Raw genomic sequence first — 57,671 nt, forward strand, 5'->3', positions numbered from 1 at the left:
CCAAGGTAAGTTATATCTGCTAATTAAGATAAAATAATTATTTGTCTTAGTTAGCGAGCCATCCAGTATATCATGTTTTTAATATCTGTCAAGCTTTTTATTTCAATCTTTTTAATTCGTTTCATCAGGTTATCTAATCTCTAATCCTAATGATTAGCCCTTAGCTTGTCCCGATGAGGTGCGTATTATAGACGCTTTATTTTATCTGTCAAGAAGTTTTTTAATTTATTTGAAACGCTTGGTTATCACCAACCCCTCAAATTCCTTACTTAGCTTGCCTCAAAATTAACCCATTCAGCTAACCTTCGACTCGCTTCCCTCTCGATAGGTGGCGTATTATATACGGTTTATCCCCTCCGTCAAGAACTTTTTTAAGTTTGTTTCAAATTAGTTAGATCTTTGGTGCTTTGGGCTGATATTTCTACTTCTTTGATAAGCAAGCGTCGCTAGGTAGATGAAGCCTCTTTACATTACTCTATATAGCAGCTAGTAGCTACGTAATAAATTTAGCGGCTCGCCTTAAGTATCTGTACTATAACTGTCTTTGATTAAGTTTCAGCTCATTAGGTCTGCTTTTGGTTCTTTTTTCTAAGAATCGAATTATCGCTTCTCGCCCTTAAACGTATCCGAGTCTTGGTTAAGAATAGCAGGTATCAAAGTGCTCTCAAAAGAGCATCTCTAGCGTACAGCTTAATAAGTGCTAGAACATCTCTTGATTGGGCCTACTCATGCTACCGCTCATAAATGACACTAAACTCATCTATGCTCATACTTCCCTATATATTTATTGAAGGTTTAAGGTAGTTCACCATAAGAATGCTGCTGACAAAGAGCAGGTTGGTAAAAAGGGTGATTAGCACGATGGATTTTAGCTGATTGCCTATAAGTCCAGACTGCTGGGTAGCTTGGGAAGTCCGCGCGCTATCAAAGATAGCTTTGCCATGCGCTATGAGTAAGGGTAAGACGAGGAGCCAAGTAACCGTGCTAGGGCTGATAAAGATGGTGTAAAGTAAATAGCAACTAAGAGATAGCAGCAGCAGCGCAAAGTATGCCGTTATCATATGACGGCGACCGAATAACACGGCGAGGGTGATTTTGCCTGCTTGCTGGTCGCTATCGAAGTCGCGCATGTTATTGATGTAAAGCACGCAGGCAGCAAGCCCGCCGCAGCCCGTTGCAGGTAGTAAATGAGCCAGACTAAACTCATGAGTTTGTAAGTAGACGCTGCCTAGAACCCCGAGCCAACCGAAGAAAATAAGCACCGCCACCTCGCCCATCGCACGGTAGCCATAAGGACGCTTGCCCATGGTATAAGCCATTGCAGCAATGATGGCGATGATGCCAAAGGTTAAAAACAGGATAAAGTCACGCCAACTGTCAAAGCCGATACTGATGAGTAAAACGCCTGAGGCAAAAGTGAGTGCTGCCCAGCCAAAGATAAGACGTTTAAACTGGATGGGGTTTATCTGGCCGGTTGCGGTTAGGCGCTCTGGACTATCCGCCGCACGGTGAGTGTCTGTACCTTTGACGCCATCGCCATAGTCGTTAGCGAGGTTGGAGAGTATCTGGAGCGCTAAAGCCACCCAAAGGGTGAGTAAAAAGACCGACCAATGATACGCAGTAAATTCGCCAAGTTGGGCAAATGCCAGACCAGTACCACAAACGATACTGGCTACTGCTAAAGGATAGGTTCGTGGCCGCGTGGCTCGTAATAGAGCTGTAAGCAGAGAAATACTTTCAGAATTAGCAACATTATTTGCGGCAGTCGCGCGCTGGGTGATGGGTTTACTCACGAAGCTATGGCCTTGACAGATAGTTTTAAAGGACTATTAAAACACTATCTAAGTGCTGCACTCAACCTTGTACATGAAATAAGCAAAGCTATAATGCAATCCGCTATAACTTGCCCACCTGCTCAAAGAAGGCTCGCCAAGCGGCGACCTTTTTATCTAGAGAAAGCGGATAAGCACGCGAGGTAGAAGGTAGCCGATACAGCTTAAGGTCACGCTTGCCAGCGGGTCCGCTAAAAGGATAGTCAACTTGGCAGTTGGTCTTGGGCAGCTTGGGACGGACATCCTTAGGTAATAACTCTAGTAAAATCTCGGTCGCCTTGCCGCCAGTGGTAAATATGGTATGAACGTTGGGTACTTGCGGCAAGATATCATTGAAATCGACCGTCTCGACGATAGTAAGGTGCTTATCAGAAGCATTGCCTTGCTCACGAATAGCCCGGCGAACAGTCGGGCAAGAGGCAATACCGCGCTCTAGTAGGAAGGCTTTGATACGCTCGGCATCAAAGCCCTTTTCATCATCGTTGCGAAAATGATTGGCATCGTCAAAAAATACACGGCCATAGATGCGCCACATGTCATTGCTAAAATTAGGATAATGAAACGCCATCCCCCACTTATCAGGGGTCGGCGGCATGGAGCCCATCATCATAACTGTGGCCTCAGGCGGCAAAAACGGCGGAAAAGGGTGCGACTCAATCGGTGGCGACACAGAGTGGTCTAAATCGTGAGCAAATATGGCATCTGAATGTAAGGAATTGGTGAAATAGCTGTGGGTCACACGGTTGGTCACAACGCCTCTCTTGTTAATTGCTAAATAATAATAATGAATAATATGATGCTACTTATAATGAATAACATCACTAATGCTTGAAATAAGAGTTATGTTAAAAATTTTATAAAATTAAGAATTTTACGACCCCAAATGCGAACAAAGCACGTCGATAGGCGGTAATTTTGATATCATAACCGCTATCAATATAGTCAAACTACTATGGCTTTACCATCAAGTAATGTGGTGCTGGTAGTACTCATCGTACAGCAGTCGTAGCCATCATCTTGGTAAATTTATAGTAGCAGACTACAGAATTAACCCCGCCCCCACGCTTCTTTAATGAGAGAGACCATGATTGATTTAAATGTGACGGTTATAGACCATCCTCTAGTACGCCATAAACTTAGTCTGATGCGCGAAAAAGACTGTAGTACTTATAAGTTTCGCACTTTGACCAATGAGCTTGCTCGTTTGATGGCCTATGAGGCCAGCCGTGACTTTCAAATCGAGACCTTTACCATGCAAGGCTGGAACGGTGAAATCGAAGGTGAGCAAATCGTCGGCAAGACAGTCACTATCGTGCCTATTCTACGTGCGGGCATTGGTATGCTCGATGGGGTACTAGACCTTATCCCTACCGCAAAAATATCTGTCGTCGGTCTACAGCGTGATGAAGAGACTTTAGAACCAGTGCCTTTCTTTGAAAAATTGGTCAGCGATGTGCACCGTCGCCCTGCGCTGATTATCGACCCGATGCTAGCAACTGGCGGCTCTATGGTGGCTACCATTGAGATGCTAAAAAAACACGGCTGTAAAGATATCAAGGCTTTGGTACTGGTTGCTGCCCCTGAAGGTGTACGCTTGGTGAATGAAGCCCATCCTGACGTGACGATTTATACGGCGGCATTAGACAGTCATCTTAACGAGCAAGGCTATATCATTCCTGGCTTGGGTGATGCAGGTGATAAAATTTTTGGTACAAAAGCAAGCTAAGTTATATAGGGCTGAGCTATATGAAACTGCGACCCGCTGCGATCCGCAGTTATTTGCTTTAATAAGATATAACTAAGATTAAACTTAGAACTCATAAGGACAAGCCATGAATATTTTGATTACTGGAGCAAGTGCAGGATTCGGTGAGGCGCTAGCCAAGCAATTGGTCGCTAAAGGCCACTGCGTCATCGGCTGCGCTCGCCGTCTTGACAAGCTAGAAGCGCTCGCTGAGACCTTAGGGGAGAGGTTTACTCCTGTAGCCATGGATGTCACCGATACCGCTTCTATCGAGGCTGCTCTTACAGGGCTGCCAGCGGCATTTCGCCCTATTGATGTCTTGGTCAATAATGCTGGTCTTGCTCTTGGAACGGAGCCTGCGTTTGAGGCCAAGCTCGATGACTGGATGCGCATGGTCGATACCAATATCAAAGGCTTGATGGCGCTAACCCATGCGCTACTTCCTGAGATGGTCAAGCGTAACAGCGGCTACATTATTAATATCGGCTCTATTGCGGGCACATGGCCGTACTACGGTGGCAATGTTTATGGTGCGACCAAAGCTTTTGTGAAGCAGTTTAGCTTAAACTTACGGGCAGATCTGCTCGGCAGCAAAGTACGCGTGACCAATCTTGAGCCGGGTAATGTCGGTGGTACGGAGTTTTCAAACGTGCGCTATCACGGTGATGCTGAAAAAGCAGCGAAAGTTTATGCAGGCTTTGAGAATATGACTGCTGAAGATGTGGCTGATATATTGGTGTGGCTGATTGAGTCCCCTGCCCATGTCAATGTAAACCGCCTCGAGGTTATGCCCGTCGCCCAGACTTACAATGGTTTAACGATTGCTAAAGACTAGTGCCTGTTAGCGTAGCTCATAGTTACGAAGTACGATAAGTCGGTCTTCAATATGGCTCAAAGCCGAATTAGACGCTACAATCTCCTGTTCATTGACCAGTCTTAAATCAGCAAAGTCTAACACCATAACCTCACTACGTAGGCGCTCGCTGGTGCGCTTACTGTGGCGAACGGCGAAGGCAGTTACCCGAGGGCTTTTTACAGTCACTTGATTAACAAACACTTGATTAATGATAGCCTGATGCTTAGTTGGTGAATGACTCGGTTTGTTGGCACAAGCAAGAGCCGTACATGGATTGAGCGTAGTATTAAAAAGTTTGTCTTGGCGAGCCTCCAATGGCAGCTTACCGCCAAAAAATAGCGTTTGCGATTCGGGTAAATACTGAGCATGACGCATCAGCTCATGACGGAGTAGCTCAGGCATGCCTGAATTGAAGTTGTCTTCACTCTGTCGGTAAAATGCGGCAAAACTACGCTGAACATAACGCCCAAATACGGTGAAATTCACCCACTCTTGATAGACCTTATTGGCATGAAGTATCTGCCAGAAGTCTTGTTGGTTCAGTAACTGCTCTCCCGCTAATATCGCTGTAAGTAGTGCTTGTGGCGACTCGAAGACTACCCCTCCGTCTGCCTTATCTTCGGCTGGCCACCGTAACGGATACAGACTCTCGTCTATGCTCGGTAGGATTGGCCTTGTCGAGGCTTTGCTGTTTGAGCTACTATTGAATAGTCCTATCATCACATCAATCCATCTTATTTTTTAATTGTCAGTCTTGCTGATAACATCCATTGGCAGATGCAAGCTACTACAAGTTACTATTTGAAACTCCCTAAACCCTTTTTTGGATTGACGCTCAAAATAGTGTAGCAGAATCCTTAGTTAGCTCAGCAGGCATTGATGGGTATTACAACACCTGATGGTTAAGTTGATTCTAATATATAATTTATTTTAGACAGCAAAAATTAATCTTCTTTTAACTTTACAATTTAATTGACGATACGCCCTCAAAGCATTCGTTTAGCAAATTAGAAATTCAGCTTATTAAAGCCAATCAGCAAGATTAAGATCCCTAAGACTCAGTACTTATGGTAGGGTTCATTCAATACTGATAGCCAGTTTGTTATAGACGTTAGTCAATTAGTCACGAGGCATTTTATCACTCGTTTTTTTAGGAGCTATGATGACCGCTACCAATCTGACCTTAACTTTAGAATGGTTTTTAAATCCTGACCACCTGCCCTTTATCGCAGGGCTACATACGCAGGCTTACGAACGAGCAGGCTTGAGTATTAATATAATCGAACCTTCAGAGCATTATGACGGTTTTGCTGAGCTGGCCGCAGGCAATATTGACTTGCATATCAATGAACCTATTCACTTATTCGAACACTATTTCGCTGATTTAAAATCTTTAGGCTGCTTTTTTGAAACTGATGGCGGGGTAATGCTAAGGCAAGAAAGTACCCAAAAACTTATTAATAATCAACCTATCCGTATTACCACACCTGCTGCTAATGCCATCACCAATAAGATTGGCTTTGACATCTTGCGCCGCTATGCTAAAAAGCAAGGCTGTGATCTCAATAGAGACACGGTGCAATTTGTCGAAACCAACTTTCAACATCTTGAGAACCTAAAACAAGGCGAATTTGATGGGGCTTGGCTATGCTTTTATAACTTTGAGGGGATTGAGGCACAGCATGAAGCACTTGATAATGTGTTCATTGATCAGTCTCTAGCAGCATTTCCTAACTTTTCAGCATTGGAATTGATGACTACCCACAACACTTGGCAACAAAAACAACCTGCCATTAGCCGCTTTGTAGAAGTAACCAATGAGATGACAATGTTTTGTATCAATAACGCTGATAAAGCTCGCGAGGCTTATTATAGCTATACAAATAGCACTGCTTCTGCACTAATGGATGATATTATTAATGATACGCTAAAACGCTTTATTGTTCCTATTCAAGCAGATAGCGAACGATGGCAAGCATTGCGTAATTATTTGGCTGAGTTAAATATAGCTAAGCTAACTGACGAGCAGTATCAACAACTATGGTAAAAAATAAGCTAGCAAAGTTACTGGGCTTTCGTACGATACAAGTCTCTCTTAAGGTTGAAACAGCGGATGAGGCAAAAATACCGATAACCGTCATCGGCCGCGGTAAGCCCGTATTACTACTGCACGCTTATGGCATGGATGCGCGTGAATTTCTGCCTTTTATCTTGCCATTGATCTCTAAGTATCAGTTTTACCTGCCGCACTTTCGCGGCTTTGGTCTGGCAAAGTCTACTCCCCTCTCCCAGTTTGATTTTTTGGCTCAATACGCAGACGACATCAATGCTGTTATTGAGCAAATATGCCAGTGGCGCGATCTTGCCGCTATTCCTGTCGCTGCCATCTCCATGGGCGCGCAAGTCATGTGGTCGTATTTTAGCCGCTATGGTAGCTCACGAGTGAGTCGTTACCTCAATATTGACCAGACCCCCACCGTTCACAATCAGCCGGACTGGCAAGGCGGACTCTTTGGCGCGCGTCAAGATGAAGTGTTTGATATATTTCAAACCCTGCTTAATGAGGGACTCGCTTACGAGCGCTTTGATAGCTTTACCCATCTGCCGCACAACTTAAAGCGCCGTACTACCGATACTGAGCGCATGTTCTCCTTATTGTCTGCTAGCCGGCCACACTCCCAAGCTTTTATTCATTTAATGACTCACCAAACAGACCATCAGCTGGTATTTTTTAATCACGATACTTGGAAGCATAAAATGCGCTGCTTGCAAGCGTACTTGACGCTGCCTTATGACTTTCGCGATGTGGCACAGACACTTGATATTCCTGTGGTAAACCTGATCGGTGGGCGCTCCCAGCTGTATGAGCCCAAGTGGCAACGTAAAGTCACGCAGATGTTGCCCAATGCTGTCGAGATTGTATTGCCAAACTCAGGACATGCCGTACCGCTTGACGAACCGGTTGGCTTTTATCGGGTATTAAAGGGGTTTTTGGCGGGTCAATATGATAAGAAAAACGATAAATTAGAAAGTCCCACCAATCCATTGGTGGAAGAACAGCATGATGGCGACTATGACAAGGAATGAGACTAACGTCTGAATAAGGCCTTGGATAATGGCGTTAAGCCAACGGCGAGAATAATGGTGCAGTACCGCTGAATATAGAGACCAAGTCAACGGTATGGCAATCCACCATAGTAGGGATTCTGAGATCGGCAAATGATAACCATGACGCACATCTAGCCAGTCAATGAGTAAGAATGCGCCTAGCTGCACCAGAAACACATAGAGTTGAGGTAGCAGTGGTGATAATTGTCTTATATTAATCAAATTATTATCCCTATTACCTAATCAGAGCTTATCAGTGCTTACTGGTCTGACCCTTAATCGTTCAGTGCTTTGATCAACTCAAACCTTGGCACTTGCTTGCCTTCCACGCTCACCATTTCGGCAAACATCTCAAGGGGTCGCACCCAAACACCGTAGTCGCCATACAAACAGCGATAAACAACGAGCGTCTCTTCTGTCTCAGAGTGCTGAGCCGTGTGCAAGACTTGGTATAGATTGCCCTTGTAATGGCGGTAGATGCCTTGGGGGACTGGTTTTTTAATTGGTTGGGTCATAGAAATATCTAATAATTATAACTGTACAAGAGAATGGATAAGAGAAAATAAATTATGCATAACGGGCTAATTTATCTTCAAGTTTCGCTTTTGCCTCAGGCCATTCATCCGCTGTCATACTGTACATAACCGTATCAGCAATAACCCCATCTCGCCTAACTCGATTGCCCCTAATGACGCCATCTTTTGTTGCGCCTAAACGCTCTATGGCGTTTTGAGATCGATAGTTCTCACCATCGGTGCGCCAGCCAACCGTTTGATACTTTAAGGTTTCAAAGGCGTGCGTGAGTAGCATCAGTTTGCAGGCCGTATTCACATGAGTGCGCCAGTACGATTTGCCATACCACGTATAGCCAATCTCTAGACGCTTTGCCTCGGGCAAAATATCATGATAGCTGGTCGAGCCAATCACTCTCCCTGAAGCCTCGTCAATAACGGCAAACGCCATCCTATTGTCCATTGAGACTGCGAGCCGGATATAATCAATGACGCTATCTGGCGTGGGCGCCGAGGTTACTTCTATCGTCCAAAGCTTGCCATCTTGACAAGCCTCAGACAACCCTTCGGCATGCGCCATCGTTAATGATTCAAGGGTGACGCCGTGATAGGATAAGGGGATTGGGGCTAGCATTAGGCTACTGTCACCCGAGCAAATGCCTTTTTACCTGCTTGAATGACCACCGTCTGACCAGAGGTTAAACTAAAGCCAGCATCGACGACTTCATTATCGACTTTGACCGCACTACGCTTGACCATATCTTTGGCGGCAGCGTTATTCTTAGCCAATTCTGCTTGGTTTAAGATTTGCGTAATAAACAGCGCCTCTTGTCCCTCTTCCAGCTCTAGCGTGACTTCTGGTAAATCTACTGGCAACTCACCATCGGCTAGTACATTACCCGCAGATTTATGAGCATTGGCTGCGGCTTCAGCATCATGAAAGCGCTCGATTAACTCTTCGGCTAGAATGCGCTTAATCTCTTGTGGGTTGCGACCGTTTTCCATCTCAGTCATTAAGGACTCGACCTCATCCATCGGCTTAAAGCTTAGGAACTCAAAGTAGCGGCGAATGAGCGTATCTGGCATAGATAGAATTTTTTGGTACATAGTACCGGGAGTGTCGTAGATGGCGACGTAATTGCCCAGTGATTTGGACATTTTATTGACGCCATCAAGCCCCTCTAGGATAGGGACGGTAATACAAACTTGCGAGTCTTGACCGTAGCGGCCTTGCAAGGTGCGCCCCATAAGTAAGTTAAAGGTCTGATCGGTACCGCCAAGCTCAACATCGGCCTTCAAAGCGATCGAATCATAGCCCTGAACGAGCGGGTATAAAAACTCATGGATGGAGATTGGGGTCTGCGCGGCATAGCGCTTGGAGAAGTCATCACGCTCGAGCATTCGCGAGACAGTCTGCTGGCTGGCAAGCTGAATCATATCGCCGGCGCTCATATCATTAAACCATTCAGAGTTAAAGACGACCTTGGTCTTGTCTTTATCCAAAATCTTAAAGACCTGTTCAGCATAAGTCTTAGCATTGGCCTTAATCTGCTCTTCAGTCAGTGGTGGCCTTGTCGCATTTTTGCCAGAAGGATCACCAATTCTGGCGGTATAATCACCGATTAAGAAATAAATCTCATGGCCCAAGTCCTGAAAGTGCTTAAGCTTATTAATCAGTACTGTATGACCCAAATGCAAATCTGGCGCTGTTGGGTCAAAACCGGCCTTAATCTTAAGGGGGCGGTTTTCTTTAAGCTTAGCGATGAGGTCTTCTTCTGAGAGTATCTCGTGCGTGCCGCGTTGAATGATGGCAAGCTGCTCTTCTAAAGTTAAGTTCTGAGGATTATTTATAGTGGCGGTTTGGCTCATGGTCATCTCTAGTTTGATCAAATTTAGATAATTAATAGTGCGTAATAAATAATGTATAGTGGGATTATACTACTTTGAGTCGTATGCCGTCTCAACCCCTAAAATGGTTAATTTAACACTCTAATAAAAAGAAAATGCAAATGAATCTTACTATTTATCAAGCTGATGCTTTTACCGATCACGTATTTGGCGGTAATCCTGCCGCTGTTATTCCTTTAGAGTCATGGTTAGATGATGCTACATTACAAGCCATTGCTAGCGAGAATAATCTGTCAGAGACCGCTTTTATTATCGCCATAGACGCCTCAGATACGACTACTGAAAATGATGTAGGACCAGACGAAAATGGACATCTAGCTTACGAGCTACGTTGGTTTACGCCCGTCAGTGAAGTCGCTATGTGTGGTCACGCCACCTTGGCCACTGCCCATGTGCTATTTACCCATTTAGGCATTAATGGCTCACAAATCGAGTTCGTGACTAAAAGCGGTACTTTGACGGTAGAGAAGCTTAACGACGGCTATTCAATGGACTTCCCTGCGGTTCCCAGTCAGTTATTGAAAATGGCAGAGGTACCTAATGCTTTAATTGAAGGGTTAAACATCAACGTCAATAGAATTATCAATGTGAGCTTGGGAACTGACTATTTAGTTGAACTGGTCAGCCAAGCAGACGTCAAGGCGGTTACGCCAAAAATTACTCACTGGCAAAACTTAAACGCTCGCGGTGTCATAATCACGGCGCAAGCGGATAACGCAAACCTTGATGCTAATCCAGACGCCAAAACAGACAATAAATCAGACGCTAAAGCCGACGTTGTTAGCCGTTGTTTTTATCCCAAAGAAGGTGTCGCTGAAGACCCTGTCACGGGTTCAGCACATTGCCAATTGACGCCATATTGGGCCGCTGAGTTAGGTAAAAATAAGCTGACGGCGGTTCAATTATCAAAACGACGCGGTTACCTTCACTGCGAGCTGGTCAAAAGCGAAAATAGCGAGCGTGTTAAATTAATCGGTAATGCTGTGGACTATATGGTGGGGCAGATTACGATTTAGAAGATAATTGTTATAAACTGCCTGCCACTACTTTATAACCTGATACACCTCAATTTTTAAGATACGAACTTAGGATTTTTTCATGCCAACCCCTACCCCCTCCTCAACTCTAGATACAGAGCCTAACGACATTACTGACCTCGCCGACGCTTTATCCGAAACCTTATTCGATAGCTTTGACAATGGTTATTACATTGGCATGATGTCAGGTACCAGTCTAGATGGTTTGGATGCAGTGATTTGTCAGTTTGAGCATGATACCGACTCTGCTAGTACTGGTCCCACCAATAAAATTATCGCAAGCCATAGCAAAGACTTCACGCCGCAGCTACGAGATGTATTGCTCGCTTTATGTCAGCCTAACCGGGTTGACGAGCTTACCGGTATTAAAGTAGATTGCGAGCAACAGCCGCAAAGTGAATTGGACTGGTTTGGTTGGGCAAGCCGTGAATATGCAGAGTTTGCCAGTGATGTGGTGGCAGAGCTGCTCGAAAAATCTGACATTGATGCTGAGGCTATTTTGGCCATCGGCTGTCATGGTCAGACTGTACGCCATCGACCACAATTGGGCTTTAGCTTACAGCTCGTCGATGCCAATGTTATCGCCGAGCGTACTGGCATCAGCGTAGTAACAGATTTCCGTCGCCGCGATATGGCAGTGGGTGGTCAAGGTGCGCCACTCGCACCCGCTTTTCATTTGGCCCAGTTTGCCACTACCTCCACGAAAGGCGCTCAATCTAAAGACCGTATCATCGTCAATTTAGGCGGTATTGCTAATATTACTGTATTGCCGACTGGTCAAGCAGACAAAATCATCGGCTATGATACAGGGCCTGCTAATAACTTACTCGACGCCTGGTATCAGCATCATATCGCGGTAGGTACTATTGTCTCAGACCAGACTCTCTATGACCAAGATGGCAGGTGGGCAGCAACTGGAACTATTCATCAGTCGTTACTAGCGCAGCTATTAACCCACCCCTACTTTGAGCGATCCGCTCCGAAAAGTACCGGCCGCGAAGATTTTCATCTAGGTTGGCTCACGGCGCAAATTGCAGTAGTTGAGGAGCAGAACAAAGAAACTATCGCTCCCAAAGACGTTCAGGCAACCTTGATTATGTTTACAGTGCAATCTCTTACTCGTGCTATCAATCACGAGGCGCAGCGCTTGGCTTTACCAAGTGGAGATATTATTGTCTGTGGTGGCGGAGCTTATAACACTTATTTGCTAACAGCGTTGGACGCCGCACTACCAAACTGGCAGGTTCTGACCAGTGAGGCACTTGGTATTGCCCCGACTTGGGTTGAGGCTATGGCCTTTGCTTGGCTAGCGCGGCAGTCGATTATGGGCGAAGTGGGCAACCTACCAGCGGTTACCGGTGCGAGTAAAAGCGTGGTACTGGGTCAAGTGTGTTTTGGCTGATGAGCAGCGGATAAAAAATTAGCAATCTGAGGAGTTAATGGGTTGAGAACTCAGCGCTTATCAACCCATCAAAGTACAAATTAAGTTTACACCCGTAAACTGATAGGTTATGCTTTTAGCATTCTTATTAATCTCTCTATTTTATTGATATAAAAAACAGCGACAGGACGACAGCAATGACTCAAGGCAACAACTCTCAAAGCAAACCTGCCCACCATCAACGACCTGATCATCAGCGTGTGGTCATTACTGGCATGGGGGCAGTGACGCCGCTCGGCTTAGATGTAGCAACCAGCTGGCAAGGGGTAACTGAAGGTAAGAGCGGTATCAAATCCATCAGCCACTTTGACGCGGCCGACTATCGAGCGCAGTTTGCCGGTACTGTAGACGACTTTGATGCCAAAGATTTTATGAATGCCAAAGATGTCCGCCGCTATGATGAATTTATGCATTATGGTATCGCCGCCTCATCAATGGCGCTTGCCAATGCTGGGTTTGTCGAGCAAGTTAGCGCCGATGCTGCTCCTGTGCAACATGTCGATCCTGAGCGCTTCGGTATTGTCCTTGGCTCAGGCATTGGCGGTATCCAAACGATTGAGGACAGCCGAGATACCTTACGCGATAAAGGACCAAAAAAAGTTTCGCCGTTTATTATTCCTGGTAGTATCGTCAATATGCCCGCAGGATTGGTCGCAATTAAGCACGGCCTTAAAGGTCCAAACTTGGCTGTGGCCACTGCGTGTACAACATCGACGCACGCCATTGGTCTAGCAGCACGTTTAATTGCTTATGGTGATGCTGATGTTATGCTCGCGGGCGGCTGCGAAAAAGCCTCTAGTACACTAGGGCTATCTGGCTTTGCCGCTATGCACGCACTATCAACCCGTAACGATGAGCCAACACGCGCCAGTAGACCTTTTGATAAAGACCGTGATGGTTTTGTCATGGGTGATGGCGCAGGTGTATTGGTGTTAGAGAGCTTGGCTCATGCTAAAGCACGAGGCGCGACGATATTGGCAGAGGTAGCAGGCTTTGGTATGAGTGATGACGCCAGCCATATTACCGCACCACCAGAGAGCGGCGAAGGCGCAGCGCGAGCCATGCAAATTGCCCTAAAAGATGCTGGAATCGACCCTCGTGATGTCGGTTATATCAATGCTCATGGGACCAGTACCCCAGCGGGTGATGTCGCAGAATCGATGGCTATAGAAACTGTCTTTAGCGAGTGTAAAGACGACATTTTGGTCAGCTCTACTAAGTCTATGACTGGTCATTTGCTAGGCGCAGCGGGGGGTATCGAAGCTATATTTACCGTATTGGCGCTACAAAACCAGCTCGTACCACCGACCATCAATCTTGATAATACGGATGAGCAGTGCCGTCTTGACTATGTAGCGAATGAGGCTCGTAACGTCGAGCAGCTAAACTATGCCATATCTAATAGCTTTGGCTTTGGCGGTACCAATGGTTCATTGGTATTTGCTCGTTGGCAGTAGACTGGCAATTTATCATCTTGTCCTAGCGGCTTTTTATAATTATGTTGCGCTCGCATTGCTTCTATGTAAGTACTGCGGGCTTTTTAGCTTTAGGCCCACCTCTAAGCCTATCTAAGCTTGCAGCTACTAGCTTTAGTTGCGTATCATAAGGGGATAATCAATAAGTTTTGGAAATACTATGTCAGGGTATTCGTTTTCACTTCAATTCCCGCAGCGCTGGATGCAAGCACCGGATCAAGTGCGTGGCTCCATCGTACAAGAGCTCAAAGACATTATGACGCTACTGCGCACTGAGACAACAGTCTCTGAGTTTGCTTTTACTCAGCCAGATTTAAACACGCATCTAGATGAGATCTATGCGCAAAAACGTGAACTAGCCGCAGCGCAACAAGCGGAACAGGAAAAAGAGCGTCTACGTCATGAAATCCTAGAAAAGCAGCGCCTCAACCGTGAACGCTTAGAGAAGGAGCGTGTCGAAAAAGCGCGCGTAGAACAAGAACAACAACAAAAAGCGCTAGAAGAACAACAGCAACAAGAAAAACTACAAGCGCTCCGAGAAGCCCAGCAAAATGAAGACGCGCAAGCTGAAGCTGAGCAGCAGCAACGCGATCAAGAGCGTCAACAAGCCAAAGCGCAGACTAGGCAAAAAAACACTGAAGCGGAACAGGATAATAAAAGTGCAGCAGCGAGCTTAGATACTACCAATGCTGCCGATAATAATGCGCATACGTCCGATCCTAATAGTATTATTAGCTCTGCAAATGATAACCAAGCGCCTTCCGGCGGTTTAATAGAGTTGAATGAAGATCAACAAGCCTTCGTTCATGAGTTAGAGATGCGCATTGATGACTACCTGAGTGAGCAAATGGCAAAGATGTCAGAAGACCTTAAGTCTTGGCTGCACGATGAAGTGCAAAGACAGCTTGCACGGTCAAATCAATAATTATCCGGCCATTTAAATAACGAGACACCCCTTTGATGACCTGCGTGTACTATTAATAAAATGACTACCCCCACAAAAAAAGAGCCTAGTACTAGGCTCTTTTTTATGACCAAAATTATGTACTATATCGTCTTAGAACGCTAAATCGCTTGCGTGCGCTCAGTTAACCAAGTTAAAGCATCACCTGCTACGCGATCTTTTAATTCGTTAAATACCTGCTGGTGATAACCATTCAACCAATCCTTCTCATCTTGACGCAGTAATGATGGTTCGATCAAGCGTGTATCGATTGGACATAGGGTAACGGTTTCGAAGTGCAGATAATCGCCAAACTCAGTCTCAGTAGGATTGGTAACTGGCTGGTTCACCACTAAGTTCTCGATACGGATACCCCACTTACCTTCGCGGTAAAGCCCTGGCTCATTGCTCGATATCATACCGGCCTTCATAGCGCGCTCAGGTGGTGTGCTGGCAGCATAAGCAATTACTTGCGGACCTTCATGAACGTTTAAGAAATAACCCACGCCATGCCCCGTACCATGACCATAGTCCATTTGCGCTTGCCATAATGGTGCACGGCAAATGGCATCAATGAGTGGAGAGGCAATGCCATCTGGGAAGCTAGCAACCGCTAGTGCGATATGGGCTCTTAGCACCATGGTAAAGTCACGCTTTTGCTCATCGCTGACCTTGCCGATACCAACGACTCGAGTAATGTCGGTCGTGCCGTTTTTGTACTGTGCCCCTGAGTCGATAAGTAGTAGGCCATCGCCATCTAAATAGCTGAACTTGTCTTCAACAGCGCGGTAGTGCGGCAATGCGCCATTTTCATTGTAGCCGGCAATGGTCGGAAAGCTTGGCGACACATAGTTAGGCTGCTTGCTGCGCACGTCGATAAGCATGCTATCAACGTCTAGCTCACTCAAGCGCTCACCGGCGGCCAGACGCTGCTCAAAGCTGCTAAAGAACTCACAGAGGGCCGCGCCATCTTGACGCATCGCCTCGCGGACATGCTCAATATCGGCATCTGATTTAACAGATTTGAGCAAGGTACTAGGGGCGATGCGCTCAATCATATGAATATCGTCATTGAGCTGCGCTAACGTGCCGACAGCGACTTTATTAGGATCTAATAGCAGTAAGTCATCAGGGGTCAGCTCGCTTAATGCTGCTTTGATGGTATCGTACTCAGCTACCTTGATACCTGCGGCCTCCAGTAACGTCGTTATCTCGGAGCTGACTTTGTTGATATCAACGAATAAGGTCGCGTCATTTTGAGTAATCAGCATGTGTGCGAGGAATACGGGATTATAGTCCACATCGCTGCCACGAAGATTGGTGAGCCAAGCGATATCATCAAGGCTTGAGATCAGGTGATGCGTAGCGCCACTCGCTTGCAGCTGCTCGCGCACTGCTGCCAGCTTGTCTTTGGCAGACTGCGACAAAAAGTCATCGTCATGGGCAAATAGCTTGGCGCTGGGCAAAGCTGGACGCTCTTGCCAAATCTCGGTAAGTACGTCTTGCTCAGTAATCAGGCGGATTTCTTTATCGTCAAAAGCGTCCGTTAAGCGGTCTTGCTCAGCGAGGGACAGCACATTACCATCAACCGCCACGCTACTTCCCTCACTCAGATGGTCGGCTAGCCAGTCGATATGGTTGGGCGCGCCTTTTTGTAGCTTTTGCAGGCTAATGCCGGTATCTGCTAACTGGTCCGCAGCTTGTACCCAGTAACGACTGTCTGTCCAAAGTCCGGCAAAGTCCTTCGTCACTACCAATGTACCGACCGACCCAGTAAATCCAGACAGCCACTTTCGCGCTTGCCAATACTCAGGTAAATACTCAGATAGATGCGGATCAGCAGAAGGGACGATAATAGCGTCTAAATCATTAGTAGTCAGCGTTTTACGAAGGTTATCGATGCGATCTTTAATAATTTGCTTACTCATAAGGTATCCTGTTGTACGAGAAGTTTTGAATAAAAATAGCGAGATATTAATAAGAATGACACGCAAAGCGTGTCTGGTCAGCTAGCATGCGAAGCTAATAACGGGCGCTAATAGCGTTTGTTTTTTATTGAATGTTAAGTGCTGTTTATTAAATTATCTGCTCTATAAAAGCTTTGCTATGCCGCAGTGTTTAAATTAGTGTGACGCCATCCTAGATTAGGTCGAAAAGTGGATTTTCAAGCCCTCGTGCTTATTCGCTCAATAGGCTTGATAGACCGCGGCAACTATAGTCGAGCTAAGTTGAGACGAACGCTAGGTACGGTCAAGATAAAAAACGCGCTACCAAGGCTGATAGCGCGTCTTATACTGCCCATTTAAGTGGATGCCAGCTTAGTGAAACTGCTGATCCGCTTGCTCACTGTCTTTTAGCATCTTGCTAATCGGCTTAGCCAATGCCAAAAGAATCACTGCGGTAATAATCAAGAAGATGGTCATAGTGGTAAATAGGCCAGGCAGACCTTCGATCTGATCGGCAGAGACATGACCACCAAAGAAGGCCGCGACGAGGTTGCCCATCGCGATAGAGGCAAAGAATAATCCCATCATCTGACCTTGCATGCCATCGGGCGCAAGCTTAGTCATTGAAGACAGTCCAACTGGGCTTAGCGCCAATTCACCAAGGGTTAATAACAATAAACTACCGACCAGCCACAATGGCGATGCCAAGGTACCGGGCTGCGCCACCACTATCTTAGAGGCCAAAATCATCAAAGCAAAGCCAGCGGCCGCCAACAGCATACCAAGCGCAAACTTCACCATGCTATTAGGCTCAAGACCGCGATTGGCAAGCTTGACCCAAACGATACTAACAATCGGTGCTAGCAATAGAATAAACAAAGGGTTCAGTGACTGAAACCAAATACTCGGGATACTAAAGCCTAAAACATCAAGGTCGGTATAGCGATCGGCAAATAAGTTGAACGAGGTAGGCTGCTGCTCAAAGCTGGACCAGAACAGCACCGAACCAACAATCAATACAAAGCAGACGAGCAGACGTAGCTTGTCGGTTTTATCCAGCCTTGGTGAGATAAACATAATGGCGAAATAACCCAAAACGACTGCCGCAATAATGTAGGTCATATATTGTGCAACCATTGCGGCATTAAAGGGAACGATACCCGTGGCAATCAGTACCATTAAGGTCAGTAGTAAAACGCCAAAGCCTGCTACCCATAGCCCTACGTTTTTGTAGCGACCAGAGGCCACTTCCCAGTCGGCGGTAATATTTTTGGCGCGCGCATATTTATTAAGGTTCTTTTGGGCGGCAAAGCGGTAGACAAGTAAGGAGAGAAGCATCCCTAAACCACCGACACCGAAGCCGATGTGCCACATACCTTTTTCTTTAAACACGCCCACAATAAGCGCCGCTAATAGCGCACCGATGTTGATACCCATATAAAATAAGGTAAAACCACTATCACGGCGCACATCTCCCTTTGGATATAGCGCCCCAACCATGACAGAGATACAGGTTTTGAATAGTCCTGACCCTAAGACAATACAGACCAACCCTGAAAAGAATAACGCCATACCGAATATAGCTGATAAGGCAATACACAAGTGACCTAGAGCTATAATGATACTGCCCCACCATAATGCTCGCTCTTGACCCAGCCAGTTATCCGCAAGCCAACCACCAGGAACCGCTGCTAAGTACAAAGACCCAGCAAAAATACCATAAATCGCCGAGGCGGTAGCCTCATCAAAGCCAAAACCGCCACTGCTGACGGTCGCCACCATAAATAAGACCAATAGTGGGCGAATGCTGTAGTAAGAAAAGCGCTCCCACATTTCGGTAAAGAACAGCGAGCGTAGCGGTTTTGGATGCCCCATAAAACCGTGATCTAAGGCCTTCGCTTCTGCTGAAGATAATCGCTGTGAATCCATGCTCATACCTCTAGTCCTTCTTTTGTAAAACGGTTATGACAAGTCCTAATGTGCGACATCGTTAGCCGAGCTTGCTTATCAGCGTAAAGAGACCTAGGACAAGCTGGAGACGGTTTGTCGCACTGATTGCTGTATTTAGGACTAATAGTAAACAATTATGACCTTATTCCATACAAATTGTAATGGAAATATTTGAGGGCGACATTGTTCCATCAGTCCTTAACTATGTAAAGAGATTAAATACAAAATACCCGTAAAAAACCCGCCAAACTGATGTGTCGGGCGGGTTTTATTAAAAATAAAGGTATAAGGTGAAGTAAAGATATAAATAGTTACCTGAGAGCTTTATACGCGGCTAATTATGGCTAGATAGCTGTAAATAATTAGCTTTTGATAACGCCCTTCAGTAGCATTAGAGAGTTATTGAGCAGGAGTAGCTTCAGCTTCAGTACTGCCATCTGTATCAGCATCCATCGCCTCAGCATTAACTGGCGCATCAGCCACAGCGGCTTGACTTACTGTACCCTCAGCGGTGGCAGTGCCTGACTGCGCAGTCGCGATCGCGCCAGTAGTATCTACTGCAGGCTCAGCCGTGGCTTGAGCGGTAGCATCAGCAGCAATCTCAGTATTGGCTTCGGTCTCTTCTTCTGTGGTCACCGCTTCGGTAACGCCAGCTACCTCATCACCTTCAGCAGCAGGGCTTTGGGCAGGCGCTGTCTCTTCCGCTACTTCAGCGGCTGGTGCTGGATCAATATGCTCACCTGCTGGACGTAAAAAGGCAGTGATACCGATAAGTAATACAATACCTAAAAATAAAGCGACGCCAACTAGGGCATACGAGAACTCTTTCATGGGATTTTTTTCGCTAAGATCTGCCATATCTGACCTGCCTGATTTAAGGTTGGATTCAAGGATGTTTATAAATTTAATCTATTATATCGCAATTTATACGCAATTGTGAAAACCCATAAGTAATTAAAGGAATTCTTGTGATTAAAGTTTATTGAATTTAGTGATGGTGGCGCGTGGCAGCCGGCGACTGACACGAGCGCCTAAGTAGCTGAGCACTATTAGCAGCGCTGATAGCAGCAAAATAGGTAGGCTGCCAAACCTCACAAATGGTGTTTCGCCCGTTCGTGCCTCGACCTCACCGCGCAGTACCAAACGCTCAAACTGTGGCGCACGCTCGACGATTTGGCCTTTATGGTTAATGATTGCCGTGACCCCAGTATTGGTAGCGCGCATAAACCAGCGACCTGTCTCTAAGGCGCGCATCTGTACCATTTGCAGGTGTTGCAGCGGGCCTGCAGAAGTACCAAACCAAGCATCATTAGATATCGTCAACAGAAAGTCTGTACCAATAGCATTGCGCCGCGTGGTGTCAGGGTAAGCCACCTCATAACAGACGGCAGCACCTAGCTTGTGACCGCGTACGCTGAGCGGGGCTTGATTGGCCACGCCGCGACTATAGCTCATAATGTCTTGACTGCCCGCTAGGTTGGGGAACAGATCAAGCGTCCCCTCAAATGGGATATACTCTCCAAATGGCACGAGTCGCTGCTTCTTATAGAGACCTTCGCCCTGACTGCCTAAGGCAATGACACTATTATAAAATGGTGGGTACTTGTCAGTAGTTGGATTAAAGGCAGCATCGTCTTTATAAGGGATACCCGTCACCCACGTCGTATTTGAGGATTTAGCCTGCTTAACTATTTCGGTAATAAAAGGCCAAGCTTCCGTCTGAAACATCGGGATGGATGACTCGGGCCAAATAACAAGGTCACGGCCCCACTCTGAACGGGATAAATCAGCATAAATCCGCAAAGTCTCAATCTGATACTCAGTGAGCCACTTAAGATCTTGAGGAATATTGCCCTGCACCAATGAGACTGATAGATTCGGTGTGTTCTTAGGCGTGGTCCAAGCTGGATTAATAAGCCAAATTAAGGTACTAACGGCAATGAGCGCAACACTGGCTATCAGATATCCGGCTCGTCGACGTAGTGCTTCTACCAGACTTGCCGCCAATAAAACGGCCACGAAAGAGACAGCAAACACGCCGGCAATAGGCGCGAGCGATGATAGCCAATACTGCTCAGTGAAGGCATAGCCGACGAATAGCCAAGGAAATCCAGTAAATAGCCAAGTCTTTAGCCACTCTTGAGTGACCCATAATGCGGCAAAAGCCAGCGGCTGCTTGCCCATAAACCGATTATACACCAGCGCTAAAATCCCGTGAAACAGTCCCATACCTAGACCCATAGCGGCAATCGCTATTAAGGCGAGCCAAGTTGGGGTATCTCCATAGTCATGAATGGAAGTGTATAGCCAAAATGCCCCCACACACCAAAGCCCCATACCGTAGGACTCACCAATAAAGAAGGCGCGCTTATTGGACATTTTGGGAATAAGCAGTGCATACAATATAGCAGGCGACACTATCGCTAATGGCCAGAAGCCATAAGGTGCCAGAGACAGCATAAACATCGCCCCGGCTAGCCAGGCGATAATTAGTGAAAGCCCTAGAGGTAGAGTGTAAGGAGGCTTGGTTCGGCTGCTGCTAAGATGGGTTTGCAGATGCTGAGTAGTGGGACGCATAAGTCTTCCAACAAGGCGTAATATAGTCAATTTAAAATAGGGCGTGTTGAGCATTCACCACGTGTTGATAAATAGGCTTAGACTTGCGCCTGATTTTTACTTGCGTGTAAAAACTGGCTCAATTTTTCCTACGAAGACGAGTATTCAACAAGCCTTAAAAGTGGTACGAATAAATTTCAACGCAGTACTGGTATAGATTACGCCCGCTTACTGAGCGTTGCGTAACCCTTCACACAGGTCAACATCTTAGTAGCCCTTTTTTATAGCAACTCTACTTTAAAGATAGTGACTCTACTTTAAAGAAATTTATAATCTTGCGTATCATACCAGTGTTAGGGATAAATTGACTACTTTAGTCAATCTATCCCCGTGAAACTGCGGCATTTATAATATCGTTTCAGAGCGCAGCACTTATCTTAGCCTGACTTGATTGGCTATAAGCATATGATAGGGGCTGATTAAAAGGGCTGATTAAAAAGAAAAGGGCGCTAATCTCTTAACGCCTTTTCAATAATAGCGGCTTTCGTTAGGAGCCTTAGATGTATTAAAACCTTTTGGTCTTATGCCTCTAACCCAGATATGTTGATCGGGGTTAGCTCAAGCGCCTTAATAAAGCGACCATCGACATCGACAATGGTAATCTGCCAGTCATCAATCGTCACCGACTCACCTTCTAAATCGCCAACATTACCTAACGCTTGCATGACCAGCCCGCCCATTGTATCGACGTCGGTATCGTCGAAGTGTGTACCAAGCTCGTCATTACAGTCTTCAATAACGGTAGAGGCCTGCACCATCCAGCTATTAAGCTTTTCGGGATGGGGGACGATATTATTGATATCGCTGTCTTCATTGAAGTCATCATGCTCATCGACAATATCACCGACGATCTCTTCTAGCAGATCTTCCATGGTGACCACGCCGCCGAAGTTACCAAACTCGTCAACCACGATCGCCATATGCACCTGCGTGCGCTGAAGGGAGCGCAGCAAGGTGTCGGAGCGAGCACTCTCATTAATATAGAGTGGCTGGCGCACCATATCCTTTAGGCGAAAGCTATTAATACTCTCGTCATGATCACGCAGTAGGTGCACCAATTTTGGAATGAGATCTTTCGCCAGTAAGATACCAATAACGGCATCGTCGTCTTGACTGTCAAACACCGGATAGCGCGAATGGGTGGTCTCAAGGATGATATCCATCACCTCAGGAAGGCTTGCGCTTTCGTGAATACCCGTCACTTGCGGCCGCGGCGTCATAATCTCGCGTACCTGAGTGGCAGGTAAATCAAGCACGCCCTCTAACATATCGACAGTATCTGGCTCTAAGAATTGGTGCGACTCTTGCACCAGCTTGATAAGTTCATCTCGGGTCTCTGGAGCAGCATGCAGCCAGCGCTTTAAGCCGCGCATTGACCAGCTACTAGAGCTGCTCGAACTAGAAGAGGTGTCGTCAGACATGGTGGGGTAGTTTAACCTCGCTATTAACCAAATTACCCTCACTTTATCCCATGACTATTTGACATTCAACGGCTAATTTAGCGAATTTGTATCTTGTCTGTTGGGCTTTTATCCGTCATCTTTATTGCAAGCTTTAATCTAAATGGCTGTAGGGTCATTAAGTTACGAGTACAAGGACTATCAAACTCTAGATAACTTACAACAGATAGCTCACGTATCGTACATATTATCTTGCTACAGCAGCTGATATTTTGTTATGGTCGGCTATTCACTTTTAGCCTTAATGATTATGCTGCTGTTTATTCCCTGTCTGTCGTCTCATTCATCGATACTGCGTCGATGAATCACATAAATAATCGCTATAAAATGCCGACCACTACCGATAGTCGCTCTCAATGGTGGCACTTTATTCTCAGCAGCAGCATCACTCTTAGCGTGATAGTTAGTGCCTTATGGCTCATTGCAGCGCTTTGGTATCAGTTAATCCAGCAGCCCCTACTCTGCTGGCCGCTCATGTTAGCTGTGGCGCTACTGGCGTTAGTTGTCATTAGCTCGCGATTTGTGCCAAAGGCTAAGCGTGGACGAATAGTTAAGCCGCTTGGTTGGCTTTATACCGCTGTATGGGTAATAGGCCTACTATGGTTCATCTCAATACCCGCCAAGCAAGACCGCGACTGGAAGCCTGAGGTAGCGCATAGTTTAAGCTATGAGCGCGATGCTAATAATGCTGATTTGGTCACGCTGCATAATGTGCGCAATTTTGACTGGCAGACGGCAAGTACAGCAACCGAACATTGGCAATCGCGTCAGGTAGATCTCGCCAAGCTTAGCGGCGTCGATGTGGTAAACACCTACTGGATGGGGCCAATAATCGCCCATACCCTAGTTAGCTTTCATTTTACAGATGCAAGGCCCTTGTCCTTCTCCTTTGAGATCCGAAAAGAGCAGCATGAGGACTTTTCAGCGCTTGGCGGTTTTTTTAAGCAGTATGAGCTAAGCCTGATAGCTAGTGAGGAGCGCGACATCATCTATACCCGCACCAACGCACGCGGTGAGCAGGTATACCTATTCCCCATTAGCAATCTCACCCAGTCCGAGCTGCGCGCTATGTTTGAGGCCTATCTTAAAGCAGCAGACGACCTTCAAGCCGAGCCAGCTTGGTACAATACTTTGACCAGCAACTGTACCACTATCATCTTTTATATGGCGCAGGCGATTAGTGATGGCAGGCTGCCTTGGGATTACCGCATTTGGGCATCGGGTTGGCTGCCCAATTACTTATACGATGTCGGCATGCTACCGAAGTCACCCAAGGCCGACACTACGGCAGACTCAGGCTCAGACAGCGGTGAGGTTTGGACCATGAGCGAGTGGTATGACCATGCTCATATTAATCCAAAAGTCGCTCAATTTAGTGCTGAGGACAATCAGTCATTGGATGCTTACTCAAAGTTAATTCGGCAGGGGTTGCCAGTCCCTAAACTTATGCAGGACGATTCAACGAATACGCCATAAAATTTTTCACCATTTTTAATTCTACGTTTATTATTCATTAGATGATAAAAAAGAGCTAAGAGATGCAACTCTTAGCCCTTTAGCATTTAAGATAAACCTTATAAAGATAGCGCCTATTAAACCGTTACAAGTAGTTCTCTTATAGCCGTCTGTTTTAAGTGGTCAATTAGCTCAAATAGTAGTCTTATTTAGGGGTTTTACTGGGGTATAGCCATATTAAAAATTAATAAAAAATTGAACCTACTATGACTAATGACTATAAAGAATATTTGGGCAGTGAGGCTGGACGAGATTATCGAGCGAGCGTTGAACATGTCATGGGTAGAGCCAATTACCTGCTGCGTAATGGTCAGCATTATATTGACGATATTCAACAGCTATTAAAGATAATTCATACGTCGGTTGGAAACCCGCTATATTGTATGAAAAGCTTAGGTACATATTATGAAGCCAAAGCATCCTCTGACTTATTACTACATGCTGATGTTAATGCCTTTAAACAAGACGCTTATGTGGCAGCCAAACTGCAAATCATGGGCAGAGAAGAAATCTATTGGGCATACAATGGCTATAATACCAATAACTTTTTTATAGCCCTCATGTCAGATAATCTCGATTTAATAAATTACTTAATTAATCATCGAGATGAAATAGTAGAAATCAATGAGCCCTATGACCGTAAAGATACCCGTCCATACTTCAATAAAAATACCCTGCTTGCATTAGCAGGAGACTGGACGTCATTAAAAGAACGTAGCTTAGTTTTTTTAAATGATAACAATAAAGATAAACGAGACATCATACGTATACCTGACCATGAGTTTTACATTGCTTTATGTGATAGAGACACAAAAGCAATGCAAACGGCATTAACCAAACTACTTGAACCTAGACTGGCTAAAAAAGCAGCTTATGATGGTAATGTTTGGTTTGATTTTTACCTACAAATTCAAGTAGTGATGTATGCCAAAATTGCCGCAATACATGGTTATGATTTAGGTATAGACAGTCCCATAGCACCCAAAGAGCTTATAGATTTTAAACCTTTAGCAAGCTACTTTGAACCTTATGACTTTATGAAAGAGTTTGATTATGACAGGCCGCAACAACAATGGATTGATATGTGGCAAGAGCGCATGAAAATGGCTAGTGAGAAAAAGAAGAAGGGCTTATTTTCTTGGCTAAAGAGATAATTTGCTTATAGCAAGCATAGGTATCTACTTGCGAAATCGTCCCATATTCAGTTGTGTATTTGTTCTTGCCGAGGAAAGAAGCCCAAGCCTAACTGTTAAAAAGACCTATGCTGATTACATTTTTCTACTCTTAATAAACTCAGATATAGAGGTTATTGAAAAATCTAGTATATGTACACTATGGTCATTTCAGTAATTAAAACCCTCGATATAATTAGTCTAAAGCCAAACCTTCAAGTCCTCACTAGGGAACCATGCTGTTCCTACAAGGCTTGTTACAAGCTTCCCATAAACGATAAGATGCCGTACATTTGTGACATAGACTCAATCGCAGATAATAAATGAGAGAAAGTAACTAAAAACCCACTTTTCTCATCTATCTCTAAACCTCAATCCAAGTCACCACCCGTTCTTCTAACTCTTCTTCGCTAATACCTACTTCGCTGACACAGCGCCCGGCTACGCCAACGCCAGCCTCACGCATACCCTGCTGCGTCGCTACCGCATCACCAGTGATAAGCAAGTGCCACTCTGGCAAATCCTGTCCAAGGTACAAGCGCTTATAAGCACAGTTACTGGGCAGCCACATCATATCGACCAATTTATCTGGGGTGAGCGATACACAATCGGGCACATATTTTTGGCGGTCGGCATAATTCGAGCAATAACCCGACTCACAGTCGAGTAACCGGCAAGCGACATCGGTGTATTCGACGTCAGTCTGGGCATCGTCATCCTCTAAAAACTTTATCAAACAGCATGCGCCGCAACCATCACACAGCGCCTCCCATTCAGCAGTCGTCAGTTCATCCAAAGCAAAGCGCTGCCAAAATTGCGCTCTAAGCTCAGGGGTTGTTGCGATTGGACGCATCATAGAGCCTGAAGAGTCTAAAGGAGCGCTGGGTTGGGCAGGGATTGAGGGCTTCCTATCCGGATATGAGGTTGCAGGGTTGGCAAGGTTAATCATTGGCAGTAATCAGCTTAGAATTGGTTACAGTATTATAGCTGTTTTTCGCTTAAGCCGACGGTAAGGTAAATTGTTGTGAATAAACTTAGCCATCGCTAGATATTGTTCAGCAATATTTATATGCTTTTTATTCCGAACCCTTTTAATCTTATGAATAATAATCGCTAACGAAGATGTTGTATCTCAATAGCAGTAGGCGATAAGATTTGCCTTAATAAACACCTTAACAGTCAATAATCTAAGGATGATAACCATGACAATCAAAACTTATGAGCTTAATTCAACTGCCGACTTTGGCATGGAACTAATCAGCTATGTGGCGCTACCAGAAGCAGCAAGTGCTGAGAACCCTGTGCCTGGTATCTTAATCGCGCCAGAATGGTGGGGGGTGGTCGAGCACCCACGCACTGTGTGTGAAAAGCTAGCAGAGGCAGGTTTTGCCGCCGTGGTGATGGATGTATTCGGTGAAGGCAAGCTGACTACCGATGCAGCGCAGGCCAACGAATGGATGGAGCAGATGCTAGCTGATCAAGATAAACTCATGGGGCGCTGTCAATTAATCCTCAAAGACTTCAGCGATCAGATGGCAGTTGATAGCGACCGTCTTGGCGTCATTGGTTATTGCTTTGGCGGCAAGATTGCACTAGACATGGCCCGCGAAGGGATGCCCGTCAAAGCGGTGGCCACTTTCCACGGTAATCCAACACCCAAGCAGCCAGCCGAAAAAGGTAAGTTCAGCGCCGATGTTTTAGTAGCCCATGGTGCAGAGGACTCTATGGTATCGATGGAAGGTATTGAGGGTCTGAAAAAAGAGCTGGATAATGCAGAGGTCAATTATCAAGTCGATGTCTATGAGGGAGCGAAGCACGGCTTCACCAACCCTGACGCCGATAAGCGCGCTGCTGAAAATGATGTGGACTTGGGCTATAACGAAGCCGCTGCCAAACAAAGCTGGGATAAAATGATTGACTTTATGACCAAGCATCTTAAGCAGACTTCTTAAATAAGACTCCGTATCTGCTCGTTTATAACCTAACTCTCTCATTAGAAGGTCCGCTTAATAAGTGGGCCTTTTTTATTGAACGATTAGAAACTTTTAGAATAACCAACGCCTTGCAAGTACAAAATATTGCTTAACTCTAAGTGGCTTATTAGACTTGTGTTTGTTCATTAATAGCGTCATTATCTCTTAAATGAAAGACTCTTAATTATAAGACTGATAGAGGGGTAATGATGCTGTACTTGTTGCTAGAGCAGCCTATTTGGTTTGCTTTCGTTATTTTGCTGGTCGTCAGCATTACCGTATATAGCAAGGTCAGTCAGCGCTTAGATAAGCTAAGCCGTGAGGTTGATCAGCTCCAGCGTGAGCTGAACACCTATAAAGACAACGCCCACCCTTCGTTGTCATCCGCTGTTACGCCCTCTACTTTGACACCCTCTGCTACCTCTTCTGCGCCCACCAAAACATCGTCAAACACTTTTGAGACTAAACCTAGACCAGAGACACTAACCAAGACAGAGACCCTATCGCCTGAAGCTCGCGCCGTAACAGCCCCTACCTTGTCAACGACATCAAGCCGTGATGACATCGCTATATTGAATAGTGCTTCTGATCCTACTGGTATGTCATCTTCTGATATAAATGCCGCGCTTGGGCAACCTATTAGCAAAGACTCTTTGGCGTCTCAATCAGCGGGAGAATCGCCGCCCCCTATTATGGAGCCTGATGAGCGCTCCTTGCCCATCGTCACCTCTTTAATCAAATCCGTTCAAAACTGGTTTATGGGCGGCAATTTGGTCGTTCGCGTCGGCGTTATCGTACTGCTCATTGGCGTGGTGCTATTACTGCGCTTACTCAGTGAGTATATTGAGATTCCGATAGGCCTTAAGCTTGGTGGGATAGTCATTGCCGGATTGGCACTGGCAGGACTAGGGCTTAAGCTAGCAAAAAAACGCTTTGCTTACGGCATTACCTTACAAGGCACGGGCTTATCCATCGCCTACTTGACCACCTACTTTGCTTATGATGTCTATCGTGTTATCCCAAGTCTACCAAGCTTCGCTGCATTGGCTGCTCTGTCTGCGGTAACCATTGGCTTAGCGGTCCGCCAAAATGCCTTTCCGCTTGCCCTGCTGGCCTTCTCCGGGGGCTTCTTTGCGCCGCTTTTGACCAGCAGCGAAACGGGCAGCTTGGTGATGCTCTTTAGCTATTATTTGCTATTAAACGTTGCCATTGCTATCACTGCCCATTACCGGACTTGGAAAGTCTTAAACTTGCTAGGGGCTGGCGTTACTTTTGGGCTGGCTTATTACTGGGGATTAACGGAAAACTTATCGGCTGAATTACAGTCGCAGCGCTGGACATTAGTGCTAATCACCGCCATGCATTGGCTGCTGTATTTATTCATTGTCATTCGCTATGCTCAGCAAATCATCGCCTACAACTCAAGAAGTGCTGCCCCAACTGTATCGTCTCAAGCCAGTCACCTGCCTGCGGCTCAGCTTAACCATAGCCTTTATGTCTTTCCTATCGATGTTGGTCTACTGTTCTCAGTCCCTCTATTGGCCTTCGGAATATTCAACGTATTACTTAACGGTATTACTCATGCATTGACCCTCACTAGCGCCCTATTCGCTACCGTTTACCTTGCGCTTAGCTGGCTATTTATTAGACGCAGTCAGCAATACGCCTTAATCACTGAGGGTATGCTAGCGTTGGGACTGGGATTTTTGGCGCTGACCGTGCCGCTTGCCTTGGATGCCGAGTGGATAGCGATGGGCTGGGCGATTCAAGGTCTAGCACTGGTATGGTTTGGTAGGCGCTCATTACGGGCGTGGTCAGCTTGGTTCGGCGTGCTGCTTCAGCTTATTGGTGTGGCTATCTTACTGCCCGACTTGGTCATTAATTTGGATTCGACCCCCACTGAGCAGCCGACATTAGCGCTGAGCCTCTCCGCGCTAAGTGCTCTTGCTTCGATGTTTATTCTGCGCGCCAGTAACTCGCCCATCGTTTTGAGCCAAGATTCGGAGCAATCAGACCCAGCATCAGGCCCAGCGCTTGCCACTAATGAGCTGCCTAAGCTCGCCCGCGCCTTAGGTGTTAGCCAGCATGCTGCCCAGCAATGGCTGACCGGCATTAATAGCCAAAGCGCAGCGTTTAAGGCACTCTGGCAAAGCCCTATATTAATTACTTTATTAACCTGTATCACAGCCTGTTGGTCGCTGTTTGTGCTCGGTTTAGACTTGGACCAGTGGCTTAAGCTTTGGTTTAAAGACGCTCACGTGGCGACCTCAATGCTTATAGCGATGGCGTCTTTAGGCTGCCTTATCGGCTACTGGCTCATTGATCGGCTCTACAGCTGGCACGAGATTGGTAAGTTCAGTCATGCGGCGCTATTATTGTTTTATCTTATGTTGGTCATTCAGCTGCCACAACGGGGAGAATTTCATCAACAGTGGTCGGCCTTACATTGGACAGTTTTCATAGCATTAATAATCGGTTGGCTAGTCGTAGGGCAATTATGGTTAAAGACTTGGCACTCGCATCGGACCCTATCTCGATCTGATAGTGCCACTTGGCTGGGCACTGGCGTTTTGGTTCTCGCTGCCACCGTCCATTATGGTCTGCCCGCCTCGCATGGGACTATGACTATTTTAATCCCTGTCGCTGTTATGCTCATCGGGTTTTGGTTGAGCTATCGATACTATTCTGCCCAAGTAAATACTTCTCACGAGGCTACTACCTCCCTTTTCCATTGCCAGAGGCAACCTTTATATTGGTTTGACTGGCAATCGGCACTGCTCGACTGCGCCAGAGTCTTCGTCCCCTTAACCCTATGCTGGGTGGTCATTACCAATTGGTATTACGATGGCGAGGTTTGGGGACTGCCATATATTCCCGTTGTCAACCTTTACGACATCACTTTAGGGGCGGTCTTGCTCTATGGGTTCGGTCTGAATTATCTTAATCAGTACCATAGCTCGCTCCTCAATCAGAGGCAAGGCTACCGAAATAATACGGGAAACTTGCTACTGAGTGTTTTAGGGCTTATTGGTTTTTGGGTCGTCTCTAGTATGCTGGTTAGAACTTTGCACACCTATGCAGGTACGCCGCTTTGGTATCGCGGCGCGTGGGATAGCGAACAAGTGCAGACAGGCTTGACGATTATTTGGACGCTATTGGCGCTAGTCGCGACCATCATCGCCAGTCGCCATTGGCTGCGAGCGCTTTGGTTCATGGGCATTGGCCTACTCGGGCTTGTGGTCCTCAAGCTGGTAGCGGTTGATTTATCCCAGACCGAGGCCATTTGGCGGGTAGTATCCTTTATTGGTGCAGGTAGCTTGATATTGTTAATTGGCTACCTTGCGCCGCTACCTCCTGAGCAAAAAGATGACAGTGATAATAATGAAACCGTAGCGAACGAGGATTAAATATAGAGCCAAAGAGCCGCCTGGTAAAACCTGCAGCTGAGCTGCTCAGTTTTAAATTGTGCCGAACCATCATAGGTTCTGTAGTAAACTGACGCTATTGATAAGCACTGACAATAGTACTGACACATCGCAAAATTTATTTGATTAGTAAAAAAAAGGTTAGCCAAGCAATGACACAAACTATTCAGTGGTTCCCCGGCCACATGAACAAAGCCCGCAATGAAATCAAAGACATCATGCCAGAGATGGATGTGGTGATTGAAGTGATTGACGCTCGCATCCCTTATAGTAGTGAAAACCCAATGGTGGCTAAGCTAAGAGGGCAAAAACCGGTCATTAAAATCCTTAACAAAGCCGACCTCGCTGACCCTGATCAAACCAAGGCTTGGATTGAGTATTTAGAGAGCCAAGATCAAGTCAAAGCCATCGCTTGTGATGACAATAAAACGGTCGAGGTCAAGCGCATCGTTCAGCTTTGTAAGCAGCTGATACCCAATAAAGTCGGAACTGGCAGACAAATTAAAGTCCTCATCATGGGCATCCCTAACGTCGGCAAGTCCACATTAATCAATGCCTTAGCAGGACGCTCCATCGCTAAAACTGGCGACGAGCCAGCGGTGACCAAGTCGCAGCAGCTGATCAAGATTGATGACGACATCATGCTGTATGACACCCCAGGAATGCTCTGGCCCAAAATTGAAAACCCCAATTCAGGCTACCGCTTGGCAGCCACAGGTGGTATTAAAGACACGGCTTTTGACTTTGCTGATGTCGCCAGCTATACCGCTGAGTACCTCATTGAGGCTTATCCTGAGCTGCTCAAAGCCCGCTATAAAATAGAAGAGTTACCAAAGACGGATTGGGAATTCTTTGAAGTGGCGGGCCGCAATCGAGGGCTTTTGCAAAAAGGCGGCATCGTTGACACCTACCGCATGAGTGAAATCTTAGTTAATGAGCTGCGCAGTGGTACGCTTGGCCGAATTAGCCTCGAGACGCCTGAGATGCGTGAAAAAGAGGAGGTCATGGTCGAAGGACTTCTAGCGGCAGCGGCGGAGAAAAAAGAGGCTAAGGTAGAGGAAAAGCGCTTGCGAAGGCTTCGGGCTAGAAAGAATCGGAAGTAGCGATAAATACAGTTAATGACAGACTCTACCTATATTATGTGTATTATATTCTATAAACATACACATAACGGAGTCTGTTATGCGAACTAATATTATAATTGATGATGATTTAATGACCGAGGCGCAGCGCCTTACCGGCATTAAAACCAAAAAGGACACTGTAGACGAAGCCCTTAAATTATTGGTACGAATGCAGAAGCAGCGTGCTCTGCGTAAATTTAGAGGTAAGCTGCAATGGGATGGCGACTTGGACGAGATGCGCATGAATGTTGAAGCGCTGCCCGAATCTTCTAGTGAGAAAGATATATGACCTCTGATTTGGCAAATGTCATAGTGGTCGACTCGAGTGTTTGGATTGACTACTTCTCTGGTCGTGATAGCGAACAAACAGACTTGCTTGATGCGTTACTTGTCGATGGTCATGTCGGTATCACTGATGTCATACTGCTAGAAGTATTACAAGGTTTTCGACATAATAAAGAACATGACGAAGCATTAAATCTACTGTCGTCATTGACCTGTTTCGAGATTATGGATAAGCAAAAAGCGTTAAGATATGTGGATTATTACCGCCAATTACGTAAGAAAGGTATTACTATCCGCAAGTCCAATGATGTCATGATTGCTGGATACTGTATCGACCATAAATTACCTTTATTATTTCGAGACAAAGATTTTTTGCCTTTTGTACAGCATTTAGGATTGGTATCAGCAACCGATTAGTTTTTTAGCTTAATTAATGAAATCCCCCAACGTCAATAGCAACAAGTTGCATAAACTACCCAATCTAACCCTACAAACCTCAATCATAGACCCTACGTATATAAGGTATAATTAATCACCTTAAAATTCTGAAAACCCTATCTATGACCGAGCTAACCGCTAATTCAAAACTTGCTACTCAAAACACCACATTTACCCAACCTCCCCACGCCCTAGATACCTTCGCGCCACGCATCCTCAACTGGTTCGACAGCAACGGCCGCCACGATTTACCGTGGCAACAGCACAAGACCGACACGCCTAACCCCTATATCGTTTGGCTGTCTGAGGTCATGCTACAGCAGACCCAAGTAACGACCGTTATCCCCTACTTTGCGCGTTTTATGTCCTCGTTCCCGACGGTGCAGGATTTAGCCAATGCAGACTGGGATACGGTGGCGGAGCATTGGGCAGGACTTGGCTATTATGCGCGAGCGCGTAATCTACACAAAGGCGCTAAGCAGTTGGTTGCCATTATCGAGGAGACAGGCGACTTTCCGCAGACGGTCGAAGGCTGGGAGGCCATAGCAGGCGTGGGGCTATCTACAGCAGGGGCTATCGTGGCGATGGGATTACATGGCTACGGGGTGATTTGTGATGGCAACGTCAAACGGGTGATGACGCGCTGGGCAGGGATTGATGGCGATATTATGAAGTCCGCTACTACCAAGGAGCTTTGGGCACTGGCTGAACGCTTAACCCCGAGCAATGACAGCGGTCATTACGCGCAAGCGATGATGGATATGGGCGCAACCTTGTGTACTCGCCGTAACCCGCAATGCACGCTGTGTCCAGTGAATGCCGATTGTATTGCCCACGCACAAGGCCGTGAGATGGACTACCCGGTCAAAGCCAAAAAGAAACCCAAACCCAGCCGCTTTAGCAATGCGCTGCTGATTCAAAATAAAGCAGGTGAGATACTCTGGCTGCAACGTCCTGATAGCGGTATCTGGGGTGGGCTTTGGGTCTTGCCACTGCAATTTGAGCAGAAAACTCAGGGTAAGACGGTATTGACGACTGCGCAAGATGATGACGTTTATGAAAGCGAATTTACCACGGCTGAGCAGATTATTAATGATTGGCTGACGACGCATAATCTCACGCCGCAATCGGTTAGTGACTCATTACTAGATGACGCGCCGATTAAGCATTCGCTCACCCACTTTCATTGGTATTTGCAGCCGCAGCAATTAACGCTAAGCGCTGAGCAAGCTACTGAGCTGACCAAAGCCTTGCAAGAGGCGGATATTAATATGGTTTGGTTAGGCGGCGCAAAAGCTCAGGCGACTTTGGGGCTGCCTAAGGCGATGGTTAAGGTGTTGCAGGTCTTTGATTCGGAAAATTTATAATAGGAAGGAGAGTAGCTTGTATATTGCAATCTTGACCGTCACCTTCTCATTACCTGGGTGCGGCTCGTTAAAAGAAAAACGCCAACGTGTGGGCGGGCTGCATCAACGTTTTGGCAAAAATCCTGCGGTGGCCGTTTGTGAAAGTGGTGAGCGGGATAAGCATGACACCAGTGAATGGACGTTCGTCATCGCTATGACTAGCAAACGTGAGGTTGAGTCATTATGCGGTCAAATTGAGGATAAGCTTCAAGGTATCGTTGACGGGCGGATAATGAATATCGAGAGAGAGTTTATTTAGGGGGTTGATACTATACGCAAGATAATAGCGGTGCGCGCGTAGTTAAAAAGGAGGTGGCAACTTTGCATAAGCCTTTTTGTAAGGGTTATATCGTAGGTTATGCTATCGCTAACCGTGCGCTACTCCTCTTACTTTAGTGGTAATGGTGGCCTTGCGGTGCGGTTTAGCCCCGATTGTAGCGGTTATCCTGCTAGGCTGGGCGTGTTGCGGTGGCTAGGTTTTGAGGTAGTCGCTCGGTCAGATGGAATGCCTCAAACCGTGCCACCGCCACGCCCAGACTGGCAGATAATAGCGAAAAGCGGGATCAGCTACATTAATACAGCTGGTTGAGATGAACTAAAATCTCGATTAAGCGCTGTGCTCTGATATCCAGTTTTGCATTAGCTCAATTTCGCTTTGCTGCGCATCAATGATATCTTGCGCCAATTTATTCATCTCGGGATCTTGACCATACTCTAGTTGCACTTTAGACATGGCTATCGCGCCTTGATGGTGCGCGAGCATCCCTTTAGCGAACGCCATGTCGGCATCGCTATCTTGGATACCCTCCATCATGTCACCGTGCATCGGTTGCATAGATTGTTCATACGCTTGCTGCATCGCCTTAGTGTTCGGCTGACTGCCAGTATCAGGGTGCGAGGCGAGCCAGTTTTGCATTTGCTCAATCTCACTTTGCTGCGCGTTAATGATATCTTGCGCTAATGTGTTCATTGTCTCGTCTTGGCCATATTTCAGCTGTGTCTTAGCCATCGCCACTGCGCCTTGATGATGCGCGAGCATCCCTTTGGCAAAGGCGACGTCAGCATCGTTGGCCATCATCCCTGCCATCATATCCTCGTGCATGGTCATCATGCCCTCATGATACTCTTGCCCAAATGCAGTCATAGCTTCATGATCGTGAGCCATATCATGATCTGCCCCATGCTCCATAGCACCAGTAGCTTGCCCATCAGTAGGCTCATGGCTGTGAGTCACATCATGCTCTAGAACTTGAGTGCTATCGCCAGCGGGCGTAGCATTTTCGTCTGCCTTAGGTTGGCAGGCAGTCAATAGCGAAGTAGTCAATAACGTAGCGACTAAAGCTTGCTGTGTCAAACGCATAACTTATCCTTATAACATCTTCAAAGTGCTGTATTTCAAAGCACAGCATCTTAGGATAAGCTTGATTAAGATTAGGTATTTTCTCTGTATCTATTGCTTACTACTATAGTAGCTATTTCTAACTGCTATCCATCGCCGCTGCAATATACCTGCCCTATTTTATTAATCAATTTTTGTTATTGGCTGGTCATGCCTTTATATAACCCCTGCTTTTAACTGCATCACCCCGTCATCAGAGATATCTAGTCGATATACTACGGTATTGTACATCGGCATCGCTGTCTGAAACTGGCGAAACTTTTGCATATCAGCATTATCATTCAAAGTGCAGCCAAGCAGTCGCCATGCCAGCAGCCCAATCCATTGACCGTGACTGAAGCATAGGCTGTTATGCTTAAGCTTAGGCGCAGTAGCAATAAAGCCATCGATGCGCGCCAAAAACTCTGCAAAGGTATCGGCATCCTCCGCATCGCGATGATTCACATCAGCAGTCAGCCAATATGCTTGGGCGAGCTTGCTGCGCTCTTTACCCATTAAACCTTTAACTGTCGCAAACCCCAAGCAGCTCAGCTCATTTAATAGCTCAAGCTGCTGCGCTGCCAGCTGATAGTGTTCACAAAAGGGCTGGGCGGTTTGCTGAGTGCGTAGCATCTGTGAGCAATAAATCGCCGATGGGGTGGGCAGTGCAGCTTGCCACTTAGCACATAGCTTTTTGGCTTGCTCCATGCCTTGATCGGTAATGGGCACAGTCTTGTCTGGCATTGACTCCGCTCCAGTATTGGCAAGGCTTTGACCATGTCTAATAATATAAATTGACTTCATAGACGTCTCTCTAGTTATACTTTGGAAGATAAGTTAAGCAATAATTAACTTAATCATAAAGTTGCAGCTGACTATATTACTATTAAGCGCATATTGATGCTCAATTGTTACTGCCCGGCTTCCTTGATGTAGGATAATCGCCTTACTTAACCCATCGACATTATTCGTATTTGTTGCTACAGTCGTTTTAATTATTTTGCTGCCGACTAAGCATAATAGTCGTGGCGCTTCTTCCAGATTCTCGTGTGCAAATTGACCCAATTCTGCTAATCGTTATTTACAATTGAGACCCTTTATGATGTTAAAAAAGCAATATATTGCCATTCTTCCTGTGCTATTAGCTTCTGGCTGTGCAACCCAGCAGGTGGTACAACAGCCCAAGCCCGTTCGTCATGGCAACGTTCAGATTACGCAAAAGCAAACCGTAAGAGTAAAGCCTGCCCCTGTGGTCATTGAGCAAAAGCCGACAGTAACGGTTCAACCAACCACGCCGCCGCCAGCACCGCAGCCAACTTACCGTAGCTTTTATGACTGGAAGAATGACTTCTCAAATCGTGCCATAGCGGCAGGTTATAACCCCTCAGACGTCCAGCGCTTACTCGGTAGTGCTCAGCTCAACACACAAGTTATCTCTTTAGATTCAGGTCAGCCAGAGTTTTCTAAAATGCCTTGGGATTATGCCGACTCAGCAGTGTCCGATGCGCGCGTGAATAATGGCCGCAGTAAGTTTGCCGAGCAGCGCTCTTATTTATCTCAGTTAGAGTCGCGCTATGGAGTGAATGCAGAAATCGTCGCAGCGATTTGGGGTATGGAGTCAGCGTACGGGGCAGTCACCGGCAAGAGCGATTTACCAAGTGCACTCGCCAGCCTCGCCTATGACGGTCGTCGTCAGGAGTTCGCTGAGACGCAGCTATTGTCTCTTATTCAGCTGCTTCAGCGCGGTGATGTCTATTGGTCACAGTTGCAAGGTTCTTGGGCAGGCGGCATGGGGCAGACACAGTTTATCCCAGGTACTTGGCTTGCCGAAGGCGTCGATGGTGACGGCGATGGTCATCGTAATCCATGGTCAACGGCGGACGCCTTGGCCTCAACTGCCAGCTATTTGAGCAACTCGGGCTGGGTCCGAGGCTTAGCGCCATTTTATGAAGTGAGCTTGCCTGCCGCGTTTGACTACAATACCGTCGCGACCAGGCGCTCGTTTGCCGAATGGCGGGCACTTGGCGTCTCCCCAATTGATGGCGCCTATCTTGACTCAGGTACCCAGCTTGAGCTTTGGCTACCAGCAGGTAAGGATGGCCCTGCCCTGCTGCTTAGTCCAAACTTTGATGTGATTAAGGTGTATAACAATTCTTCAAACTATGCCCTTGGGGTAAGCTTACTGGGCAAGGCTATCGCCGGTCAAGGCGGCCTGCAAAAGTCATGGCCGCGTTATGAGCGTCCGCTATCTACCATTCAGGTGACGAATCTACAGCAGCGACTCACAAGCGCAGGTTACGATACCAAGGGCGCAGACGGCATCATCGGTAGCAATACGCGTAAGGCATTCGCACGTTGGCAGGCCGATAACGGTCAAACCCCAGATGGCTTCATCACGCAGCGCAGTGCCTCCTCACTGATTTGGTGAAGACGCTCTGCTTCACGCGTTTTAAAGCGCGCGTGGCTGCTGTCAAGGCGATAGTTAGTCAAGACAGAGAAGCAAACATTAAGTTAAATTTATAAAATAAAGCGCCCAGCAAATTGCCGATTATGCTGGGCGCTTTTTTGTTTAATAGCTAATTTTAATAGCGTGGTTTGCTAGCACACTATCTGATTTGTGTAAGAATTAACCTCTGCATCGACGTCTAACCTAGCGTCTTAACCGCATCAAGCCTTCTTGTTGCACGGTAGCAACCAGCTTGCCATCTTGCCAAAACTGACCATGGTTTAGCCCTTTGGCACTTGACGTGGTATCGCACCACATGTCATACAATAGCCAGTTATTAATATCAAACGAGCGGTGGAAATGCATGGAGTGGTCGATACTAGCCGCTTGCAAGCCTTTGGTCATAAAGCTAATACCATGGGGCATAAGGCCTGTACCCACTAAATAGAAATCAGAGGCGAAAGCCAATAGCGCCTGCTGAATGGCGATGGGCTGCTCTCCTAGCTGCTGGATACGAAGCCAGTTTGCCTGCTTGGGTTTCATCGGCTCAGGGTGGATAGGGTCGCGTGGCTTCACCGGCTTAATCTCAACATGACGCCGCCGCATAAACCGCGCTTGCAGCGCCTCTGGGATATTACCCACATACTCTTCTTTGAGCTCTTGCTCTGCCAATAGGTCATCTGGGGGTGGATAGACGGGCATATCTTCTTGATACTCCAGCCCAGACTCTGCATCCGAAAATGATGCAATCATCGAAAAGATAACCTGCTCAGTAACATTGCCTTCGCTATCGTCTTTGTACTGCACTGCTGTCACCTGACGCGCAGATAAGGTGCGGCCATCACGCAAGCGGCGGACTTGATACTCCACTGGACGGGCGATATCACCACCGCGCAGAAAATAACTGTGAAAAGAGTGACAGGGTTTATCTTCCTCTAGTGTCTTAGCCGCTGCCATCAAGGCTTGTGCCAGTACCTGACCACCAAAGATACGCTGACCGACATAGTCATGACTCTGCCCTTCAAATACATCAGGGCTAAGCTCTTCTAAGCTGACCGTCTTTAATAGTTGATCGACCAGCGCAGCATAATCAGGCATGGTGGGGTCTCCGTATACTTAAAATGGTAATTCGATAATCCCCCCTCAATTAAGAGGGGCGGATAGATAAGCTCTAAATCAGCCAGTCAATAGACTACTACTGACTATGTAACATACACCGCAAGGGCTGTTATACCTGTCACTGACAGTCCTAAGGCTTAACTGCAACTAAAACACGGATTGAATCCGGTACCAAAGATAACTGCTCCAGCGCCTGCTCACCCTGAGCTTTTAGACTCTCTAATCGCTCAATCTCTTCAGGTCGTACATTAGGGTTGATACTATGCAGATGCTTTAGGCGACCAATCTCACGTTGCCACTGTTGGCTAAAGCGAGTACGGGCCTCTGTACCGATACTATCAAGCTTTCCCTGTGCAATTTTTTTGGCATCATGGTATCGCGCTTCTATTACCTCGCTACGCACTTTGACGACTTGCCGCGCTCGGTTCTTATCCAAGCGCTCAATATGCGGCATTATCATGTCGGCACTGATACGATCCGATAGATCACCACCTTGCTCACTAATAAAGACACGCAAGTTCTGCACAGGCAGGGTAGCAGGTAGGTTCAAGAGCTTGGGAGCAATGGCTTGCACACGGAAGTTAACCTCTAACATCAGCATCCCTTGAGGCATCGCCGCACTTTTGAGCATAGCGACTGAGGTATTACCAAAGGTTCCTGAGCTTGCCAGCTCATAGATAGTCTGAATTAGTGGATGCTCATGGGTGAGATACTCCATATCCTCACGCAGCAAGGCCTGCTTGCGATCGAAGGTCAGCGTCATCCCATCCTCACCAATTGGCAATCCTTCGACGTAGTCGTGGCTTTGACTGCTATCAATAGGAGGAATCACCCACGATCCATCACGCTGCAAGCTGTGCTCTATATTGGCCGACGCCAAAAACCGCTCTACAAACTGCGGTAGGATATTGTGGTGGTCAAAGTCGTACATCGCTGCCGCTATCCTACCCGCTACTCGGGGACGGCATGAGTTATACTCCAGCAGACGATCGCGTCCTGACTGTAGCCGAGCCTCTAGCTCTTGCCTAGTGGCCTGCGCCTCTTCAATCAGGGCGTCAAGGGCGAGAGCATTGTCTGGTACTGAGCCTTCTAACAAAGGCTTTAAATCCAAAATGTACTGCTCTTGCACACTTTGCGCAGTAGGAGAGATATGGTTAAAGATATTGAGCGCACTATCATACCACTGGTAAAGTCGCTCTTGCGCCGTTCCTTGAATATACGGCACATGCAGAGTGATTTTTTCAGCCTGACCGATTCTATCTAAACGGCCGATACGCTGCTCTAAAGTATCTGGATTGGCGGGCAAATCCCAGAGTATTAAGTGACTGGCAAACTGAAAGTTGCGACCCTCAGAGCCAATCTCAGAGCATAGCAGTATCTGAGCGCCCTCAATATCCGCAAAGAATGCCGCAGCTTGGTCTCTTTCGAGCAGACTCATCTGCTCAGTAAAGATAGCCGTCTTAATCCCTGCATGTAGTCGTAATACCGCTTCTAAACTCTCAATCGTGGCCCCGCTTCGAGCAATAAGCAGTACTTTTTGATGCTTAAGCTCACCTTTGAGGATATCGATGAGCCAAGGTACCCTAGGGTCATCTTCTAACCAGCCACCATCAGGTTGCGACTCTTCACTCCACAGCTGCTCACGCAGCTTGCCAGTCGTCTGATAGCTGTCCACCCAAGTCTCAGGCAGTGGTAAAGGGTGCGGCTGCGCCCTTCGACCATAAAACCCTTGCACGCTATCACGAGTATTGCGAAATAGTACACGGCCTGTGCCATGACGATCTAGCAGCTCGTTAAGCGCATGGGTGCGCAGCTTATCATCTTCATTAATCGCCGCCAACTCACTGCCACTAAGACCCAATAACCCCGATAGAGCAGAGATTTGCGCTTCTGACAGAGGCTTATCGGCGATTAAGACGCTTGCGACGGCGGCCGTATCAGCAAAGGCTTCTTGACTGGCAATGAAGTCATCAAGGTCATCAAAACGATCTGGGTCTAATAAGCGCAGGCGCGCAAAGTGGCTTTGTAGTCCTAGCTGCTCCGGGGTAGCTGTTAGTAGTAACATACCTGGTGTCTCATGGGCAAAGTCAGCAATAAGCTCGTACTTATCATTGCCGCCTTGCTCGCTATCCCAGTGCAGATGATGCGCCTCATCCACCACCAGCAGATCGAAGCCTGCTTCCATAGCTTGCTCGTACAGATCATCATGATCAAGGAGCAAGTCAAGACTGGCGATAATACACTGCTCAGTTGCAAAGACGTTTTGCTCTGGATCATGCTCTTTAATCGCCGCCGTTCGCACCAGATCAAATAGGGCAAAGTTCAGATTAAAACGACGACGCATCTCTATCATCCATTGATACTGCAAGCTGTCCGGTACGAGTATCAGTACTCGCTCCGCTCGCCCTGTAATCAGCTGCTGATGAATGATTAGTCCGGCCTCAACGGTCTTACCAAGACCTACCTCATCTGCGAGGAGTACCCTTGGCGCGATACGCTTACCTACTTCGTGGGCAATATACAGTTGATGCTCGATGATATCGACGCGAGCGCCCATTAGCCCTCGCAGTGGATGGCCTGCCAGTGCCGACTGCATACGTAGAATATCTTGACGCAGCTCATACCAATCGCCGCGTTCAATACGGCCAGCGAGCAGACGCTCAAGGGGTTTGGCCAGCGTAATATTGGCTGCTAACCGAGTCTCCATAATGCCTTTCTCAATACCATCAACGTGATATTTAATCACGCCCATGACCTCATCAACAGCCGTGACAATATGGGTCTGCCCATCTTGATCTGTGATCTTATCACCGACTTTGAACACTACCCGGGACAGTGGTGCAGAGTTTTTGGCATAGACCCTTGTCTCCTCACTTTGAGGAAATAAGATATGGACACAACGATCGTCCACATCAATCACGATACCGAGTCCTAGCTCAGATTCAGTATCAGATAGATAGCGTTGTCCGACGGCAAAATCGGCATTGTGTACAGAAGAGGCAGAGATAGTCATAAGTTAGAATCTTGTGTGCTTAGCGAGTAAAAATAACAAAAATGAATCAATGACGAATCATATAAAACTGAATGCGCGGCATGAGAGCAGCGAAGACTTAACGATTATATAACGCTAGGGGGTTTATGTGTGCGCTCGCGCAGATTTTCAAGGGCATTATTATTGTTGTGGCTATCAGTAGTGGTAATCTGTAATAAGATTATAAATAATGATTATGCTGCTGTTTTCAGACTAAAGTGGAATACCAGGATTGATTATTAAGGGTTCAAATTAGGGCGAGCACTGTGAAGAAATCGACTTTAACACTGGCCTATACTTTACACCGCTTAGCCTAGCTACGGCTTTCTATTGTCACTGATTAACTGTCTACTAGCACAATTTAACAGCCTAACTATTTATTAATACTATTTAACTATTATTTAATAACCGTTACTTTGATCAATATTGCTTGTAATTATTCTTTGGTTTAATGATATAGGCTATTGAAAAATTAAATTCTGTTGATAAAGTAACCTGAGGGATGATATTGCTGAGCAAGCTGGTCTTGACAATGTTATCGCTGAGTACAGTCAACCAACTATAAAACACCCTATGAGATGAGTGCCTAGTATAATCAAGCCATTTTATATTTGACATAACGTCGCTGGAATAGATTTATGCTCGCCTCAGTCACCACATGACTTCTAGCCCGTGAATTTATACCAGCTACTCTTTTACGTATCAGTTTTAAATAGAATTAACTACAATACTTTACTTGTTAGCTGCCAGATTAGCTCAAGACTACATCAGTTACTGCTAATGGCTCAGTAGTAGATTTGGTGCGGGTTAACCAGTAGGATACATTTAAAATAAGCGGACTTTACTACTCTTGAGGATAGTTAATTAATCAAAAGGACATCTTATGAAAGCTGTATTTTTGGACCGAGGTACTTTTTTGGACAGTGTTGACTTGCCAGCACCAGAAGGTATTAGCGATTATCAAGTATTTGAAGCCACGCCGCAAGAGGATGACATTATTATCGAGCGCTGCCAAGATGCCGATATCCTCATTACCAATAAAGTTAAGATTACCCGTAGCATTATTGAGCAGCTACCCAATCTCAAACTCATCCAACTCACAGCGACTGGGATGAACAATGTCGACAAAGACGCTTGTGAGGCACAAGACATCACTGTCTATAATGTCGCAGGTTACGCGGTAAAAAGCGTGCCTGAACATACCTTTATGCTGATGCTTAACGCTATGCGTGCTGGACTGTACTACCATAATAAGGTCGTGGATGGCAGCTGGCAACGAGACGGTAAATTTTGCTTGTTGGACATTCCGCTAATAGATTTAGAAGGTAAGACGCTAGGCATCATTGGTATCGGTACGATAGGCAAAAGGGTTAGCGAAATCGCCCAAGCCTTTGGTATGAATGTACTGTGGGCAGAGCACCAAGGTCGCGAGCCGCGAGACAGCGACTACACAGCTTTTGATGAAGTATTGGCGCGCTCAGAGGTGATTAGTCTGCATTGCCCACTGACTGAGGCGACTGAACATCTTATTAACGCTGAGACCTTAAGTCAGATGCAGCAGCAGCCTATCATCGTCAATGCGGCGCGCGGCGCTATCGTCGATAGCCAAGCGCTGGTAGATGCCATTAATGATGAGCAAATCCTAGGCTATGCGACCGATGTATTCGAACAAGAGCCTATCGCAGAGGATGATCCGCTACTTAGCATTAGCGACCATCCCCGTGTGGTATTTAGTCCACATAACGCTTGGGGCAGCGTTGCCGCTCAAGAGAAACTGTGGAAGATATTAAGCAAGCAAGTGAGTGAATTTATTACAAAAAGCTAGATTCAGTATTTAAGTCAAACCAGTCAATCACTTTACGCTCAGCGCTCAAAGCTGAGCCACTCATCATTAATGCTACGATATTTCAGCATGATTCTATCGGTCAAATAGTTATTGGTGACCAGCCATGGATAGCGGTCACCTTGTTTGGGCAATGTATCCTTAGCCCGCTGGATATAGCCAGCACTTAGTGCCCCCATGATGGTATCAGGCTGACGCTTGACTGACTCGCCTGAGCTAGACTGTGCTTGGGCGGTGACTACATGGTAGCCATGACTGTGCATATAGTGCAAGAGTCGCTGCACATAGTCGCAGGCCAGATCAATCTTTAGCGTCCAAGAGGCATTAGTGTAGCCAAACAGCATGGCCATGTTGGGCACATCTTCGATTAGTACAGCCTTATAAGTCATACGCTCGCCCACCGCAACTGCTTCACCATCAATACTGACCGTAGCGCCGCCTAACATCTGAAGGTTAAGGCCGGTCGCCGTGACGACAATATCTGCTTCAAGATATTTGCCTGACTTAAGCTTAATTCCTGACTCGGTAAAACGCTCAATCTCATCTGTTACGATCGCCGCTCGATCTGACTGTAGCGCTGCAAATAGATCCCCGTCAGGCACGGCGCAAAGGCGCTCATCCCAAGGGTTATAGTCCGGCGTGAAGTGTGTCAATGAGACGCCACTGCCCTTAAGCTCTTGCTTTACCTTATGAGTCAGTATCGACTTCATAACTTTTGGCGCTGCCTTTGAAAATTGGTACAACCCCTGCTGGGTAAGAATATTCTTCCAGCGTACTAGGGTATAAGCACTTTGCTGACTCATATTTAGCCGCTGCGTCAGGATATCAACGCCATCATCGGTACTGGGTACAGTAGCGATATAGCTTGGCGAGCGCTGTAGCATTGTGACATGCGCTACCCTCTGACCGTCTTTGTCAGCCACTAACGCAGGCATTAAAGTTACTGCCGTCGCGCCGCTACCAATAATGACGACTTTTTTGTCATGATAATTGGTATCTTCTTGCCAATGCTGCGGATGGATAATCTGACCCTGAAAGTCATCTTGACCCTTAAAGGTAGGCTCGTAACCGTTGTCATAATCATAATAGCCGGTAGCACCAATGACGAAGTTCGCGGTTAATTTTTGCTCAAGTCCAGTCTCACGGCTTATTAGTGTCGCCGTCCAGACCTTTTCATGGCTGCTCCATGCCAGATGCTGCACTTCGGTGTAAAAGCGAATGCTCGACTCTATCTGCGCCTCCTGCGCCGTCTGTTTAATATACTGCTTAATCGACTCGCCATCCGTTAAAGTCTTCTTACCTAGCCAAGGGCGATTGGCAAAGCCAAAGGTAAACATATCAGAGTCCGAGCGAATGCCCGGGTACTTGAATAAGTCCCACGTCCCGCCTAAGTCCGCGCGCTTCTCGACGACGATGAACTTTTTATTACGCCCTTTACGCTGACTCGCTAGTTGCTGGCTATCCGACTGCTGCAGGTGGCAGGCCATATCAATGCCAGAGACACCAGCACCAATAATGAGCACCTCATAATCAGCAATAGGTCGCGGTGAAGTCGGTTTCGCCTGAGCCTGAGATTGAGATTGCTGCTCAGAACCAAGACGCTGTTTGACACGCGCTAAGGTTTGCGGCAGTTCAACCAAACGCTCTCGGACTTTAAGATAAGTCTGCGTAGGTAATTGTGGAAGTAGCATAATTTCGTCCTTGAAAATTGCCTAAAGAAGCTATGAGATGAGCAGTATGATGGGATAAGTGCAACCTCCCTCTAAAGTGTCGTAAACATTTAAGATAGAGTGAGTAGTACTGTAATTAAGTAAAACTGTAATTAAGTAAAACTGTAATTAAGTAAAATTGCAGCGAAGTACACTACTCTAATATACGCGTCCTTGTTATGCCTGTCATCCTATACTGCTCTGACCTTAAAAAGGTACTGGACTTTGCCACTCCATCCAGCCATTCATTACCGGATGTTTAAGCCTTAGCGAATGCGCGTGCAGGCACAGTCTAGGCGCAAGAGCCAGAGCTGTATCCTCAGCATAGATAGGATCACCAATGATGACATGGCCGATATGAGTCATGTGCACCCGCAACTGATGGCTGCGCCCTGTCACTGGATATAGCGCCACTCGAGTCACCGCTTGCCCTTGACGCAATTCATGATGCAAGACTTCATATTTGGTTAATGCGCGCTTTTTCCACTCCGGATCTGTGATATGGCGCGGCTTTAGCGTCGGCTCGTAGCGAACCGGAATATCAATCTCGCCTTTTTTACCGTTAGTCGCTAGTGAGCCCATCACCACAGCTTGGTACTGCTTTTGCGGCAATCGATCAATAAACTGCTTACTGATATGCGACTGCGCAGCTTTATTTTTACCAAAAATCATAATGCCGGAAGTATCCATATCCAAGCGATGGATCAGCTTCACCTCGGGATTAACCCCTTCAAGCCGAGACAGTAGACTTACTTTTAGAGTTTTACCATCGACACTCAGCAACCCTGCAGGCTTATCTACTACCCAAATATCGTCGTCTTCGTAGACGGTAATTGACTGGGCAAAGTCGGTGAAAAAATCTTTAGGGCGCTGTTGTTCCAGCTGGTTAAGCTCATCGATATAGGTTTGCGATATGGCCATAAGTCTCTTTACATCAGTGTTGAAATATGTTGCGATTTATTATTCAAATATTAATTGTTGGTCAATTTAACGGGGCCGCATCTGTCAATCTTAACGAATCGTGCTAAGATAACGCCACATTTGCCACCTATATAAGTGAGTACTTTATGACGGATAAAATTGTTAATACTACAGATGCTAAATTTGATGAAGACGTATTACAGTCTGATTTACCTGTATTGGTCGACTTTTGGGCAGCCTGGTGTGGTCCTTGTAAAGCGATTGCCCCTATTTTAGAAGATTTAGCCAACGAATACGATGGAAAAGTAAAAATTGTCAAAGTCGATGTCGATAGCAACCCACAAGCTGCTAGCCGCTTTGGTATTCGCAATATTCCTACCCTTTTCGTCTTTAAAGGTGGCGAGAAGGTCGATGCAGTTATGGGCCTTCAACCAAAAGCAGAACTGGCTAAAGTATTGGATAAGCACATCTAACAGGATAATATCGCCACTATATCTTTAAGCCCAGCCATTGTTATTAATAGCAATGGCTTTTTTTAGTTCGATTATAATTTGTAATACCTTTGCTTAATAAGTATCATCAACTTTATTCACGTTTTTTTACAAAAATTATTGACAACATAGCCTGTAAAACCGTATAGTCTGCTGACAAGAGAAACTTATAAGTTTTCCTAGGCGCTCTAAGCACCATGCAGCCGCTGTTCTCCTCTGTGTTTGTCAACACAAAACAGATTCTAATAACAGATAATTTGCGTTCTTTCCTAGACTCTGTAGTAGCGTTAGATTGCTAACTTTGATGATTTATCATTGATTTTATATGATCTTACTACTCGTGAGATCGACCCCTTATAAATCCCTGTTAGCACGCTATGGCTATTCACTCTCTATGTCGTGGGCTGCCCTACCTATTGCAGTTCTCACCCGATAATTTGCTAATGACTTATCTATGAATTTAACTGAATTAAAGAAAAAATCTGTCTCTGAGCTTTTGGCCATTGCCGAGGAAATGGGTCTTGAAAATATGGCGCGAAGCCGAAAACAAGACATCATTTTTGCAATCCTTAAGACCCACGCCCGAAATGGCGAAGCCATCTACGGTGATGGCGTCTTAGAGGTACTACCCGATGGCTTTGGCTTTTTGCGCTCCTCAGAAGGCTCTTATCTAGCTGGACCTGATGATATCTATGTTAGCCCAAGTCAGATCCGGCGCTTTAGCCTCAAGACAGGCGATAGTATCGCTGGCACTATTCGACCACCAAAAGACTCTGAGCGCTACTTTGCGCTACTGAAAGTGGGCGAGATTAACTTTGACACCCCAGATCGCTCACGTCATAAGCTTATCTTTGAAAACCTCACTCCGCTATTCCCTACTGAGCAGTTAAAGTTAGAGAGCGGTAACGGTACTACAGAGGATTTGACAGGCCGAATTATTGATCTTATTGCGCCTATTGGTAAGGGTCAACGCTCAATCATCGTAGCGCCACCTAAAGCTGGTAAGACGGTCTTGCTACAGACTATCGCACAGGCCATTACCCGCAATAATCCTGAATGCTATCTGATTGTCTTATTGATTGATGAGCGTCCAGAAGAAGTGACGGAGATGCAGCGTACCGTCCGCGGTGAAGTGGTTGCCTCGACTTTTGATGAGCCACCTCAACGTCATGTTCAAGTGGCCGAGATGGTGATCGAAAAAGCCAAACGCTTGGTGGAACACAAGCAAGACGTCGTAATCTTATTGGATTCGATTACTCGTCTGGCGCGCGCTTACAACACAGTGATTCCCTCATCAGGTAAGGTATTGACCGGTGGTGTCGATGCCAATGCACTTGGCCAACCAAAACGCTTCTTTGGTGCAGCGCGAAATATCGAAGAAGGTGGCAGTCTGACGATTATCTCAACCGCCTTGATTGATACTGGTAGTAAGATGGATAGCGTCATCTTTGAAGAATTCAAAGGCACGGGTAACCAAGAGATTACTCTAGAGCGCGACTTAGCAGAAAAGCGTGTGTTCCCAGCGATCAATATCAAGCGCTCAGGCACTCGCCGCGAAGAGCGACTATTGGATGAAGATACCCTGCGTAAAGTATGGATTCTGCGCAAATTACTTCAGCCAATGGATGAGGTTCAGGCCACTGAATTCTTACTTGACCGTTTAAAAGAAGCCAAAACCAATGATGACTTCTTTGATCAGATGAAGAGAAAATCACAAAATTAACTCTTTTTATCAGCCTAATCTCTAGCGCAGTTAATGTTACTTCTAAGATCACTTCGGTGGTCTTTTTTGTTGCCTACTTGGCTTAGTACAATAACAATAAGTACTGGACCGTCCCAGTGTGGTCAGGCTCAGCTAATGGCAAAGAACAATATCAATAAGGCGTAAAATAGATAAAGTAGATATCAGTATCAGCCAGTAATACAAGCTAACAGATATTAGCAAATACTTACTTAGACTAGCGTCTTATCTGCATCAAAGGAGTCTATCATAAAGCTGAAGTGTCTCTATCTTAGCCATATTGCCCCCTACTTTTAACCCTTGCCTTACTGGTGAATAAAAGAGTCAAATATGAGTGCTAAATTAAGGACAGGTTATTCGCCTGTCATCATTCAATGTCCATTTATAGGCCACATTATGAACTCAATCAAACACTTCGCTTTATCTTCTATAGCGGCTACTGCCTTGTTAATGAGTGCTTGCTCCACCATGAGTACCCAAGATCTCAACAATCTAAATCCTACTGCTAAAGGTGCGCTGGCTGGTGCAGCCGCAGGCGCGCTGATTGAGAGTAAAGGCAACCGTAAAGATATCGCAAAAGGCGCAGCTGTTGGCGCTGTCTTAGGTGGGGGTACTGGTTATGTCATCGATAACACCCAATAGCGCACCTTGCTGGCTATAAAATAATATTTACCCACCAACTTGATAGAATACTTGCTATCAAATACAAAAAGCCTGCAACTAGATTGCAGGCTTTGGTGCAAATTGTCAGGCAACTATATAATTCTGCATAATTCTGCTAGTGTCTAGATTGCGCCACTAAAGGTATCACAAGCTTGAATGTCACCATTTTGCAGGCCACGTTTGAACCAAGTGACACGCTGCTGACTGGTGCCATGAGTAAAGCTATCTGGTGATACTGAGCGTCCACTTGAGTGTGCCAAACGATCATCACCGATTTGACTAGCAGCATTAAGCGCTTCGTCAATATCACCCGCTTCTAAGAACTGAACCCGCTGCTGATTTCGGTTGGCCCAAACACCTGCAAAGCAGTCCGCTTGCAGCTCTTGACGCACAGACAGCTCATTACCTTGAGCTTGACTAACTTGCTGCCGCGCTTGGTTCACTTTCTGTGAAATGCCTAATAAGGTCTGGACATGGTGCCCAACCTCATGAGCAATGACATAGGCTTGAGCGAAATCACCTGCACGACCACGGTTTTCAGCATCCCCTGATCCTTGCTGATCCCCAGAAATACCAAGATTTTGCCGCATTTCAGTAAAGAAGGAAGTATCTAGATAGACGCTTTGATCCGCAGGACAATAAAAAGGCCCAGTCGCTGCAGAAGCACCACCACACGCAGAATTTATTCGGCCATTAAACAACACCAAAGTAGGCTCTTTGTAGGTTCCCCCTGCTTCTTGGAACAACTGATGCCAAACGTCTTCAGTATCAGCCATGACCGTCTTAACAAACTGCGTATCACGACTGTCATCAGTGGCTTCGGTCGTCGTACTACTCCCACCACCAGCCATTGACTGCCCTGTTTGCAGTGCCTGCATGGGATTGACGCCGAACACTAACCATAAGATTAGACCTATAATAATACCGCCAATACCACCGCCTATTGCCTTACCACCACCGCCCATTCGCACGTTGGTGCTTTGTCGTCTACCTCGCCACTTCATCTAGTGTTCACTCCCCTACTATTAATTCTCTAACAATATTCATAACTCTTGTTAAATATATATGAAACTTGATAACTTAAATAATGATTTACTGTTACTAGTCCAGTCTCAGCACATCAAGTCCAGCATCACAACTTTTGATTAAGCCCATTATCGCATACTCTTAGATAGTTATTGTGTTACATCCTTTAGCTTGGCATAACCAGTTCGCTCTAAAGGCATGTAGGTTCAGGCTTGAGGGTATAGTAAGCTGACTATAGTGTTGGATTGTCTAAGCAGCGGCCTGAGCGAGAGTGAGTGCTTAGCCTATTAGTACTGCCTATCATTTGCTAGTTTGAGGTTTAACCAACCCTTGTTAGATAAGTTAACTTAAACCAACATAAATTACTTTGTGTAACTTGCTCTTGCCCAAGTAGATTGGCAAAATAATTCTTCTCACACATGATATCCATGATTGGCATGTTTTTGTATAACCTTGTTTCTTGCTAAATTATTAATTTAATTAGATTTTTACGCAATATTTCTATTGAATTCATTAGTTTAATTGGTTGGCATAGCTTAAGTAGATACATATTTTCAGAGCTGAGATCGGTCTTACGACGATTGACTGTAATGTTACAATATATTTTATTGTTACCAAATTGTATTTGCGCTTTTCTTTGTCATAGAGATTATATAGAATACGTGCAAGCTGTGTAGCTGCAACTAATTAAATTGACCCTCGAATTTCGTTGTGTCAATTTTTCTTTTGCGGTTGCGGCATTATTTTTATTCAGGAGATAAAGTTATGAAACTTAAACTACTTGCATTATCAGGTATTATGGCTGCTTCTATGGGTCTTGCGGCTTGTGATAGCAACAAAGAAAACGCTGCTGAAGATTTAGCAGACGCTCAAGAAGAAGTACAAGACGCTCAACAAGAGCTAAACGAAGCTGCTGCTGACGGTGAAGTTGCTGTTGCTGACGCTGCTGCTGAAGTAAACGCTGCTGAAGCTCAAGTTGCTGACGCTCAGGCTACTGTAGCAGACGCTGCTGACACTACTGCTGATACTGCAGTTGTTGACACTACTGTTCCAGCTACCACTGATGCAGATACAGCAGTTGCTGTAGATACTGATCCTGCTGTTACTACTGACGCAGTAGACGCAGCTGATGAAGTTGTTGTTGTTGAAGAAGCTCAGTAATTCGCTAATAAGCTAAGAAACTGATAGTAACGGACATTGAACTTAAGATATTTACTGCTGTTTATAGATTAGCTGTTTTGATATAGATTGATATGTAAATAACCAACTTATCTCATTATAGGTAAATATCCTCAAAATATTCAATGATCTAGTTATGTCTATAAAAAAGAGAGCAACTGCTCTCTTTTTTTATGTCTGATTTTAATCTAGTTGACAATTACTAAGCTTACTAAGATTTTACTGTCTTGTGCCTACCGGCTACTTCACACCCCTTCGAATCTCAAGCAGACCACTTACCGCTAAAAAGTCCAAAAAAATTTAGACAGCTAAGACAATCTGGCTATCTACGGGCCACCTACTAAGCATCTAAACCAATGCATTAATAACGCTTGGCTAAATAAAGAGGCCGCTAGATGTAGGCAGACGCCTTAACTGAATAGATTGGCATCGACTTGCTGACGGAATTTCTGACCTGCTTTAAAGGTGACTACACGCCGCGCTGAAACGGCCACTGGTTCACCCGTCTTTGGGTTACGACCTGGGCGACTTCTTTTATCTTTAAGCTCAAAATTACCAAAGCCTGATAATTTGATAACATTACCCTCCACCAGACTTGACGACAGCTCATCAAAAAAGCTCTCTACTATGCAGCGTCCTTCTTGACGAGTAAGATGCATCTGTTGCATTAAATGTTCAATCATATCCGCTTTAGTTAATGTCTTCACAGCACACTCCTTGTAGTATAGTTATTGGTTAATAGTTATCGATAAGTCAAGTTGCCATAATATCTAAAGATAAATATCAAGTATTATTAGTGATTCTTAACTTATAACCATATCAATTGATTAAGACGCTAGCAAGTGGAATAACAAGATATTGTTCATTCTTTTCTTATTTTTCATTTGCTAGCCTGTTATAGACAACCAATAAGCTAACTGTCACGTAGTTTTGTTTGATGCTCTTCAGTTAGCGCCGCAATCACCCGATCTGTAGATTGCTTGACACTATCATCCGATAATGTCTGAGTGCTATCTTGCCAGATTAAAGCAAAAGCTAGCGAGCGCTTACCTTCTTGCATATTGTCACCTTGATAGACATCAAAAAGCCATAAATCGACCAACTGCTTCCCTGCTGCCTTACGAATAGTCGATTCAAGGGCTTGGACTTCAATATCAGCATCCACTATTAAAGCGATATCACGGCGCACTTGCGGAAACTTACTGGGTGTTGAGATTTCTGCTTGCTCACGTGCTAAGTCTAATAGAGGCTGCAAAGTCAATTGCGCCGCCCAAGTGGTCGGCAAATCTAACTGCTGCGCGGCACTTGGATGCAGCTGACCTAACCAACCGGCGTACTCATCATCAATATATAACGCTGCACTCTGACCAGGATGCAAGAAAGCTAAAGAGCTGCGTTCATAGCGAAGTCGCTCACTAGGGAACTCACTTGGGAGCAGCTGCTCCACATCGCGCTTTAGATCATAAAAGTCAAATGGACGGTTCTGGTAAGCTTGTTCCGGCCAGACATCGCCAGTAGCAATCATCGCGAGCGTTGGGGTCTGCACCAGCTCACTGACACTTTGTCCAACAAAACTTAACCCCGTCTCAAAGAAACGAATTCTTGACTGCTGGCGGTTAAGATTGTACTGAACGGACGGTAGCAAGCTTGATAGTAGTGTTCGGCGCATCACCGCTAGATCAGCTGAGATAGGATTGGCTAAGCTTAACACCTCTCCAAGCGCATCATCTTGCAACAAGGCTTCCATCTTGGGGTCAGTGAAGCTGAAGCTTACCGCTTCCATGTAGCCAGCATCCACCAAGGCAAGCTTTAGACGCAGAGTAAGATCGGCGCTATCTTCGTAGTCCATATTGACTTGTAAGTAAGGCAGCTGCACTGGAATATTGTCATAACCATAAATCCGTGCAATCTCCTCTATCAAGTCCTCAGCCAAGCTCATATCAAAGCGGTAAGAGGGGGGCACACAAGTTAAAGCAGTCTCGCCCCTTTCTACCGAAAAGCCCAACTGGGTCAAAATACGTACCATCTCATCGACTGCAATATCAATGCCCAATACATCTTTGACCTTACTAATAGGCAGGCGTATTGCTGAGCGTTCAGGTAGCGACTCGTTAGACTCTACAAGGGTAACCTGACCGGCTTTTGCACCGGCGATATCGACGATTAAGCTTGCCGCTCGTACTAATGCTTGGGCTGGCAGCTCAAAATCAACGCCACGCTCAAAGCGCTGAGAGGCGTCAGTATGCAAGCCGAAACGGCGCGCGCGTCCTGCGATACTTAATGGGGAGAAAAACGCACTCTCCAAGACGATATTAGTCGTGCAATCAGTGACGCTACTGCGCATGCCGCCCATAATACCAGCCAAGGCCAAGATGCCTTCATCGTCAGCAATGACTAGCTCATCACCTGTCAAGGTTACCGTTTGCTCGTTTAATAATGTGACACTCTCGCCTTCAGTGGCCAAGCGTACTTGAATCGTACCAACGATTTTATCAGCGTCAAAAGCATGCAGCGGCTGACCAAGCTCTAACAACACATAGTTGGTCACATCGACCAAAAAGTTGTGAGAGCGAAGCCCAGACTGAAGCAAAGCATCTTGCATCCATTTAGGAGTTTGAACACTACGGTCAATATCTAGGATTGGCTGCGCTAAATAACGAGGACAAGCCTCAGTAGCAGCGACACTGACGGATTGTTTGCTATCACTGACGGCATTGGCCGCTGTCATATCAGGTGTCGTCACCGCCAGATCATTAATAACCGCAATCTCGCGTGCTATACCGCGCACACTAAAGCAGTCGCCACGGTTGGGCGTGATCGAGATATCTAATATCTGCGCATCTAGTCCTAGATAGTCGCGAATATCTGTGCCAACTGGAACGTCCGCAGGCAGCTCAAGAAGACCATCAACCTCATCGATCAAGTCAATCTCAGAGGCACCGCATAGCATACCCTGCGACTCTACACCGCGCAGCTTACTCTTTTTGATCTTAAAGCCTTTGCCATCGTCCGTTGGTAGTACCGCACCGATAGTGGCTACTGGGGCTTTCATCCCTTCCACCACATTAGGCGCGCCGCAGACGATTTGTAATAGTTCATCAGCGCCAACATCAACCTGCGTAATGCGCAGCTTATCGGCATCAGGATGTGCCGTTACGCTTTTGACTTGACCGACGACCACGCCTTGACACGGCGCAGCTAGCGGATATTGATCATCAATCTCTAGCCCTGCCATGGTCAGTTGCTCGGCGAGCTGCTCACTGTTGTTATCTGGATTGACCCACTGACGAAGCCACTGTTCACTGATTTTCATAAGGATCTCAATACGATTACTTTTATTTAATGTCTATTAGGAGGCTACGGTTATGCTCTTAGCTTTGATATAGGCCTTACATTTAAAACGATACCTTCGACCTGCGTTAGGTATATTTTCACTAACACCACTAAGATAGTAAGAAAACCTGCCTTGATAGTTGTGGTGTTGTCGTTGGCTATGATGATTGCCTATCTCTAGCCAAATTGCTTCAAAAAGCGCACGTCATTTTGGAAGAAAAGTCGCAAGTCATCAATACCATAGTAAAGCATGGCAAAACGCTCAATCCCCATGCCAAAAGCAAAGCCGGTGAACTCTTCTGGATCTATACCGCAGTTTTTGAGTACTTGCGGATGCACCATACCGCAGCCCATCACCTCAAGCCATTTACCGTTATCTGCTAGGATATCTACCTCAGCGGATGGCTCAGTAAAAGGGAAGAACGATGGGCGAAAACGCACGGTAAGCGACTTAGCAAAGAATGCTTCTAAGAACTCATTGATTAGCCCTTTTAATTCAGCAAAGGTACTCGACTTGGTTACCATCAGTCCTTCTAACTGATGGAACATCGGTGAATGAGTCTGGTCAGAGTCGCAGCGATAGACGCGGCCTGGACAAATAATGCGAATCGGTGGCTTCCCAGCTTCCATTGTTCTAATCTGAACTGGGCTAGTATGGGTTCGCAGCAAGTAATGGGCATCAAAATAGAAAGTATCGTGCATGGCCCGCGCGGGATGATGCGAGGGTATATTCAGTGCTTCAAAATTATAATAGTCGTGCTCGACCTCAGGGCCAGTGGCGACATTGAATCCTGCCTGAACGAAGAACTGCTGCATGCGCTGCGTCGTCATAGTAATAGGGTGTAGTCGACCCTTCTCATTACCACGCGGTGGTAGCGTAATGTCAATGCGCTCACTGTCTAATTTAGCTTGAAGCGCAGCAGCTTCAAGGGCTTGTTGCTGCGCAGTTAATGCCTCTTGAATACTACTTCTCACCTCATGCAGCTTAGCACCAAAAGCTTTTTTATCATCAGCATCCAGACGTCCCAGCTGTTTAGACCAGCCAGTTAGGGCGCTTTTTTTGCCGGTCAAGCTGACACGCTGCTGCTGTAGTTCTTGGAGCGACTGGGCGCTAGTGATAAGGCGGCGAGCCGCAGCGATAAACTCATCAAAATGCGCTCCTGTCACTTCAGTTAGCGTCTCAGATAATTTTGGTAGGTCGGCGGAGACATCAGCGGCTAATTGGCTCATATAATAAATATTTCCTGATTAAAACAGAGTATTAATTGTAAAGACTTGCTCTCATATTGCAATCTTTTACCCAGTAAATTTCGCTACTTTTAGGTATTATGTACATTTGGCTATCTATTATTGGCTTTATCGATAAGATAACAATCACTATCAGCTGAGATAATACAGCAAAGGCCTATGATTCAGGGTTAATAAATCCGATAGCTATTAGTGCGTGTAGCGCAGGCAACTAACAAAAAATTATTGCTGATTCGGAGGGTTAAGCCTGCCAAAGGCTACAAAAACCTCTCCCAGTTGCCCTATATTGGTTTTAAGTTGACCGGGCTATGTCATTTAGCGCAAAAGATAGCCATAAAAAAAGCCACCTTTAAGGGCAGCTTTTTTATTTTTACGCTATTAACCAACTGGACTAACTTTACAGACCACTAGCTGATACTAATTCATCACATCTACTAGCTGCTGTATCAACCGTTACTCTAGATAATCGGTCAATAGCGTGCGCAATCATCCCTTAAGCAAGGGCAGATTTGGCTTTTTCAGTCAATGCAGCAAAGGTCGGTGCATCATGCATAGCGATATCAGCCAATACGCGGCGATCGATCTCAATGTTTGCTTTTTTAAGGCCATTGATAAAGCGGCTATAGCTTAGACCGTTTTGACGTGCACCAGCGTTAATACGGGCAATCCAAAGACGACGGAATGAGCGCTTTTTGTTGCGGCGGTCACGATAAGCATATTGACCAGCTTTAGTGACTGCTTGTACAGCAACACGATAGACGCGTGAGCGAGCGCCGTAGTAACCTTTTGCGCGTTTTAAGATTTTTTTGTGACGGCGATTTGCCTGAACACCACGTTTTACACGAGCCATAATTTACTCCTAGATTTTTTGATTGTCGCTAATTGCCAAGCCCATTACCAAAAATTAGTCGGCGTTGAGCTTAAAGCAAATAAAATAGCGACGATAAATAACGATTATCAGATTGCGAATGGATAGTAACTTAGAGGTATGGGCACATACGGCGAACCGCAGCTTTATCACACTGAGCTACCATTGTTAGGCCGCGCAATTGACGAATACGCTTAGGAGATTTTTTGGTCAAAATGTGGCTCTTATAGGCTTGCTTACGCTTAAAGCCATTTGCCGTCTTTTTGAAGCGCTTAGTAGCGCCACTTTTGCTCTTCATTTTTACTTTCATGATAACTTGCCTCTTGGTCTTTTTTACCTTAATCGCCCAATCATTTATTAGTCATATTAATCGCTTATCAGCTATAGTAATAACTAACAGCCTATCGACTAAATGGCCTTAAATAATCATGAGCTATCTTGGCAAATAAAAGGAAGAACCTGTTCGTCAAATGTATTGGTTGATTGATAGTCAAGATACTGACAAAGTG

General features: G+C 46.0%; 49 protein-coding genes. 24 read left to right on the forward strand and 25 right to left on the reverse strand.

Features of this window, described 5'->3' with window-relative positions; all coding sequences use genetic code 11:
• Positions 1–776 precede the first annotated feature (776 nt).
• Both menA and EGV92_RS10785 read right to left on the reverse strand, forming a co-directional pair.
• Positions 777–1,793, reverse strand: coding sequence for a 1,4-dihydroxy-2-naphthoate octaprenyltransferase (gene menA / locus EGV92_RS10780; RefSeq protein ID WP_207401786.1), 1,017 nt, complete (start codon positions 1,791–1,793; stop codon positions 777–779).
• 103 nt (positions 1,794–1,896) lie between these two features.
• A complete protein-coding gene (locus EGV92_RS10785) occupies positions 1,897–2,583 on the reverse strand; it encodes a DNA glycosylase (protein WP_423227911.1) in 687 nt (228 codons plus the stop codon).
• A gap of 333 nt (positions 2,584–2,916) precedes the next feature.
• On the opposite strand from EGV92_RS10785, the gene upp reads away from it, so the two are divergent.
• Both upp and EGV92_RS10795 read left to right on the forward strand, forming a co-directional pair.
• Positions 2,917–3,558, forward strand: a complete 642-nt coding sequence (gene upp, locus EGV92_RS10790; RefSeq protein WP_131669298.1) for a uracil phosphoribosyltransferase — start codon at positions 2,917–2,919, stop codon at positions 3,556–3,558.
• Positions 3,559–3,664: 106 nt separating this feature from the next.
• Complete coding sequence (locus EGV92_RS10795; RefSeq protein ID WP_131669299.1) at positions 3,665–4,411, forward strand: SDR family NAD(P)-dependent oxidoreductase; 747 nt, start codon at positions 3,665–3,667, stop codon at positions 4,409–4,411.
• A gap of 6 nt (positions 4,412–4,417) precedes the next feature.
• Here the strand turns inward: EGV92_RS10795 and EGV92_RS10800 are convergent, their stop codons facing one another.
• Positions 4,418–5,152, reverse strand: a complete 735-nt coding sequence (locus tag EGV92_RS10800) for a hypothetical protein (protein ID WP_131669300.1) — start codon at positions 5,150–5,152, stop codon at positions 4,418–4,420.
• Positions 5,153–5,594: 442 nt separating this feature from the next.
• Between EGV92_RS10800 and EGV92_RS10805 the strand changes: the two genes are divergently transcribed.
• Together EGV92_RS10805 and EGV92_RS10810 are read left to right on the forward strand one after the other, a co-directional pair.
• Positions 5,595–6,479, forward strand: coding sequence for an ABC transporter substrate-binding protein (locus EGV92_RS10805; protein WP_165525609.1), 885 nt, complete (start codon positions 5,595–5,597; stop codon positions 6,477–6,479).
• On the forward strand, positions 6,473–7,519 hold the full coding sequence (locus tag EGV92_RS10810) for an alpha/beta fold hydrolase (protein ID WP_131669302.1): 1,047 nt from the start codon (positions 6,473–6,475) through the stop codon (positions 7,517–7,519). Before EGV92_RS10805 ends, EGV92_RS10810 begins: the two co-directional genes overlap by 7 nt.
• Here the strand turns inward: EGV92_RS10810 and EGV92_RS10815 are convergent.
• The 4 genes from EGV92_RS10815 to tyrS are packed head-to-tail and all read right to left on the reverse strand — an operon-like array spanning position 7,457 to position 9,921.
• Entirely contained in the window at positions 7,457–7,762 is a 306-nt protein-coding gene (locus EGV92_RS10815) for a hypothetical protein (protein WP_131669303.1), read from the reverse strand. The two genes, EGV92_RS10810 and EGV92_RS10815, sit on opposite strands and share 63 nt — an antisense overlap.
• 53 nt (positions 7,763–7,815) lie before the next feature.
• Entirely contained in the window at positions 7,816–8,055 is a 240-nt protein-coding gene (locus tag EGV92_RS10820; RefSeq protein ID WP_131669304.1) for a DUF1653 domain-containing protein, read from the reverse strand.
• A 52-nt stretch (positions 8,056–8,107) separates the two neighbouring features.
• The gene (locus EGV92_RS10825) at positions 8,108–8,686 is read right to left on the reverse strand and encodes a GNAT family N-acetyltransferase (RefSeq protein ID WP_131669305.1); all 579 of its coding nucleotides are present in this window, start codon (positions 8,684–8,686) and stop codon (positions 8,108–8,110) included.
• The gene (gene tyrS / locus EGV92_RS10830; protein ID WP_131669306.1) at positions 8,686–9,921 is read right to left on the reverse strand and encodes a tyrosine--tRNA ligase; all 1,236 of its coding nucleotides are present in this window, start codon (positions 9,919–9,921) and stop codon (positions 8,686–8,688) included. Before tyrS ends, EGV92_RS10825 begins: the two co-directional genes overlap by 1 nt.
• Positions 9,922–10,061: 140 nt before the next feature.
• Here tyrS and EGV92_RS10835 point away from each other — a divergent pair, with 140 nt between their 5' ends.
• From EGV92_RS10835 to EGV92_RS10850, 4 genes are all read left to right on the forward strand, one after another.
• The gene (locus EGV92_RS10835) at positions 10,062–10,976 is read left to right on the forward strand and encodes a PhzF family phenazine biosynthesis protein (protein WP_131669307.1); all 915 of its coding nucleotides are present in this window, start codon (positions 10,062–10,064) and stop codon (positions 10,974–10,976) included.
• Between the two features lie 82 nt (positions 10,977–11,058).
• On the forward strand, positions 11,059–12,399 hold the full coding sequence (locus EGV92_RS10840) for an anhydro-N-acetylmuramic acid kinase (protein WP_131669308.1): 1,341 nt from the start codon (positions 11,059–11,061) through the stop codon (positions 12,397–12,399).
• Between the two features lie 176 nt (positions 12,400–12,575).
• Positions 12,576–13,895, forward strand: coding sequence for a beta-ketoacyl-ACP synthase II (gene fabF, locus EGV92_RS10845; RefSeq protein WP_131669309.1), 1,320 nt, complete (start codon positions 12,576–12,578; stop codon positions 13,893–13,895).
• A 178-nt stretch (positions 13,896–14,073) separates the two neighbouring features.
• Positions 14,074–14,838: a hypothetical protein gene (locus EGV92_RS10850; protein WP_131669310.1), complete on the forward strand. Its 765-nt coding sequence runs from the start codon at positions 14,074–14,076 to the stop codon at positions 14,836–14,838.
• Positions 14,839–14,978: 140 nt separating this feature from the next.
• Here the strand turns inward: EGV92_RS10850 and EGV92_RS10855 are convergent, their stop codons facing one another.
• The 5 genes from EGV92_RS10855 to EGV92_RS10875 all read right to left on the reverse strand — a co-directional run bounded on the left by EGV92_RS10855 (position 14,979) and on the right by EGV92_RS10875 (position 22,789).
• Positions 14,979–16,784, reverse strand: coding sequence for an aminopeptidase P family protein (locus tag EGV92_RS10855; protein ID WP_131669311.1), 1,806 nt, complete (start codon positions 16,782–16,784; stop codon positions 14,979–14,981).
• A gap of 390 nt (positions 16,785–17,174) precedes the next feature.
• On the reverse strand, positions 17,175–18,737 hold the full coding sequence (locus EGV92_RS10860) for a peptide MFS transporter (protein ID WP_131669312.1): 1,563 nt from the start codon (positions 18,735–18,737) through the stop codon (positions 17,175–17,177).
• A gap of 414 nt (positions 18,738–19,151) precedes the next feature.
• Positions 19,152–19,610 carry a hypothetical protein gene (locus EGV92_RS10865; RefSeq protein WP_131669313.1) on the reverse strand — a complete coding sequence of 153 codons (459 nt, stop codon included), beginning with the start codon at positions 19,608–19,610 and terminating at the stop codon, positions 19,152–19,154.
• Positions 19,611–19,724: 114 nt separating this feature from the next.
• A complete protein-coding gene (gene lnt / locus EGV92_RS10870; RefSeq protein ID WP_131669314.1) occupies positions 19,725–21,329 on the reverse strand; it encodes an apolipoprotein N-acyltransferase in 1,605 nt (534 codons plus the stop codon).
• Between the two features lie 560 nt (positions 21,330–21,889).
• Entirely contained in the window at positions 21,890–22,789 is a 900-nt protein-coding gene (locus tag EGV92_RS10875) for a transporter associated domain-containing protein (protein WP_131669315.1), read from the reverse strand.
• Between the two features lie 339 nt (positions 22,790–23,128).
• Here EGV92_RS10875 and EGV92_RS10880 point away from each other — a divergent pair, with 339 nt between their 5' ends.
• Together EGV92_RS10880 and EGV92_RS10885 are read left to right on the forward strand one after the other, a co-directional pair.
• The gene (locus EGV92_RS10880) at positions 23,129–24,304 is read left to right on the forward strand and encodes an Lnb N-terminal periplasmic domain-containing protein (RefSeq protein WP_242678706.1); all 1,176 of its coding nucleotides are present in this window, start codon (positions 23,129–23,131) and stop codon (positions 24,302–24,304) included.
• Positions 24,305–24,549: 245 nt separating this feature from the next.
• Complete coding sequence (locus tag EGV92_RS10885; protein ID WP_131669316.1) at positions 24,550–25,497, forward strand: Imm49 family immunity protein; 948 nt, start codon at positions 24,550–24,552, stop codon at positions 25,495–25,497.
• Between the two features lie 382 nt (positions 25,498–25,879).
• Here the strand turns inward: EGV92_RS10885 and EGV92_RS10890 are convergent, their stop codons facing one another.
• A complete protein-coding gene (locus EGV92_RS10890) occupies positions 25,880–26,368 on the reverse strand; it encodes a YcgN family cysteine cluster protein (protein WP_131669452.1) in 489 nt (162 codons plus the stop codon).
• 349 nt (positions 26,369–26,717) lie between these two features.
• Here EGV92_RS10890 and EGV92_RS10895 point away from each other — a divergent pair, with 349 nt between their 5' ends.
• The 8 genes from EGV92_RS10895 (at position 26,718) to EGV92_RS10930 (ending at position 34,755) form a co-directional block, all read left to right on the forward strand.
• Entirely contained in the window at positions 26,718–27,467 is a 750-nt protein-coding gene (locus EGV92_RS10895; RefSeq protein WP_131669317.1) for a dienelactone hydrolase family protein, read from the forward strand.
• Positions 27,468–27,694: 227 nt separating this feature from the next.
• The gene (locus tag EGV92_RS10900; protein ID WP_131669318.1) at positions 27,695–30,895 is read left to right on the forward strand and encodes a DUF2339 domain-containing protein; all 3,201 of its coding nucleotides are present in this window, start codon (positions 27,695–27,697) and stop codon (positions 30,893–30,895) included.
• Between the two features lie 170 nt (positions 30,896–31,065).
• A complete protein-coding gene (ylqF, locus tag EGV92_RS10905; RefSeq protein WP_131669319.1) occupies positions 31,066–32,016 on the forward strand; it encodes a ribosome biogenesis GTPase YlqF in 951 nt (316 codons plus the stop codon).
• A gap of 79 nt (positions 32,017–32,095) precedes the next feature.
• On the forward strand, positions 32,096–32,326 hold the full coding sequence (locus EGV92_RS10910; RefSeq protein WP_131669320.1) for a type II toxin-antitoxin system VapB family antitoxin: 231 nt from the start codon (positions 32,096–32,098) through the stop codon (positions 32,324–32,326).
• A complete protein-coding gene (gene vapC / locus EGV92_RS10915; RefSeq protein ID WP_131669321.1) occupies positions 32,323–32,739 on the forward strand; it encodes a type II toxin-antitoxin system VapC family toxin in 417 nt (138 codons plus the stop codon). Before EGV92_RS10910 ends, vapC begins: the two co-directional genes overlap by 4 nt.
• Before the next feature lie 143 nt (positions 32,740–32,882).
• A complete protein-coding gene (mutY, locus tag EGV92_RS10920) occupies positions 32,883–34,127 on the forward strand; it encodes an A/G-specific adenine glycosylase (protein ID WP_131669322.1) in 1,245 nt (414 codons plus the stop codon).
• Between the two features lie 16 nt (positions 34,128–34,143).
• Positions 34,144–34,425, forward strand: a complete 282-nt coding sequence (locus EGV92_RS10925) for a DUF503 domain-containing protein (protein WP_131669323.1) — start codon at positions 34,144–34,146, stop codon at positions 34,423–34,425.
• Positions 34,426–34,524: 99 nt separating this feature from the next.
• Positions 34,525–34,755: a hypothetical protein gene (locus EGV92_RS10930; RefSeq protein WP_131669324.1), complete on the forward strand. Its 231-nt coding sequence runs from the start codon at positions 34,525–34,527 to the stop codon at positions 34,753–34,755.
• Positions 34,756–34,773: 18 nt separating this feature from the next.
• Here the strand turns inward: EGV92_RS10930 and copM are convergent, their stop codons facing one another.
• Both copM and EGV92_RS10940 read right to left on the reverse strand, forming a co-directional pair.
• A complete protein-coding gene (gene copM / locus EGV92_RS10935) occupies positions 34,774–35,526 on the reverse strand; it encodes a CopM family metallochaperone (RefSeq protein WP_131669325.1) in 753 nt (250 codons plus the stop codon).
• 195 nt (positions 35,527–35,721) lie between these two features.
• A complete protein-coding gene (locus EGV92_RS10940) occupies positions 35,722–36,348 on the reverse strand; it encodes a histidine phosphatase family protein (protein ID WP_131669326.1) in 627 nt (208 codons plus the stop codon).
• Positions 36,349–36,643: 295 nt separating this feature from the next.
• Between EGV92_RS10940 and EGV92_RS10945 the strand changes: the two genes are divergently transcribed.
• Positions 36,644–37,972 carry a lytic murein transglycosylase gene (locus EGV92_RS10945; protein WP_131669327.1) on the forward strand — a complete coding sequence of 443 codons (1,329 nt, stop codon included), beginning with the start codon at positions 36,644–36,646 and terminating at the stop codon, positions 37,970–37,972.
• 222 nt (positions 37,973–38,194) lie between these two features.
• Here the strand turns inward: EGV92_RS10945 and EGV92_RS10950 are convergent, their stop codons facing one another.
• Together EGV92_RS10950 and rapA are read right to left on the reverse strand one after the other, a co-directional pair.
• Positions 38,195–39,088 (reverse strand): acyl-CoA thioesterase, encoded by an 894-nt coding sequence (locus tag EGV92_RS10950; RefSeq protein ID WP_131669328.1) that lies wholly within the window; start codon positions 39,086–39,088, stop codon positions 38,195–38,197.
• A 151-nt stretch (positions 39,089–39,239) separates the two neighbouring features.
• Complete coding sequence (gene rapA / locus EGV92_RS10955; protein WP_131669329.1) at positions 39,240–42,122, reverse strand: RNA polymerase-associated protein RapA; 2,883 nt, start codon at positions 42,120–42,122, stop codon at positions 39,240–39,242.
• Positions 42,123–43,023: 901 nt separating this feature from the next.
• On the opposite strand from rapA, the gene EGV92_RS10960 reads away from it, so the two are divergent.
• Entirely contained in the window at positions 43,024–43,965 is a 942-nt protein-coding gene (locus EGV92_RS10960; RefSeq protein WP_131669330.1) for a D-2-hydroxyacid dehydrogenase, read from the forward strand.
• A gap of 38 nt (positions 43,966–44,003) precedes the next feature.
• Here EGV92_RS10960 and EGV92_RS10965 read toward each other — a convergent pair whose 3' ends face one another.
• Together EGV92_RS10965 and EGV92_RS10970 are read right to left on the reverse strand one after the other, a co-directional pair.
• Positions 44,004–45,674 (reverse strand): flavin-containing monooxygenase, encoded by a 1,671-nt coding sequence (locus EGV92_RS10965; protein WP_131669331.1) that lies wholly within the window; start codon positions 45,672–45,674, stop codon positions 44,004–44,006.
• Between the two features lie 225 nt (positions 45,675–45,899).
• Entirely contained in the window at positions 45,900–46,613 is a 714-nt protein-coding gene (locus EGV92_RS10970) for an RluA family pseudouridine synthase (RefSeq protein ID WP_131669332.1), read from the reverse strand.
• A gap of 146 nt (positions 46,614–46,759) precedes the next feature.
• On the opposite strand from EGV92_RS10970, the gene trxA reads away from it, so the two are divergent.
• From trxA to EGV92_RS10985, 3 genes are all read left to right on the forward strand, one after another.
• Positions 46,760–47,086, forward strand: coding sequence for a thioredoxin (gene trxA, locus EGV92_RS10975; protein WP_131669333.1), 327 nt, complete (start codon positions 46,760–46,762; stop codon positions 47,084–47,086).
• A gap of 472 nt (positions 47,087–47,558) precedes the next feature.
• On the forward strand, positions 47,559–48,827 hold the full coding sequence (rho, locus tag EGV92_RS10980) for a transcription termination factor Rho (RefSeq protein WP_131669334.1): 1,269 nt from the start codon (positions 47,559–47,561) through the stop codon (positions 48,825–48,827).
• A 348-nt stretch (positions 48,828–49,175) separates the two neighbouring features.
• The gene (locus tag EGV92_RS10985; RefSeq protein ID WP_242678707.1) at positions 49,176–49,487 is read left to right on the forward strand and encodes a YMGG-like glycine zipper-containing protein; all 312 of its coding nucleotides are present in this window, start codon (positions 49,176–49,178) and stop codon (positions 49,485–49,487) included.
• A 143-nt stretch (positions 49,488–49,630) separates the two neighbouring features.
• On the opposite strand, the gene ypfJ is transcribed toward EGV92_RS10985, so the two are convergent.
• Positions 49,631–50,512 carry a KPN_02809 family neutral zinc metallopeptidase gene (gene ypfJ / locus EGV92_RS10990; protein ID WP_131669335.1) on the reverse strand — a complete coding sequence of 294 codons (882 nt, stop codon included), beginning with the start codon at positions 50,510–50,512 and terminating at the stop codon, positions 49,631–49,633.
• Between the two features lie 787 nt (positions 50,513–51,299).
• On the opposite strand from ypfJ, the gene EGV92_RS10995 reads away from it, so the two are divergent.
• Positions 51,300–51,695 (forward strand): hypothetical protein, encoded by a 396-nt coding sequence (locus tag EGV92_RS10995; RefSeq protein ID WP_131669336.1) that lies wholly within the window; start codon positions 51,300–51,302, stop codon positions 51,693–51,695.
• A 428-nt stretch (positions 51,696–52,123) separates the two neighbouring features.
• Here the strand turns inward: EGV92_RS10995 and EGV92_RS11000 are convergent, their stop codons facing one another.
• From EGV92_RS11000 to rpmI, 5 genes are all read right to left on the reverse strand, one after another.
• Positions 52,124–52,420 carry an integration host factor subunit alpha gene (locus EGV92_RS11000; RefSeq protein ID WP_131669337.1) on the reverse strand — a complete coding sequence of 99 codons (297 nt, stop codon included), beginning with the start codon at positions 52,418–52,420 and terminating at the stop codon, positions 52,124–52,126.
• A 206-nt stretch (positions 52,421–52,626) separates the two neighbouring features.
• Complete coding sequence (pheT, locus tag EGV92_RS11005; protein ID WP_131669338.1) at positions 52,627–55,026, reverse strand: phenylalanine--tRNA ligase subunit beta; 2,400 nt, start codon at positions 55,024–55,026, stop codon at positions 52,627–52,629.
• 197 nt (positions 55,027–55,223) lie between these two features.
• A complete protein-coding gene (pheS, locus tag EGV92_RS11010) occupies positions 55,224–56,276 on the reverse strand; it encodes a phenylalanine--tRNA ligase subunit alpha (protein ID WP_131669339.1) in 1,053 nt (350 codons plus the stop codon).
• Positions 56,277–56,787: 511 nt separating this feature from the next.
• A complete protein-coding gene (gene rplT, locus EGV92_RS11015) occupies positions 56,788–57,144 on the reverse strand; it encodes a 50S ribosomal protein L20 (protein ID WP_131669340.1) in 357 nt (118 codons plus the stop codon).
• A gap of 130 nt (positions 57,145–57,274) precedes the next feature.
• The gene (rpmI, locus tag EGV92_RS11020; protein ID WP_131669341.1) at positions 57,275–57,472 is read right to left on the reverse strand and encodes a 50S ribosomal protein L35; all 198 of its coding nucleotides are present in this window, start codon (positions 57,470–57,472) and stop codon (positions 57,275–57,277) included.
• Between the last annotated feature and the right edge of the window lie 199 nt (positions 57,473–57,671).

The sequence above is a fragment of the Psychrobacter pygoscelis genome, assembly GCF_004335015.1.
Taxonomy (GTDB): Bacteria; Pseudomonadota; Gammaproteobacteria; order Pseudomonadales; family Moraxellaceae; genus Psychrobacter; species Psychrobacter pygoscelis.

What these genes read in the sequence shown, in the direction of transcription:
- upp (WP_131669298.1), top strand. Translation starts at nt 2,917, where the DNA reads ATGATTGATTTAAATGTGACGGTTATAGACCATCCTCTAGTACGCCAT.
- EGV92_RS10930 (WP_131669324.1), top strand. Translation starts at nt 34,525, where the DNA reads ATGCTATCGCTAACCGTGCGCTACTCCTCTTACTTTAGTGGTAATGGT.
- EGV92_RS10805 (WP_165525609.1), top strand. Translation starts at nt 5,595, where the DNA reads ATGACCGCTACCAATCTGACCTTAACTTTAGAATGGTTTTTAAATCCT.
- EGV92_RS10995 (WP_131669336.1), top strand. Translation starts at nt 51,300, where the DNA reads ATGAAACTTAAACTACTTGCATTATCAGGTATTATGGCTGCTTCTATG.
- EGV92_RS10940 (WP_131669326.1), bottom strand. Translation starts at nt 36,348, where the DNA reads ATGAAGTCAATTTATATTATTAGACATGGTCAAAGCCTTGCCAATACT.
- EGV92_RS10960 (WP_131669330.1), top strand. Translation starts at nt 43,024, where the DNA reads ATGAAAGCTGTATTTTTGGACCGAGGTACTTTTTTGGACAGTGTTGAC.
- EGV92_RS10880 (WP_242678706.1), top strand. Translation starts at nt 23,129, where the DNA reads ATGAATCACATAAATAATCGCTATAAAATGCCGACCACTACCGATAGT.
- tyrS (WP_131669306.1), bottom strand. Translation starts at nt 9,921, where the DNA reads ATGAGCCAAACCGCCACTATAAATAATCCTCAGAACTTAACTTTAGAA.
- EGV92_RS10965 (WP_131669331.1), bottom strand. Translation starts at nt 45,674, where the DNA reads ATGCTACTTCCACAATTACCTACGCAGACTTATCTTAAAGTCCGAGAG.
- EGV92_RS10820 (WP_131669304.1), bottom strand. Translation starts at nt 8,055, where the DNA reads ATGACCCAACCAATTAAAAAACCAGTCCCCCAAGGCATCTACCGCCAT.
- EGV92_RS10855 (WP_131669311.1), bottom strand. Translation starts at nt 16,784, where the DNA reads ATGAGTAAGCAAATTATTAAAGATCGCATCGATAACCTTCGTAAAACG.
- pheT (WP_131669338.1), bottom strand. Translation starts at nt 55,026, where the DNA reads ATGAAAATCAGTGAACAGTGGCTTCGTCAGTGGGTCAATCCAGATAAC.
- vapC (WP_131669321.1), top strand. Translation starts at nt 32,323, where the DNA reads ATGACCTCTGATTTGGCAAATGTCATAGTGGTCGACTCGAGTGTTTGG.
- rapA (WP_131669329.1), bottom strand. Translation starts at nt 42,122, where the DNA reads ATGACTATCTCTGCCTCTTCTGTACACAATGCCGATTTTGCCGTCGGA.
- lnt (WP_131669314.1), bottom strand. Translation starts at nt 21,329, where the DNA reads ATGCGTCCCACTACTCAGCATCTGCAAACCCATCTTAGCAGCAGCCGA.
- EGV92_RS10885 (WP_131669316.1), top strand. Translation starts at nt 24,550, where the DNA reads ATGACTAATGACTATAAAGAATATTTGGGCAGTGAGGCTGGACGAGAT.
- EGV92_RS10910 (WP_131669320.1), top strand. Translation starts at nt 32,096, where the DNA reads ATGCGAACTAATATTATAATTGATGATGATTTAATGACCGAGGCGCAG.
- EGV92_RS10985 (WP_242678707.1), top strand. Translation starts at nt 49,176, where the DNA reads ATGAGTGCTAAATTAAGGACAGGTTATTCGCCTGTCATCATTCAATGT.
- EGV92_RS10810 (WP_131669302.1), top strand. Translation starts at nt 6,473, where the DNA reads ATGGTAAAAAATAAGCTAGCAAAGTTACTGGGCTTTCGTACGATACAA.
- EGV92_RS10865 (WP_131669313.1), bottom strand. Translation starts at nt 19,610, where the DNA reads ATGGCAGATCTTAGCGAAAAAAATCCCATGAAAGAGTTCTCGTATGCC.
- EGV92_RS10825 (WP_131669305.1), bottom strand. Translation starts at nt 8,686, where the DNA reads ATGCTAGCCCCAATCCCCTTATCCTATCACGGCGTCACCCTTGAATCA.
- fabF (WP_131669309.1), top strand. Translation starts at nt 12,576, where the DNA reads ATGACTCAAGGCAACAACTCTCAAAGCAAACCTGCCCACCATCAACGA.
- EGV92_RS10900 (WP_131669318.1), top strand. Translation starts at nt 27,695, where the DNA reads ATGATGCTGTACTTGTTGCTAGAGCAGCCTATTTGGTTTGCTTTCGTT.
- EGV92_RS10890 (WP_131669452.1), bottom strand. Translation starts at nt 26,368, where the DNA reads ATGCGTCCAATCGCAACAACCCCTGAGCTTAGAGCGCAATTTTGGCAG.
- rplT (WP_131669340.1), bottom strand. Translation starts at nt 57,144, where the DNA reads ATGGCTCGTGTAAAACGTGGTGTTCAGGCAAATCGCCGTCACAAAAAA.
- EGV92_RS10945 (WP_131669327.1), top strand. Translation starts at nt 36,644, where the DNA reads ATGATGTTAAAAAAGCAATATATTGCCATTCTTCCTGTGCTATTAGCT.
- mutY (WP_131669322.1), top strand. Translation starts at nt 32,883, where the DNA reads ATGACCGAGCTAACCGCTAATTCAAAACTTGCTACTCAAAACACCACA.
- EGV92_RS10895 (WP_131669317.1), top strand. Translation starts at nt 26,718, where the DNA reads ATGACAATCAAAACTTATGAGCTTAATTCAACTGCCGACTTTGGCATG.
- EGV92_RS10970 (WP_131669332.1), bottom strand. Translation starts at nt 46,613, where the DNA reads ATGGCCATATCGCAAACCTATATCGATGAGCTTAACCAGCTGGAACAA.
- EGV92_RS10795 (WP_131669299.1), top strand. Translation starts at nt 3,665, where the DNA reads ATGAATATTTTGATTACTGGAGCAAGTGCAGGATTCGGTGAGGCGCTA.
- ypfJ (WP_131669335.1), bottom strand. Translation starts at nt 50,512, where the DNA reads ATGAAGTGGCGAGGTAGACGACAAAGCACCAACGTGCGAATGGGCGGT.
- rpmI (WP_131669341.1), bottom strand. Translation starts at nt 57,472, where the DNA reads ATGAAAGTAAAAATGAAGAGCAAAAGTGGCGCTACTAAGCGCTTCAAA.
- EGV92_RS10875 (WP_131669315.1), bottom strand. Translation starts at nt 22,789, where the DNA reads ATGTCTGACGACACCTCTTCTAGTTCGAGCAGCTCTAGTAGCTGGTCA.
- trxA (WP_131669333.1), top strand. Translation starts at nt 46,760, where the DNA reads ATGACGGATAAAATTGTTAATACTACAGATGCTAAATTTGATGAAGAC.
- EGV92_RS10950 (WP_131669328.1), bottom strand. Translation starts at nt 39,088, where the DNA reads ATGCCTGATTATGCTGCGCTGGTCGATCAACTATTAAAGACGGTCAGC.
- copM (WP_131669325.1), bottom strand. Translation starts at nt 35,526, where the DNA reads ATGCGTTTGACACAGCAAGCTTTAGTCGCTACGTTATTGACTACTTCG.
- EGV92_RS10840 (WP_131669308.1), top strand. Translation starts at nt 11,059, where the DNA reads ATGCCAACCCCTACCCCCTCCTCAACTCTAGATACAGAGCCTAACGAC.
- EGV92_RS10860 (WP_131669312.1), bottom strand. Translation starts at nt 18,737, where the DNA reads ATGAGCATGGATTCACAGCGATTATCTTCAGCAGAAGCGAAGGCCTTA.
- rho (WP_131669334.1), top strand. Translation starts at nt 47,559, where the DNA reads ATGAATTTAACTGAATTAAAGAAAAAATCTGTCTCTGAGCTTTTGGCC.
- EGV92_RS10800 (WP_131669300.1), bottom strand. Translation starts at nt 5,152, where the DNA reads ATGATAGGACTATTCAATAGTAGCTCAAACAGCAAAGCCTCGACAAGG.
- EGV92_RS10850 (WP_131669310.1), top strand. Translation starts at nt 14,074, where the DNA reads ATGTCAGGGTATTCGTTTTCACTTCAATTCCCGCAGCGCTGGATGCAA.
- EGV92_RS10835 (WP_131669307.1), top strand. Translation starts at nt 10,062, where the DNA reads ATGAATCTTACTATTTATCAAGCTGATGCTTTTACCGATCACGTATTT.
- pheS (WP_131669339.1), bottom strand. Translation starts at nt 56,276, where the DNA reads ATGAGCCAATTAGCCGCTGATGTCTCCGCCGACCTACCAAAATTATCT.
- ylqF (WP_131669319.1), top strand. Translation starts at nt 31,066, where the DNA reads ATGACACAAACTATTCAGTGGTTCCCCGGCCACATGAACAAAGCCCGC.